The organism is Weizmannia acidilactici (assembly GCF_008974185.1).
In the GTDB taxonomy this organism is placed as follows: Bacteria; Bacillota; Bacilli; order Bacillales; family Bacillaceae_C; genus Weizmannia; species Weizmannia acidilactici.
Genome location: NZ_BKZP01000020.1, coordinates 1 through 57,402 on the forward strand (window position 1 = coordinate 1; position 57,402 = coordinate 57,402).

Consider the following 57,402-nt stretch of genomic DNA (forward strand, 5'->3'; position numbering starts at 1 on the left):
ATACGGCGGATTTCCGGTCTGTTCTGCACCGCCGTGAAGATCTTAACTTTAAAATAGAGCAAGGCCCCGGCCAGGATGTTAAAAAGAACAATTCGAATAAGCTCGCCGATTTTTATTTTGGAATGGTTCTTTTAGTGGTTTGGGCCCCAGCCAGGCATTTTTCAGCGAAATCTAAAATTCTTCATATACAGCGGGATCCTGCCCGAAAGTTCTGCCATCCGGGCGGCTTAAGCCGGTAATGGTCCGCATTTCTTCGTCAGATAACGAGAAATCGAAGATGGACAAGTTTTCAATTTGGCGTTCCGGCGATGCCGATTTCGGGAGCGGCAGGGCGCCAAGCTGGATATGCCAGCGCAAAATAATTTGCGGAACCGATTTTTGGTGGGCATCGGCGATTTTTTTGATGGTCGGGTCCTCCAGAAGGCGGTTCGCCCTCCCAAGCGGACTCCAAGATTCAGTGACAATACCGTGTTCCTTATGCCAGGCGCGCTGTTCCTCCTGCGCAAAATAAGGGTGCAGCTCGATCTGGTTGATGCTCGGCGCCACCCCGGTCTCTTTGATGATCCGTTCCAAATGTTCCGGTAAAAAATTGGAAACGCCGATAGAGCGGACGAGCCCCCATTTTTGCGCATCCACCAAAGCCTGCCAAGCTTCAACATATAAATCTTTACTCGGGTTTGGCCAATGGATGAGATAAAGATCAAAATAGTCCAATCCTGATCTGTACAGCGATTCCTGGATGGTCACAACGGCTTCATTATACGCATGGTGCCGCCCGGGGAGTTTCGAGGTGACCCGCAGTTGTTCGCGCGGCACGGAGCAGCGGCGGATTGCCTCACCAACCGCACCTTCATTTTCATAATTAAAAGCTGAGTCAATCAGGCGGTAACCCGCTTCAATCGCGCTGATGATGGCATTGACGCCGGCCGCCCCGTTCAGTTTGTACGTGCCGAATCCAATGACCGGTACCGTCATTCCATCATTCAGCTTGATTTCAGGAATGGTATTTAGCATTTCTTTCGCCCCTTTCATTTTCATAACCAGTATAGCAACCTCTGAAATATGCGTCTATTAAAACGGCTTAAAGAATTTGCAAATAAGTGAGGAATTTCCGGAGTAATAATGAAGAATGAAAGATATATATACCCCTCTGATGATTTTTAAGAATAGTTGGATGCAAAGTCTTTGGAAAAATAATCGGCTGCCTGCCTTTTTCTCCGGAATCAGCTGTAACTAATTGAAAATCAGCGGATTGCTCGGAAAAATCATCGATACCACCAAAAAATCGGTGGAAAGGCGCAAGAAATCAGCGAAAGGGAGAAAGGCAGGGGCACCATTGCAAAGTTAATGGCGGCGAAGCTTGAAACTGTATCGCAAGCCAAAAAGTACTACAAAAAATAAAAAGCAGCTGTCCCATGACAGCTGCTGATCCGCTTATTCCGGGCGCACCGAAGTTTCCTCCAAAAATTTCTGGTCATCAGGGCTCCTTCCATAACGCCTTCCGCTATTTAATGCCGCAATTTTTTCCATATCTTCCTGTGTCAGGGAGAAATCGAAAATCTCGCTGTTTTCTTTTATCCGGCTCGGGGTGACTGATTTCGGAATGACAACAATGCCGCGTTCCACATGCCAGCGCAGCACAATTTGCGCCGGGGTTTTCCCGTATTTTTCTGCCAGTTCAACCAAAACCGGCTGCTCGAGCAGATGATGCTTACCTTGGCCGAGCGGGCCCCAAGCTTCGTGCAAAATATTGTGCTGTTTCATAAATTCATGTAGTTGATTTTGCGGGAATTCCGGATGTGTTTCAATCTGGTTGATCATCGGCACAATGTCGGTATGGGCCATCAAATCTTCCAAATGGTGGATTTGGAAGTTCGAAACCCCGATCGCTTTGATTTTGCCTTCATGGTAAAGCTCTTCCATTGCTTTCCAAGATTCGATGTATTTTGCGGACGGCCAGTGGATCAAATATAAATCCAAATAATCTGTGCCGAGACGGTCCAAGCTCGCCTGGAATGCCGTTTTCGCTTCCTCATAGCCGTGGTCGTAGTTCCACAATTTGGAAGTGATAAAAATATCTTTCCGGTCCACGCCGCTTTCCCGGATCGCTTCTCCGACATATGTTTCATTGCCGTAGATCATCGCGGTGTCAATATGGCGGTAGCCGACTTCCAGGGCAGTTTTCACAGAAGTCTTCAATTCAGCTTCGTCTTTCACAAGAAAAACGCCAAGACCAAGCTGCGGGATTTCCGTGCCGTTATGGAATGTTAAGTTTGGAATCGTTTGGGCCATACATCATTCCTTCTTCCATTCAAAATTAATGTAAGCGTATGATCATTTTAACACAATTGGCGGAAATAGTGAAAGCGCAAGCACCTTGAGCGCATTTTTTGACGTTTCAAACTTTTGTTTGATATAGTGGGGTCGGAATTTTCCCGTGATTTGTCCGTTTCATATGCAACCGTGTGTAAAAATAACAGACATAAGGAGCTGTTTGGAATGAAACATTTATTTACCCCATACAAGCTGAAATCGCTTGACTTAAAAAACCGCATCGTCATGCCGCCAATGTGCCAATATTCCGTTGAAAAGAAGGACGGGATTGCGACCGATTGGCATTACGTCCACTATGTAAGCCGCGCGATCGGCGGTGCCGGCCTGATCATCATTGAAATGACCGATGTGGAACCGGATGGCAGAATTACCGATAACGATCTCGGCCTGTGGTCTGATGAACAGATTCCTGCTCTAAAAAAAATTGTGGATGCGTGCCACCAGTACGGTGCTAAAGTCGCCATCCAAATCGGGCACGCCGGCAGGAAAGCACAGGATGCAGAACAGCCGGTTGCGCCGTCGCCGATTCCGTTTGATAAAAATTTCAAAACACCGAAGGAATTGCCGAAAGAAGAGATTAAGGAAATCATAGGCAAGTTCGGTGCTGCAGTAAGGCGCGCCGTAGAAGCCGGGTTTGATACGATCGAACTGCACGGCGCACATGGCTACTTGATCCACGAGTTCCAGTCACGTTACACAAATAAAAGAACGGATGAATACGGCCAGGATCTCGCTTTGTTCGGAAAAGAAGTCATTGCCGCGGCGAAAAAAGAAATGCCGGAAGAAATGCCGCTCATCATGCGCATTTCCGCACGTGAATATGTCGAAGGCGGTTACGGCATTGAGGAAAGCATTGCTTTCTCGAAAGAATATAAAGCGGCCGGCGTTGATATTTTCCATATCAGCGCGGGCGGGGAAGGACAGATTGCGGCAGCCGGGCGCCCGGGTACGCATGCTGCCTACCAGGTGCCGCTTGCAAGGCAGATTAAAGAGGCTTTGGATGTGCCTGTTATTGCGGTAGGCCGTTTGGATGACCCGGTACTTGCCAATGCGGTAATCGGAAACGAAGAAGCAGACCTTGTCGCTGTCGGCAGAGGCATGCTGCGCAATCCTTACTGGGCATTAGAAGCCGGGATCGCGCTCGGTAAAGATCCTGGCGTGCCGGTCCAGTATGACAGGGGTTTCCCAAAAAGATAATGGAAACGGCGCCTTTAGACAATCTAAGGGCGCTGTTTTTTTCTGCTATTCGTTTGCATCTACAGCTCGCAGCCATCAACATAAAAAAGGGCCCTTATCAAAAGGCCCGCCAAAATAAAAAAGGGGGAATACTTATGATAGTGCGGATTCCAAAAGTCACCCTCACTAAATAGAAAGCATTGTAGTATTAGCATAACCGGAAAGGAAGGGGTTTAAACCTCTTTTTGAAAATTATTTTTTTCCGAGGGCTTCCAAAAAAACGGAAGCGGCTACATCCAGGACAGTGGAGAGTTTTAATATCGTTTGCGTCGTCGGGATTTGTTCTCCTTTTTCATATTGCTCGAGTGTATTTTTCCCGATCCGGGCTTTCACGGCCAATTCTTCGATGCTCATCCCGCTTTGTTCACGGTAAAATTTTAATTTCTCGCCAAAGGTATTCAAAAGACTCCCTCCCTTTGTTGAAATCAATATTGAAACATTTTTCGTGAAAAATCTATCTTTTTTCTTTTATTGTAGCATATGAAAGAACAACGGGCGGAAGTAATTTTTTGAACATTTTTTAAACATGGTCATGATAAGAATGTTAAAAACAGAATTGAACTTTGGTTTTCATTTCTTTCCAACTGTGGTATAATGTCTTATTGCGTATAACAGGAGAAAATTAGTATTAGGAGTGTTTGCATGTCAACAAATTATGAAGCTGGAAATGTATATACAGGGAAAGTGACAGGAATTAAACCGTTCGGTGCGTTTGTGGCGCTGGATGAAGAAACGCAGGGTCTCGTTCATATTTCTGAAATCAAGCACGGTTATGTAAAAGATATTCATGATTATGTCCATGTGGGGGATGAAGTCAAAGTCAAAGTGCTGTCGGTGGACGAAGAGAACGGTAAAATCGGCCTTTCTATTAAAGCAACGGAAGAACCTCCGAAAACTGAAGCGAGAAAATCGCGCCGCCGCCAAGGTGCTGTAAAAGCTGCCGAAGAAGGAGAAGGATTCAATACATTGCGCGATAAACTGAAAGAGTGGATCGAAAAATCGCAGCGAGAAGATTTAATTAAAAAATAATCGGACAGGTCCGGGCATATACGTGTCCGGATTGGATTGTTTATGCCTGAAAACGGAAGCGGATTGCTCTGTGCCGGAGCGTTTCACGGAAATAAGCCCCGGCATGCCGCGGACTATTCCACATATAGGGGTATATGGATGGTAAGGTTTGGTTCATCGCTTAAAGGCTGGTATGATGCCGGGTAATCTTCCCGGTGTTCCAGCTGTCCCTGGTACACTGTATAGCCGTTTTGCTTGATCCATTTATACAAATCGGCATACGCTTCCTGTACTGCGCTTCCTTTATATTTTGCGGCCGCAAACGTATAAGCGGGTACGGTCAGGGATGTCATGCCTTCAGGAACCGCTTCTATGTATGCTACTTCCTGGACAAGATAAAATGAGAAAACACCGTCTTCGTCCGTATGGTAAGACAACCCGATGATCACGTCCGGATGGAGGACATGGCGGATTTTTCCCATTTTTTGTTTGAACGCATGGAAAAATTTCCTAATCTCTCCCCTTGCCGCCTGCTCAAACGTACCGGTCCATTTGCCGCCGATAGCGTTAAATGCGTGTTTCTGAACAATCTGCACTTCCAAGGCGCACACTTCCCCACTACATTGTATAGCCATATTTTATATGAAAAAAGAAGCGGACGTAAAGGAAAAAAACGTAAAAAATTCACTTTTTTTGCAAATGAAAAAAGGCAGGCTTTCCGCACTGCCTTTTAAAAAGTGATTTGTTGTCAACGTGTCGGTTTCGCCTGGGTGGAGCGTTCAATTTCGGCATCCGGTTTGAAAAGAAGGCCGAGATTGATCAGGCCGCAAATGCCGACAATGCCGTAAATGATCCTGGATAAAGCGGAGTTGTCGCCGAAAATGGTCGCCACCAGATCAAAATTGAAAAAACCGATAAGGCCCCAGTTGATCGCGCCGATGATCGTGAAAATTAAAGCAACCCTTTGTACAATGCTCATGTATTTACCTCCTTGTTCAATGTACAGGAATAGGATGGCGCAAACTGGTGAACATTATGCATGCAAGAAATGTGAGAAATTCGTTACATTCCTTGATAAAAGGGTAAAGATTCGATAAAGTGGAAGTTGGTAAATTGATTACAGGAGGATATGGACATGACGCATATTCAATTTGATTATTCAAAAGCGCTCGCTTTTTTCAGCGAACATGAAATTACATACTTAAGTGAACCGATTAAATTGGCCCATCAGCTTTTACATGAAAAAACCGGCGTCGGCAATGACTTTCTCGGCTGGCTCAACCTGCCGAAAGACTATGATAAAGAAGAATTTGCCCGCATCCAAAAAGCGGCGGAAAAAATTCAAAATGATTCGGATGTGCTGCTTGTGATCGGGATCGGCGGCTCATACCTTGGCGCCCGCGCTGCGATTGAAATGCTGAACCACAGTTTCATGAATGTTCTTCCGAAAGAAAAACGGAAAACGCCGCAAATTTTCTTCGTCGGAAACAGCATCAGCTCCACTTACATGAAAGATTTAATGGATGTTCTGGAAGGCAAAGATTTCTCCATCAACGTCATTTCGAAATCAGGGACAACCACCGAACCGGCAATTGCTTTCCGCATCTTCAACAAACTGTTGGTTGAAAAATACGGAGAACAGGAAGCAAAACACCGTGTTTATGCAACAACGGACCGTGCAAAAGGTGCTTTGAAAACATTGGCGGATGCAGAAGGCTACGAAACATTCGTCATTCCGGATGATGTCGGCGGACGTTACTCCGTTTTAACGCCTGTCGGTTTGCTTCCAATTGCAGTAAGCGGTGTGGACATCCAAGCGATGATGGACGGCGCGGCAAAAGCAGTCGATGATTTCTCAAATCCGGAAGTATCCGAAAACATTGCATACCAATATGCGGCTGTCCGCAATATCCTTTACCGTAAAGGCAAAACGATTGAAATGCTGATCAACTACGAACCAGGTCTGCAATACTTTGCTGAATGGTGGAAACAATTATTCGGCGAAAGCGAAGGGAAAGACCAAAAAGGCATTTATCCATCTTCCGCAAACTTCTCAACCGACCTGCACTCGCTCGGCCAATACGTACAGGAAGGCCGCCGTGACTTGTTTGAAACGGTCGTAAAAGTTGAACAGGCGCGTGAAGAACTGACGATCTATAAAGAAGAAAACGATCTCGATGGGTTGAACTACCTGGCCGGCCGCACAGTTGACTTCGTGAATAACAAAGCGTTCGAAGGCACGTTGCTCGCACACACGGACGGGGGCGTACCGAACCTTGTCGTTTCGATTCCGAAAATGGATGCTTACACATTCGGTTATCTCGTTTACTTCTTCGAAAAAGCATGTGCAGTGAGCGGCTATTTAAACGGCGTCAACCCGTTCGATCAGCCGGGGGTAGAAGCTTACAAGAAAAACATGTTCGCTTTGCTTGGCAAACCGGGTTACGAAGACATGAAAGCCGAACTGGAAAAACGTTTGAAATAATGCATGTTGTGCAGCTGGGCTGTCCCATGGACGTGGGACGGTCCTTTTTCTTTAAAAAGGTTTGAAGAAGGGCAAAATGCTCTGATCAAGCCCATTTGCAGGTAAAAAGGGAGCAAAACGGACTTTAGAAAAGTACTAAGGACCGTTTCGGATAGGAATCGAAATGGTCTTTACAAAGGCGCTATGCCGGTATGTAAAAGTATTCTTTTTCAGCAGTGTAAAAGACAATTCGTATCAGCGTCCGCCAAGAAGGTTACAAATGGGCAGAGGCATAATACGTTGCTCCCAAAAAACGAAGCTTCCTGAAAGCCTGTCCTTGTGGCTTTCAGGAAACCCTTTTATTTCTCTTTCTCCAGCACTACAAACAATTGCTTTTCATTGGTAATCGTATAATCAAGCGGTGGGTTAATAATCGTTTCGTCTTCCGACTGGACGCCGATTAAAATTTTTCGTTCTTTCTGGAGCTTTCGGCTTAAATCTTTTACTGTCATATTTCGCCACTTCGGTTTAACCGGAATAAAGTCCAAATGATTCTTTTGCTGCTGATTTAATAACGACAGAAGCGTGTCCGACATGCCGTTTGAAATTAAGCTGTTCAGCATGACAAAGCTCACCTGTGTATTCGCCTGGATCACTTCATCCGCGCCGGCCCGCTTTGCATTCACAACCTGGTCCGCAGTTTGAATTTCAACGATGCAATAAGCATCCGGGCTTAACCCTTTTACGGCAATGAGCGTCAAAATTGCCCCCATATCCGCTTCGGTTTCGGTTTTGTGCTGATCAGACGTAATCAGCACAGCCTCTGCAGCTTCGATATTCGTTTTTTTCAATATTTCATCCTGGTACGGTTTGCCTTTAATAAAATACACATTGTCATAAGGGTAGGGATTGGCTTCAAGTGTTTCATCCACCAAAACAATGGGCTGCCGCTGTTTCAATTCCAGCAGCTGCTGGATCACTTTCCGCGCACGTTCATTCCATCCGATGATCACCATTTGTTTCTCTCCCGTAAAAGCCGCTTTTCCTTCCAAGAAAGCATTTTGCCTTGTAGCCGTTACACCGGCGAGCGCCACAAAATAAGCAGATAACACACCGGCACCTGATAAAATAAGGATAATGCCGATCAGGCGGCCTGCAAAGGTAACCGGGTACAAATCCCCGTAACCGACAGTCGCGGTTGTAATCACCGCCCACCAGACACCGTCAAATATGGTTGGAAATGTTTTCGGCTCGACAAAATGAATGGTAAGCCCAAATGCGAAAATCAATGTGAGTGCGAACATTAAAATCCGTACAATCATTGGCCAGCGGAGAAAACGATCATAAAAGAGGTGAAACATCCGTCCCACTTCCTTATCCAGTATTTAAGGTAGTATTCCCTGGAAAGGACGGGGAAAAACAGTTTGAAAAAGCAAAATGCGGGTGAAAAATATTTTTTTAAAAAAATAGTTGCATGATCATTTAATACGTTGTATAATGACATTGTCGCTGATGAAAAGCGAAAAAAACAAAAAGCTTTTACATACGGGGCATTAGCTCAGTTGGGAGAGCGCTACATTCGCATTGTAGAGGTCGGCGGTTCGAATCCGCTATGCTCCATTCCCAACCTTATCTTACAATTCACGGGGCATTAGCTCAGCCGGGAGAGCGCTTGCATGGCATGCAAGAGGTCAGCGGTTCGAACCCGCTATGCTCCATCTTGAAAAAAGCGTCCAGCCACTTTTGGCTTGGGCGTTTTTTTGCTGCTGAATATCGCTTTCCCGTTCATCATATATTTAAAAAAACGGGGAGGTGCAGTATTGCTTTTCCTGAATGAAAAAGATATCCTCAAAGCGGCCGCGATAGAAGATATGATCGCAGCCGTCGAAAAAGCATATGTGGTCTATGAAGATAATGATTTTCAAATGCACGCGCGCAGCCATTTCACCATCCAAAACAACTCGGTCCTTTTCATGCCGTGCAGCTCGGACCGGGCGGCCGGAACAAAAATTGTCACAGTCTTTCCGGAAAATAAAGACCGGCCGGTGACCCAGGGCGCGGTTGTTTTGGTCGACAGCAAAAACGGCGCCGTCAAAGCGCTCCTGGACGGCACGGTTTTAACTGCTCTCAGGACCGGGGCGCTCGGCGGGGCAGCAGCAAAATTCCTTGCATCGGATGAAGCTAAATCCGTCGGGCTGATCGGCACGGGCTACCAAGGCTTATACCAGATCATCGCCGTCTGTGCCGTCTGCAAGATTCAGGAAATTTTTTTATTCAACCGTTCATCTTCTAAAATTCCCCATTTTATACGCAACTTAAAAGCATACATCAAAAACATTCCGATCCACACAGCCGAAACCGCCCAAGACCTTGTCCAAAAATCCGATATCATCATTACCGCTACCACTTCCGCAACGCCCGTGCTGCCGGAAGCGGACCTTTACCAAAGAAAACTTATCATCGGCATCGGTTCCTACATGCCGCATATGCGCGAATTTCCGGAACATTTACTGCAAAACCTCAAGCAAATGTTTATCGACTCGCATGACGCCGTAAATGAAAGCGGGGACATCCTAATCCCGCTTCAAAAAGGCTGGCTGTCGGAAGCGCAGTTCATCCCTTTTTCAAAAGTTGTAACACAAAAAGTGAAGCCCGATTTTACCCAAACACGGGTGTTTAAATCAACGGGCATGGCTTTATTCGACCTGATTGCTGCCGAAACGGTGTATGAAAAAGCGGTGCAGCTTCAGCTTGGGCAAGAACTCGATTTTTAAAGGGGGTAAAACAGCATGGAAAAATATTTAAATTACATCGACGGCGAATGGTGCGCGTCTTCCACCGGTCGGTTTGTCCCGGTCATCAATCCGGCAAACGGGGAAATATTAGGAGAAGTGGCGCAGTCCGGAAAAGCGGACCTTGACCGCGCCGTCCGCGCCGCCAAAAAAGCGCAGGCGTCCTGGCGGCTCGTTCCCGCTCCTGAACGTGCCAACTATTTATATAAAGTCGGCGAACTTTTAAAACAGAAAAAAGAACAGATCGCCCGCGTGCTTACAAGTGAGATGGGAAAGGTGATCAGCGAAGCGAGGGGGGAAGTGCAGGAAGCGATCGACATGGCTTTTTACATGGCCGGGGAAGGGAGGCGTCAGTTTGGGGACACGATGCCGTCCGAACTGCAAAATAAATTTGCAATGAGCGTGCGTGTGCCGGTCGGAATTTCCGGTTTGATCACGCCGTGGAATTTTCCGATCGCGATCGCCTCATGGAAATCGCTCCCCGCACTTGTAACCGGGAACGCGGTCGTTTGGAAACCGGCGACAGAAACGCCGGCCACAGCGTGTGCGTTTGTAAAAATTTACGAAGAAGCCGGGCTACCGAAAGGGCTCGTCAATCTTGTCAACGGCTCCGGTTCGGTCGTTGGAGAAGCGATGGTGGAACATTCCGGGATTGATCTCATTTCTTTTACAGGCTCGAATGAGGTCGGCAGAAAAATCAACGAACGTGCCGGGAGCTTACTCAAACGGACTTCCCTTGAAATGGGCGGGAAGAACGCGGTCATTGTTATGGATGATGCGGATCTGGATTTGGCGGTCGACGGCATCCTCTGGGGGGCATTCGGCACAAGCGGGCAAAGATGTACGGCAACGAGCAGAATCATTGCCCACGAAAAAATAAAAGATGCTTTAGAAGAAAAACTTGTCCGGCGCACGGCGGAACTGAAGATTGGGGACGGCTTGGACGAAACGGTTGCGGTCGGCCCGGTGATTAATGCCGCGGCACTCAATCGGATCCATGAGTATGTGGAAACCGGGAAAAAAGAAGGCGCAAAACTGCTCACGGGCGGCCGGATTTTACACGGAAAAGGGTTTTACTACGCCCCTACGATTTTTACGGATGTCCACCCGCAAATGACCATTGCGCAGGAAGAAATTTTCGGCCCGGTTGTTTCGATTATCCCGGTTTCAAGCCTTGAAGAAGCCATCGCGGTCAACAACAGCGTCGAATTCGGCTTATCGAGCGGGATTTTTACGAAAGACGTCAACAAAGCATTTCAGGCAATGCGCGATTTGGATACGGGGATTGTCTACATTAATGCCGGTACGACAGGAGCCGAGATCCATCTGCCGTTCGGTGGGACAAAAGGAACGGGCAACGGCCACCGCGATTCCGGCCCGGCGGCGTTGGATGTGTACACCGAATGGAAAGCAGTATATGTCGATTTCAGCGGGAAATTGCAGCGCGCCCAAATTGACAACAACTAGAGGTGGGTCCGGTATGAAAAATCAAGTGGATATAATCATCGTAGGCGGGGGGATTATCGGTTCAAGCGTGGCGTATCATTTGCTGAAGGACGGCTTTACCGGGAAAATCATTGTTTTTGAAAAAGACGGCACATACGAATTTGCCTCGACGCCGAGGAGCGCGGGCGGTTTCCGGCAGCTTTATACAACCGATATCAATATTAAAATGAGCCGGCTCGGTCTGCAGTTTTATAAAAATTTTGCCCGGAATATGGCGATCGGCACAGAAACATTTGAAATTGATTTTAAACAGCTCGGGTATTTATTTCTGGCAACTGAAAAAATGATGCCGAAATTCCAGGAGCATTTGAAAATCCAGCACCAAAACGGCGTCTCTTCGGAACTCCTCGGGAAGGGGGAACTGCTAAAGCTTATTCCCGAGTTAAATACGGAAGATCTTGCAGGCGGGCTTTTCTGTGCGGAAAGCGGTTATTTGGACCCTTATTCCGTCATGCATGGATATATCAAGAATGCAAAACATTTAGGGGCGGAATATATTTATGAAGAAGTGGACGGCTTTCTTTCGGAACACGGCCGGATCAAAGGTGTGCGGCTTACAGACAGCAGGGAATTTTATGCGCCGGTAGTGGTCAACTGTGCGGGAGCATGGGCATCCGGTTTAAGCCGGAAAGCGGGTCTTCCGCTGCCGGTCGTGCCGGTGCCGAGACGGATTTTCCTATTTGATGTGGAAAATCCGCTTGAAAAACATTTGCCGCTTACGATGGACCCGACTGGCGCCTATTTCCGGAATGAAGGGCAAAAATATATCGCGGGCTACGGGCAAGATGCCGGGTCAAAAATCGATTTCAGCTGGAGACGATCCGAATTTGAGGAGCAGATTTGGCCGATTCTCACCCGCCGCATCCCAAATTTTGAAAAAGCAAAAGTAGAGCGCGGCTGGGCCGGGCTGTACGATTACAATACGGAGGACCATAATGCGATCATCGGGGAGCACCCGCAATTAAAAGGCTATTTCACCGCATTCGGTTTCAGCGGCCACGGCATGCAGCAGGCGCCGGCAGTCGGGAAAGGGCTGTCGGAACTCATTCGGACCGGAAAGTATGACACGATCGATCTGACCCCTTTGCGAGTGGAACGCTTTGCGGAAAACGATTTGGTCGTAGAGGATGCCATTTATTGAAAATGGCATTTTTCTTTTCCATTGCAGCTTGTAAGTATTCAACATTTCAAATAGACTAAATGATATAAGATTTTTTTAAATGAGGGAAAAACATGGAGAAACATTACGATGTGATCATTGTCGGCGCCGGCTCAATGGGAATGGCGGCCGGATATTTTTTGGCAAAGCAAGGTGTAAAAACACTCATGATTGATGCTTTTGACCCGCCGCATACTTCAGGAAGCCACCATGGCGACACAAGGATTATCCGGCATGCATACGGAGAAGGGCGGGATTACGTTCCGCTTGTGCTGCGGGCGCAAACGTTGTGGAACGAGCTGGAACAACGATCGGAAGAAAAAATTTTTGACAAGACCGGTGTGCTTAGTTTCAGCCCGGAAGGCCTTTCGGCATTTCTTGACGAAGCGGTTGCCAGCGCAAAAACATACGGACTGCTGATTGAAATGATGGATGGCGCTGAAGTGAAGAAACGCTGGCCGGGCGTTGCAGTTCCGGACCATTACCGCGCCGTTTTTGAACCGGATTCGGGTGTGCTGTTTCCTGAAAACTGCATCTGCGCATACCGGAAGCTTGCGGAGGCAAACGGAGCAACCCTTTTAACAAATACACGCGTGGAAGATTTAAAGGCGGATGACCGGTCCGCCATTGTAAAAACGCCCCGCGGCACGTTTACGGCTCAAAAGGTAATCATAAGCGGCGGCGCCTGGAATGGAAAGCTTTTATCAAAACTGGGGCTTGACTTGCCGCTTCAACCTACCCGGCAAACGGTCGGCTGGTTTGAAGCGGACGAAGCGTTGTTCAATGCGGGCGTTTTCCCGGCTTTTACCGCGGAAAGCCCTGAAGGAATGTACTACGGCTTCCCGAGCTTTGACGGGAGCGGGGTAAAAATCGGCCGCCATGATTACGGGCAGGCAGCAGACCCGGATACAATCAACCGGGAATTCGGCATTTATCCGGAAGATGAAGGGGATATCCGCGGCTTTTTGGAAACATACATGCCAAAGGCGGCGGGCAGCTTAAAACAGGGGAAAGTGTGCATGTACACGAAAACGCCTGATGAACATTTTGTCATTGATACGCATCCGGAATTGCCCCATGTCATTGTTGCTGCCGGGTTTTCGGGCCACGGTTTTAAGTTTGCCAGCGCCATAGGGGAAATCCTCAGCCAGCTGGCAGTAAGCGGAAAAACTGATTATCCGTTAACCCTTTTTTCTATCAACCGGCCTGCACTCCGACAGAAATAACGATACGGCAGAAACTGATCGGAAAGCATTACAGTGCGAAAAGAAAGAATGTAAAGAACATTTTGGCGGAAAATCGGATCAGAAATGTCCGTTAGTAAGGGTGTAAAGGCTATTACGGTGGAAAAATGGAGCCAAAAGTCCGTTAACGCCTCTGACAGCGATTTTAATATGTTATTAATTTTTTATGTTTATGATAAAACATAATGAACCTGGCTATCTATCTTTATGTCATTTTATATGATTTCATCTTTACATCTTTAGGAGGAAGCATTATGAAAATTATCGTTGCAGGCGGGGACGGATTTTGCGGCTGGCCGACAGCACTTTATTTATCCAAACAAGGGCATGATGTCGCCATCATTGACAGTCTGATCCGGCGCAAATGGGACCGGGAACTCGGCGTCGATTCGCTCACCCCGATTTTCACACTTGAAGAACGGACGCAGCGCTGGTTCGAATTGACCGGCAAACAAATCAATACATACTTGGGGGATATGACCCATTTTGACTTTTTAAGGGAAGTGATGCGGCAGGAGCGTCCAGATGCGTTTGTTCATTTTGCGGAGCAAAGGTCTGCGCCTTACTCCATGATCGACCGGGAACACGCCGTATTTACCCAAACGAATAATGTCGTTGGAACTTTAAATTTAATTTATGCCGTAAAGGAACTTGTGCCGGACTGCCATATTATTAAACTCGGCACGATGGGCGAATACGGGCAGCCGAATATTGATATTGAAGAAGGCTATATTACGATTTCTCACAACGGCCGGGAAGATATGCTCCCGTATCCGAAACAGCCTGGTTCCATGTACCATTTATCGAAAGTCCATGACAGCCATAATTTAATGTTTGCCACCAAAAACTGGGGACTGCGCGTGACGGATTTGAACCAAGGGGTCGTTTACGGGCTGCATACGGATGAAACACAGCTTGATCCTGTCCTTGTCAACCGCCTCGACTATGACGGCGTATTCGGTACAGCTTTAAACCGTTTCCTCATCCAGGCGGCGGTCGGGCACAATTTAACCGTATATGGTGCAGGAGGCCAGACGCGCGGCTTTTTAAACATTAAAGATACCGTCCGCTGCATAGAGATCGCAGCCAATAATCCGGCAGACAGAGGGGAATTCCGTGTGTTCAACCAGTTTACGGAAGAATTCTCGATCCTTGATCTTGCCGAAAAAGTGAAACGAGTGGCAGAACATGAAGGCATTCAGGCAACAATAGACCATATTCAAAATCCGAGAAAGGAAAAAGAAGAGCATTATTATCATGCCGCCCATACAAAACTCGTAGACCTCGGCCTCAAGCCGCATTTATTAACGGATGACGTGCTACGTGGCATTTTGCTGACTGTGGTTGAATATAAAAACCGTGTGGTAATGGAAAAAATAATGCCGGATGTGAAATGGTAACAGAAAGCGGGAGAGGTTATGAAAATCGCGATTATTACGGAGACATTTTTACCGTCAACGGACGGGATCGTCACACGCCTTTGTGCATCGATCCGTTGGCTGAAACAGCATGGACATGAGGTGCTCGTAATTGCACCGGATCTGGGCGTATCCAATTTTGAAGGGATACCTGTAGCGGGTGTTCCAGCCCACACATTTTTTCTCTATAAGGATAAAAAGTTTGCCTTTCTTTCCCAGAAAGTCAAAAGGTACCTGCTCGAATTCGGGCCGGATCTTGTCCATATCGTAAATCCTGCGCTGCTTGGCGCCACCGGTATTTATTATACAAAATGCTTAAAGTTCCCATTAATTGCTTCTTACCATACGGAAGTGCCAAAATATGCCGATTATTACCATCTTCCATTTTTAAAACCGGTTTTATGGTGGTATTTCAGGTTGCTGCATAACCGTGCCGATTTGAATTTGTGCACATCCATGTCGGTATTAAAGGAATTGGAAGGAAAAAAATTTAAAAATGTGCATCTGTGGAAACGGGGGGTGGACACCGGGTTGTTCGGTCCAGACCGCTTCAATGCAAAGATGCGAACACGTTTAACTGCAAGGAAGACTGATAAAAAACTGCTGCTTTATGTCGGCCGGCTCGCACCAGAAAAAGGCATCGAAAAGATCCGCGAAGTACTGGACCTGTCCGATGATTTTTGTCTGGCAATTGTCGGCGACGGTCCGCACCGGAATTATCTCGAAAATTATTTTAAAGGCACGCCAACCGTTTTTACCGGTTTTCTCCATGGGGAAGAACTGGCAAGTGCCTATGCATCATCGGATATTTTTGTCTTCCCTTCGACAACGGAAACGCTCGGCCTTGTCCTGCTGGAAGCCATGGCGTCCGGGCTGCCCGTTGTTGCGGCTGAAAGCGGGCCTACAAAAGAACAGGTCACCCACGGCCGCACAGGTTTGCTGTATCATCCGGACATTCCGGATGACTTCATTCAGCAGGTTACAACACTAAAGGATGACGAACTTCGCCGCCGGCTATCCAAAAATGCCCGGGAAGCAGCCCGGAAGTTTGGCTGGGATGCCCCGTCCCGCCAGCTGCTTGCTTTCTATAAGGAAACAGTAAAAGGCTGTGCATTTTCCAGAAAAATGTCCGGGGAAAAACTAAAAATGCTATGAGAAACACAATCATTCAATATGGAAAATATTGTATTGTCGGGGGGAGCTGCGCACTGATTGACCTTAGGGTGCTGTACGGTTTCCTTTCCTTTTTCCCTTCAAAGCAGCCGTTTTGGCTTGCATTTTGGAATTCGGTTGCATATGGCCTGGCTGTGTTAAACAGCTACTATTGGAATTCCAGGTTCACGTTTAAAGCAAAGAAAAATCCGAAACAGTTTATTGCGTTTATTACCCAGGCTGCCGCCAGCCTTTTGATTGCCGATTTTATTTTTGTCTCCGGTATTTATTTGTTCGGGATTTTCGCAGTATTCCTGAAATGGATCGGCACTGCTGTTTCAAAGCTGGCATCCATGTTTCTTTAATCATTAGCCAGCTTCCTGTTTAATAAATTTTTTGTTTTGTTTTCAAAAGATATAATGAAAAGAAATGGGGAGGTGGCGTTTGACCATTCCGCTTGTTTATTTGCAACGTAAAAGGAAAAAAATAAAAAAAGCTTTTCGCTTATATCACGTTCATTCATTAACGATAAAGGAACAGGAGGCAAAATGTTTTTACCTTATCCGATTTTGGCCGCAGTTTTAGGCATGCTCGCGGCGCAAATCATAAAAGTCCCGATCCATTTGGTGACGTCCGGGGAATTCAATTGGAGGCTCGCATTCAGCACGGGAGGGATGCCTAGTTCCCACACTTCAATGGTGATTGCTTTAACGACTGCAATCGGCTTGACTTCGGGATTTTACTCGAATGCATTTGCGATCAGCCTTATTTTTTCTTCGATTGTCATTTACGATGCAACTGGTGTGCGCAGACAGGCCGGTTACCATGCCGAAGTATTAAACCAGCTGATTGCGGATTTTAACCGCCTTTTGGAAACATTGAAAAACCCGGACATGAAAAATGCGGAATCGAGAAAGCAGCTGAAAGAACTTTTGGGGCACAAACCTGCCGAAGTTTTTTTCGGCATCATTACAGGTATCGTTGTCGGCATCGTCACTTTTATTTTTTATCCTTTTTAATGGTAAATGGAAAAAAAGCTGTTCCGAATGCTTTTAAAAAGCCGGGATCATACGATGATCGCTAATTTCTGAGACTCCAGCGGGAAAAGCGAGCAAGAAGAGCCTCCTCGTGCTGATGTATCGGGCGGGGAGGCTCGCGTCAAGTAAGGAAAAAACGTGAATTTTGCGATCGTCAAAATTTTTGATCATATAGCTTTGTTAAAAGGGGCCCCTTAGGCTGTTATCGGCTTTTGGGACTGCCCTTTTTTCATGTAATTATCCGCGATGCTCGCCTTTCGGTTAAATTTTTTCTTGGAGGCAAAACGGAGGAGCGGCCTTTATCCTCTCGGCAGCGATTCGGTCCCATCAATATAAATGTCCGTTCCGCTGATATGGTTGGAATCATCGGAAGCAAGGAACAAGACAAGGTCCGCCACTTGTTCTGGTTTGCCCGGCCCTGCGGCAAGCGGCTGGTCGCCTTCCGGGAATTCAACCGGAATCTGCACTTTTTCTAGTTCCTCCGTGCGGTTTGTATTTTGCTCGATATTTGTTTCAATCGCATCCGGGCAGACGGCATTGACGCGGATTTTGTAGCGCGCCAGTTCCAATGCGGCCATTTTCATAAACGCGACCTGCCTGGCGTTTGAAATGCTGTAGGCGGACATGCCGATGTTGGAGAAAATACGGTTGCCGTTGATCGAGTTTGTGATGATGATGCTGCCTCCCCGCCCTTTCATATGCGGGATTGAATATTTTGTGAAAAGAAAAGTTCCTTTCAAATCGTTGTTAACGTTTCATCCCAGTCTTCCGGTGAAAGGTCTTCGATCGGCGACACTGTCCCATTAATGCCGGCGTTGGCAAACACAATATCGAGCCGGCCCCAATGTTCGACTGTTTTGCCAATTGCATTTTTGACACGCTCAGGATCGGCGACATCGACCTCCTGAGCCATCGCCTCACCGCCTTTTTGTCCCATGAGATTTTTTACTTCATCCGCCCTTTCCTGTTTCATATCCATGACACAAACTTTTGCCCCTTCTCCGGCAAGTCTCAGGGCGGAAGCTTTTCCTATCCCGGAACCTCCCCCGGTCACAATGGCTACCCTATCTTTTAATTTCATCTTCCCTTACTCCTCTCTGGTGGAATACGACAGGAGTTTGCCCGTCTTTTTTGCGTTTGTAACAAGACGGCAGGCAAAAAACTGCTCCCTGTGCCTGTTCGTTGTTTTTCTTCAATCTTCCATGTAATATAAAAATAGGAAACCGGTTTGCTAAAATCATAGCTTGTCCATGTAAAGGGGGGTACATGATATGATAGGAAATTACGCAGTCGTCATCCCAGCCCTGAATCCGGAAGAAGAACTGGCCGAGTATGTGGACCGCTTATTGGAACAAGGGGCGGCACATATTATTGTAGTAGACGATGGGAGCAGTCGGGATCGTGCACATATTTTTTCCAAATTGACCACAAAAAAGAGATGCACTGTCCTCCACCATCCGGTAAACCGCGGAAAAGGGCGGGCACTTAAAACCGCATTCTCCTATTTTTTAGATCACCTCGGCAATCTGTCCGGCGTGATTACCGCGGATTCGGACGGCCAGCACAGCGCGGAAGATGTGGAAAAGGTCGCAGCCGCACTGGAGCATAACCGGGACAGCATCATATTGGGGTCGAGGGACTTCAGCCTGGAATACGTGCCCCCAAAAAGTAAATTTGGCAATCAATTGACGAGCTTTCTGTTCAAAGTGCTGTACGGCGAAAACATCGGGGATACACAAACGGGGCTGCGTGGTATTCCGAAGCAGGAACTCCCGTGGATGATCAAACTGAAAGGAGAACGGTTCGAGTATGAAATGAATATGCTGATCTATGCCAGAAAAATGAACGTGCGGATCCGTGAAGTGCCGATCCGGACGATTTATTTCAACCGCAACGAAGGCACCCACTACCGTTCGGTAAAGGATTCTTTGAAAATTTTCCGAAAAATCTTGTCCGGCTTGTTTTATTATTCTTATCCGGCACTCCTTTTTTTCATAATCGATATACTCAGTTTCTCTTTTTTATACCATTATGTAATCAATGGAATTCCGCATTTATGGAAATTGCTGGCTGCAACAGCTGCGTCGCAAATCATTGCCTTTGCCGTCCTTCTTCTTGTAAAACAAAAGCTGTTGAAATGGAAACGTTTTTTAGTGAAATACATTTTTGTCTGCCTTTCTTTTATTGTCGTTTCCTTTTTACTAATTGAAGCCGGATCCGGACTATTGCAATTCAATCTCGTTTTTGCCAAAGCTGCCGCGAGCGTGCTTCTCGCCCTTGCATTTTATCAAATCCAGCTCCATTGGGATGTGTTTGATGCGTTTTACCAGCATGGGCATCTGGCGGGGGAACGGCGCCATGGCTGAAGGATACGGATTATTTTTTAAAACAGTCCGGAAGTTTGCGCGGTTTTTTTATCCTTCTTATCATACCGAAATTTCCGGGGAAATCGACGGCCCTGCCGTTTATATTTCGCATCACCGCAATTTATTCGGACCGTTCATCACGCTGCTATGGTATCCGAAATTTGTCCGCACCTGGATCCTGCACGTTTTTCTTGACCGGAAATCGTGCAGCAAACAATATGCTGATTACACGTTCACTAAAAGATTCGGATTGCCCTTGGTATTGGCTAAACCTGCCGCATTTTTGTTGTCGCTCGGGATTACAAAACTGTTGCAATCCGGCAGAGGTATTCCGGTTTACCGGGGGACGAGAAAGATCGTCCGGACGTTTCAGATAAGCGTCGAGGCTTTAAAAAAAGGGGAAAGCATCGCCATTTACCCCGATATTGACTATACAGACCGTTCGGCTTCCGTAAAGGATATGTATGCCGGCTTTCTATATATGGAAAAATATTTTTACAAAGCAACCGGTCGGCATGTCCAGTTTGTCCCTTTATACGCAAGCAAAAAGAAACGCCTGCTGATCGCAGGCGCCCCGATTTTTTTCCGGGATGGGGAAGACTTCCGGACGGAAAAAGATGTTGTTTACAAAAAATTACATATGGCATTAAACCGGCTGGCGGCCCGGTGCGGGGAGCTTTGAAGGAAGCTGCTTTATACGCGCGGAGGGCATACGGATTTTCGTATCCCACCGTTTTTTTTGGGCTGAAAGTAAATTATAATCAGAATATTTAGAATTAAATGAATGAAAGTTTTCTTCTAAAAATTTCATTCCGATAATATATGAAGAGAAAATATAACACCAATGGGGAGACAGCAATGGATGGCAACAAGAAATTTATTCCGCTTCGCATCAAATGGGGGCCTTTATTTGCATCGCCATCTTTATTCTGATCGTTGTAACGGTTGGCATATGCCACAACAAGCAATCTATTAAAAAATAACAACCGCAGTGTGAATCAAATGATTGCCAACCAGGCAGCGTCACTGGTGAAAACCGGGCTGTCCAGTTATGAAGATTCTCTAGACCAGCTTGCAGGGCTTGTGGCTGAAAATCTTCAAGATAAGAAAAATATGCAGGAAATTGAAGCGGAAATCCGGGCGGTACATACGCGAAATAAAACATTGGTTGCCGCTTATTATATGGATTTCCAGACCGGAAAGCTCCATATTTCGTCATATGCAAAGCTCAATCTTGATGTCAGGGATACAGATACGTACCGATACTTAAAAGCGAATCCAAAGATGCAGTGGCTGGATGTTTATAAAGACAAGGTGACGGGTGCGATTATGACTTCCGTCGTAGCCCCGGTTTTCTCGGACGGGAAGATGGTCGGGACGGTCGGGTATGATATCAATTTATCCACCATCGGCAAAATCCGTGCTGGCATCTCACTTGCTGAAAAAATTGAAGTAGCTGACAAGTGGATTAACAAGGGCTACTCTGTTTCAGTGGTGCTTAGAATTATCGGCATTCCCAGGTCTACGTACTATTACCAAAAGAATTACCGTGTGGAAGAAAAGAAAATAAGTGAGGGACGTCCGGCACCAGGCTATTCCATCAAAGAGGACGGCAAAAAGGTCTCAGATGAACAAATAAAAGAATTCTTACTGGAAGAAATCGCTGGCGATGCCTTTAACTACGGCTACAGGAAGCTGACGAAAGTGCTTCGCCGGAATTATAAACTCAACTATCGCAGTTAGAAATACCACTTAACCATATGATATAGCTAAAATAAGCTAATCTAAAGAATGAATTTGATTTTTTAAAAAGATCTCACAGACATAAAGAAAGACACCCTCTTCTTTGGTAAAATATAGGTGTCCAAACCTAAACCAATAAAGAAAGGTGTCACCTATATGATAACGAAAGAATACCACTTTGCGCAATTGCCAAATGATATAAAACAGGGATTTTCTGAATTAAATGTTGGCTATCATCTGCGAAAAGCCAATATCAAGAAGCTTGCCGGCTATTCTGTTTTTAAACTGATCTTCTTGCTGGTTTTCCAATATAAAAACTGGTTTCGTGCCTTTACGAGTAAAAGACGGCCGATATGCCGGGGAAAGACACTGTCTACGATTTTTAAATGCGCCAACTTATAACTGGAGAAAATTTCTTCTTTCCTTGAGTGGTGAAATCATCGGGTTTATCAAGCCCTTGACATCTAAAAATCGGGTAACGGCTTTCGTTATAGATGATTCTCTCTATTCCCGAAACCGTAGTAAACATGTGGAACTCTTGGCTAAAGTATTTGATCATTCCCAACAGAGATTTATGAATGGGTTTCAAATGCTGACGCTCGGTTGGACAGACAGCTTCTCGTTTATACCAGTTGACTTTGCGCTGATGAACTCTGCCAAAAAAGAAAACCGCAAGCAGGAAATCAATCCTAATCTTGATAAACGGACTTCCGGATACAAACGCCGGCTGGAAGCTATTGAATCCAAGCTGACAGTGGTTTCAAAACTGCTCGATCACGCACTGGAAAAAGGAATTATCGCCGATTACGTTTTAATGGACACATGGTTTACGCAGGCTCCTTTAATCCAGGAAATCACCAGCAAAGGCCTGTATGTGATCGGTATGGTAAAGCAGTTAAATCAGCGATATTTGCTGAATGGCCAGAAATTGACATTGGATCAGCTTTACCAAAAAGCGAAGCCACATATGGATAAAAAAGAGATTCTGTGCTCCGTTCACGTCAGCCTTGATAATGGCATACCGACAAAGATCCTTTTTGTCCGAAACCGCAATAAACGCAGTGAGTGGCTTGCCATTCTTAGCACAGATACCACGTTAAGCAACGAAGAAATTGTGCGTATTTATGGCATGCGTTGGGACATTGAAGTAAGTAAATCGCTTTTAAATCTGGGAAAAGAATTCCAGGGTCGATCTTATGATATGTTAATTAGCCATACAACCATTGTGTTACCCGTTATATTTTAATTGCCTAGCAATGAGAAAGGAAGAGGGTCCAAAAACAATTGGAAACCTTTTCTACATACTTTGTGAAGATATCAAAGAGATGGATTACTTGACAGCCCTGCAAACACTCATTGATCTATTTCAATCATTAGCCAAAACAAAAACAACACTGGACGCCAATGTCTTTAATAATCAAATGAATAAATGGTTGGAGGCAATTCCTAGTTATATCAAGCAATGCCTGGCTATTTCAGTCTGCGAAAGTTGAGTTATAAATTAATCATCAACAAGAAAAAAGTGTACCGGTTGTGAAAAGAACTGCGGCCGCAAAGGCAAAAGAAAAACACGCATCCTAGGAAACTGGCACGTAACCGTACGGTTACGAAATCCAATCAGCTTTGGAAGGCTGATATTAAATACGGTTTCATTCACGGTGAAGACCGGCATTTCTTTGTCATGTCGATTATTGACGTTTATGACCGCAATATCATTGACTACCACATGGGCTTAAGCTGCACAGCCGCAGACGTCGTACAACTCTGCAGCGTGCGTTTCAGAAACGCCAGTCATTGGATATGACGCAAAAACCTGTGATCCGGACAGATAACGGGCCACAGTTTATTTCCCATGCCTTTGAGGAGTTTTGCGAAAATATGAAAATGGAGCATGAAAGAATACCACCGAAAACGCCAAATATGAATGCCCACATTGAATCTTTTCTCCGGATTTTTGAAGACGACTGCCTGTCGAGATGGCAGTTTGAGAGCTATACAGAGGCATACAAAGCCGTTACGGAATTCATGGTAATTTACAATGAAAGGCGAATGCATTCGAGCCTTCAGGACCTGTCACCTATGGAATTTTACGAAAAGCAACGGACAGACCTGAAAATTAAAGAGGTACGGGTTTAACCCTCCCCTTCCATTTTTTCGACCATTTGTCCCACAAATCATGACAGCCATTTCTGGAATGGGGTCAAGGGCGACGACAGGAGGGCAAAGCCTTTACCCTTGATGGAATGGAAGAAATGACTAGACTAACCAAAAGGACAAATGGTTAGGAAAAACGCAAAATACTAAGAAAAAGCTAGATTAAGAGAGAGACTGTCCAAAATACGGGGGTTAATCCGTGACTATTCATGGCTTTATAGTGCGAAAAATAGCCTGATTTTGTTTTTGAATAGAGGTAAAGTATGTTATTATTATAAAAGTCATTGTTTTATTAAGCTTTTTTAAAACTATCTATAAATAAATTAAAGGGAACATAACATGACCAAAAAGTATGAAAGAATTAAGCAGGATATAAGGGAGAAAATCTTATCAGAAGAGTACAAAGTAAATGAGAAATTACCGACCGAGTCGGAACTCATGGAGATTTATCATGTAAGCCGGTTCACAGTAAGACATGCGATTGATGAACTGGAGAAAGAAAACTTTATTTATCGCATTCAAGGCGGAGGAATATTTGTCGATGATTGGAAAGACAAGCCTAAATCTGTTATTAAAGATAAGACAATCGGCTTAATTACAACCCATATAGCGGACTATATTTTCCCAAATATCATCACTGGAATCGACAATTATATATCGAACTATGGTTATTCTATTTTGATTGCCAATACACAAAACAATCCGAAGAAAGAACGGAAAAGCTTAACCAATTTATTGTCAAATAAGTTATCTGGATTAATAATTGAACCAACAAAAAGCGCGCTGAATAATGTCAACAAAAGTATTTACGACAATATCAAATCAATGGGCATTCCTATGTTGTTCATTAATGCTGTCTATGATGATGTTGATATTCCTTATTTAATCATGGATGATGTAAGAACCGGAGAAATGATCACAAACTATTTAATTTCCCTGGGCCACAAACAAATCGTTGGTATATTTAAGGTTGACGATAAACAGGGGATTCATCGAATGAATGGTTATATCAAAGCTTATCAGAAGCATCCTGAAATTTCAAATATGGGCGAAATCATGATGTACCAAACGGAAGAAAATAAAATTAACTTGTTTAAAAAGCTTCATACAATCCTGACACGATCCAAGTTTGCTCCGACTGCAATTGTTTGTTATAACGATCAGTTAGCGATTCAAGTCATTAATTTCGTGAAAGAAATAGGTTTGAAAATTCCTGAGGATCTCTCCATTATTGGTGTCGATGATTATCAATTTTCGAAATTTATCAATCCAAGATTAACAACCATTCGCCATCCGCAGGAAAAAATGGGACTCGATGCCGGTAAAATGATCATCGATATGATAAATAAACAACCGGTCACATCAAAGATATATGAGCCGGAAATGATTAAAAGGGACTCAGTGAGACCGATTAATCATCCTAAAAACTCAGTTTCAATAAAAAGCTTAGAAGAAAATGAGATAGGTAAAGCAGACGGCCATAGCGATAGGTAACATGTGTTTTTCGCATTCTTCTAAACTGTTTTAATCAGGTTTTGTTAAAAGAGGGGATGCCCAAGATAAAAGAGGTTACTAAATTTTTCTCATGACTTGCATCTTAGAGAGTATGTTATTTTGCGCTGTATTGGTGAAACGTCTTCGGTCTTGACCATTCAAATTGCACAAGAGGGTATATCATGGAAAAAATGCTTTTACTTTTATTGGAAAACACCCCAATTAGTCCAAGTTAAAAGCAAAAGCATTTCCTCATTATGCTGAAGAAATGCTTTTGGTTTGTTGTTATCTTATTCTTTTTAATTGTTTTTCTATCTTTTCAAGTTACATATTTGCGTCACAAACTTATTGTTTTAATTCTTTCAGCCATTCCATTGTCCCCGCTTCCATTATGAAATGGACTTAATTGCCATTGACTCAATTGGTAAACCCTCTTGATATTTTTTAATAAATACTTCATATCCAGAAACTCCTTCAGGCTCTGGACTTAAAGTCATACTTTCGGGGTTAGCAAAAACTTCCTGATCTAAAAAGTCTTCTAAACTTTGACGGCTATTTCCATGTTTAGCATAAACAGCCAATACTGCCATGCCCCAGGCACCGCCTTCACCGGCTGTACTCATAACCGTAATTGGCGTATTTAATGCATTGGCCAGAACTTGCTGGCCAATGACTGGCGTTTTAAATAGACCGCCTTGAGCAATCATGACATCTGTTTTTATTTGTTCTTCATTTTTCAAAATATCCATTCCAATTTTAAGTGGCGCAAATGCAGCATATAACTGAGTTTGAACAAAGTTTGCTAATGTAAACGAACTATTGGGTTCTCTGACAAAAAGCGGGCGCCCGGCAGGCATTTTGGTAATATTCTCGCCCGATAAGTAGCTGTAATTGAGTAATCCGCCTGCATCAGGATCAGCTTTAGTAGTAACCAAGAATAACGTTTCATATAGACGATCCGTTTTCAAATCTATACCGAGGCGTTCAGCAAATTGTTTAAATACATTTGCCCATGCATTAATATCAGATGAACAATTGTTAATATGAACCATCGCTACTGGTGCACCATTTGGTGTAGTGACGATATCAATATCTCTATAAACTTTTTTCAATGGCTTATCAAGCACAACCATTGAAAAAGCAGATGTTCCGACTGATATATTTCCTGTTCGTTTACGAACACTATTGGTACATACCATACCAGTTCCAGCATCACCCTCGGGCGGAGCCATTAAACTACCATCTTGGAGATTTCCATTCGCATCCAGTAATTTAGCTCCTTCCCGGGTCAATGTTCCTGCATGATCACCGGCTCTTAAAACTTTAGGAAGGATATCCCGAATATTCCATTGATAATGCGCTACATTTTCAAGGCTTTCAAACTTATCCAGAAATTCTGTAGAATAAGTTCCTGTAACTTCATCAATTGGAAAAACACCTGAAGCATCTCCAATTCCTAAAACCTTTTCTCCAGACAATTTCCAGTGTACATAGCCAGCTAAGGTGGTAATAAAATGAATGTCATTTACATGCGGTTCTTTATTTAAAATTGCCTGATAGAGATGTGCGATACTCCATCGTTGCGGAATATTAAAATTAAACAGTTTTGTCAATTCATCAGCAGCTTGTTCGGTAATGTTATTACGCCAAGTTCTAAAAGGAGTAAGCAAAGTGCCATTCTTTGAAAAAGCCAAATATCCGTGCATCATAGCACTAACACCGATCGCGCTAATTTTTGTTAAAGTAGTGTGATACTTACCCTGAACATCTGCTGCAATTTGCGTATAGCTTCTTTGAATTCCTCTCCAGACCTCATCTAATGGGTAAGTCCAAATTCCGTTTTCAAATTTATTCTCCCAAATGTAGCTACCGGAAGCAATTGTATGAAAGTCGTCAGTTACCAATACTGCTTTAATACGCGTTGATCCTAATTCGATGCCTAATGAGACATTTCCCTGTTGAATTGCCTTAGAAGTTTCCACTAAGTTCATTTAATTTACCTCCCTGCCTTATAAGTCTATTTTCACACCTTTTTCTTCAATTACGTTTTTCTCCCCGATTTTTTCGATTTCCTCCAAGGTATGGCCACGGGTTTCGGGAACACGTGTCCGGATAAATAAAACCCCAAGTAAGCAAATAACACCAAAAATTGCGAAAACAGTTTCTTGAGACATCGAAGCAGTCATAATTGGAAATAGCAATCCAACTAAGAAAGAACCAATCCAGTTAAATGATGAAGCTAATCCTGACGCACGTCCACGAATAATCAGCGGGAAAATTTCTCCAACCAGGACCCAAGTTAAAGGAGCCCACGTGAATGAATAAAGTGCTACATAGATACTTAAAAAAGCAACGATCATCATCGGATTTGCATTAGGAATTAGTAAATTCAAGATTACTGGCAAAATAAAGGATAGCCCCATAATCGTTCCGCCCATTGTCAATAAAGTACGGCGATTAAATTTATCAGCAATCATTAGGAATATTAATGAACCTACTACGAGAATAACCCCTTGAATAATTGGCCACATCAACGCCGAACTAGCTGCATGCCCTGTTGCTTTTTCTACAATCAAAGGAATGTAATAAAAAATTGCGTTTGCGCCCTGGAATTGTTGAAAAGCCGCTACACCCACTCCGGCAATTACTAAATAACGGTATTTATTACTAAATAATGTACCCCATGATGCTTTTTGATTTGCATTTTCTTCCTCTCTAGCAGTTTCTTGAATTTGTTTTATTTCAGAATCAATTTCTTCTTTTTTAGAGCGAATGTAGCTTAAAACCTTACGTGCTTCATCAAGTTTATTGTTCTTTATTAAAAAACGTGGTGATTCGGGTAACCTTAACACTCCAAAAAATAAAATCAAAGAAGGTACGGCTGCCAAACTAAGCATTAATCGCCATGCCATTGTTTCTGGTAAATCTTTCAATAAATAATCGACAACGTACGAAAGCAACATCCCGGAAACAATCATTGTTTGATTAATACCTGACAAACGCCCGCGCAAACGTGCAGGCGCCATTTCCGACATATAGGCCGGGACCAATGCAGAAGCAGCACCAACGGCCAATCCTAATAAAATCCGAACAACAATCAAAAAATATTGCCCATCATGAGGGGCTATTCCTGACAAAATGGATCCAACAACAAAAATTAAAGCAGATATTAAAATCATTTTGCGCCGTCCTAAACGATCAGAAAGTTGTCCGGCCAAGGCGCCTCCGAAAATAGCGCCAAACATCACCGCAGAGGTAATCCATCCAATAACGCCAGCGCTGTTTTGAAGGTTCCAATCATTTTCCAGAAAAGGCAAAGCACCCGTCATAACACCAATATCATAGCCAAAAAGAATGCCTCCAAAAGCCCCGAAAAAATAAATAAAGCCACTCGAGATTTTCTTTTCATCAACCATTAAAGTTCCCTCCTCAAGGTTTAATAATTATGTTGTATAAAAATCCCTTTACTAAAAGTATTGATGGCTTTTTGCTGACCTCCTTTTGTGAACGCTAACATTTAAGAAAAAATAAAAGCGTTTTCAAACCGCATATACATGCTAGCATATTTATCCTAATAAATCAATACAAAAAATATTTATTAGGATAAATTCCGCGGCGTTTAAAAGTTTTTAAACTACTAAGAAATGTTTAATTTTGCCGTCACGACTTGCGTTCTCTGCTTCTCTTAAATTATTCAGGTGCTGCTTAGAAGATATAGAAATGCTTAACAAGAAGGCGGTGGCATCAAAAATATACGAACACCATAAATACGGGATTTCCCTTGCATATTCATTCGACAAAAGCATCCAAAAAACCCGTTGTATAAACATTTTCTTTATGTGCAGCAAAACATATTTATGCATACAAATATATTTTTCGTTGACTTATACGGATAATTGATATAGTATTCTTCTTGTAAGCGGTTAATCGATGGAGGTGTGAACATGTCAAAATATGCATCCGAGTTGATTTTAAATCCATGTCGGTCCGAGCCGTTTTTCTGAATTTATCAGTCGGTGAGGTGATTTCTTCGGCTGTCGGAAATTACCCGGTTGGGGTGATTGAAGAATGAACTGCCGGGAATACTTATTGCTTTTGGCATTGACTGGGCGCTTCAAAATGCCAATGATTATGTGGGTGTTCCATTGACACGATGAAACGCACTTATGAAGAGTTAAAAAACTGCACGACTATTTTGATACAGGCATCAATGATGTGATGAAGTGGCTGAAGATCCTGAAGTATTCTGAAGAATCAATCAATATCAAAGGAATGATCAGATGATGTTAGAAGAATTGAAAAAAGAAGTCTATGAAGCGAACATGCTGCTGCCTGAATATAATCTGGTCACCTTTACGTGGGGAAATGTAAGCGGAATTGACCGTGAAAAAAACTTAGTTGTAATTAAGCCGAGCGGTGTCGATTATGAAAAATTGTCACCGGAAAAAATGGTGGTTGTCGATCTGGACGGAAATGTCGTGGAAGGCGATTTAAATCCGTCAAGCGATACACCAACACATTGTGTGCTCTATAGTCATTTTCCCAATATTAGAGGGATCGTTCATACACATTCTCCCTGGGCAGTTTCATTTGCTCAGGCAGGCATTGATATTCCTGCAGCAGGAACGACGCATGCCGATACGTTTTATGGTCCCGTTCCGGTCTCAAGAGCCATGAAAAAAGAGGAAGTCGTCACTAAGTATGAAAAACAGACTGGGGATGTCATTGTTGAGACCTTTGAGAAACGTCAGATTGACCCAGATCAGATACCGGCTGTACTTGTTAATGATCACGGTCCTTTTACATGGGGAAAATCTGCTCTTGAAGCCGTGCACAATGCGGTTGTTCTGGAGGAAGTAGCAAAGATGACTTATCACTCGTTACAGCTGAATCCGCATCATATTGACATGGATCAGTATCTTTTGGACAAACACTTTCTGAGAAAACATGGTAAAAATGCTTATTATGGCCAGATAAATAATAAATAATAGATTAATTATTATTAAGGAGGTTATTTAGATGTTAAAGACAAATGATTATGAATTCTGGTTTGTAGTCGGCAGCCAGCATTTATACGGAAAAGAAGCGCTGGATGCCGTAAAAGAGGATACTGTTAAAATCATTGATGAATTAAATGCAAACGGCAACCTGCCATATCCGATTGTATTTAAAACAGTTGCCACAACTGCCGATAGCATTACACAGGTGATGAAAGAAGTAAACTATAATGACAATGTTGCCGGTGTGATTACTTGGATGCACACATTTTCTCCTGCAAAAAACTGGATCAGAGGAACACAATTATTACAAAAACCGCTGCTCCATTTAGCAACACAATTTCTGGACCATATTCCGTGGAAAACCATTGATATGGATTATATGAATCTGCATCAAAGTGCCCACGGCGACCGGGAGTACGGATTTATTAATGCCAGATTAAATAAGAGAAACAAAGTTGTTGTCGGGCATTGGAAAGAGGAAAATGTCCAAAAACAAATTGGAAAATGGATGGACGTTGCAGTCGCCTACAACGAAAGCTTCCATATAAAAGTGGCAAGATTCGGGGACAATATGCGGAATGTCGCGGTTACCGACGGCGATAAAATTGAAGCGCAAATCCAGTTCGGCTGGACGGTTGATTATTACGGTATCGGCGACCTCGTTGCAGAAATGAAAAAAGTGACAGACCAGGAAATTGAAGCAACTTATGCAGAATGCAAAGAAAAATATGAGTTTGTAATCGGAGATAACGATCCCCAATATTTTGAAGAACATGTAAAAGAGCAGATCCGGATTGAAATTGCTTTACGAAAATTTCTCGACCGGGGCGGATATACCGCATTTACGACAAATTTTGAAGACTTGTGGGGCATGAAGCAGCTGCCGGGCATGGCTGTCCAACGGTTGAATGCTGAAGGATACGGTTTTGCTGGGGAAGGGGATTGGAAAACCGCTGCCTTTGACCGGTTAATCAAAATCATGGCGCATAACGAAAAAACAGGTTTTATGGAAGACTATACGTACAACTTGGTAAAAGGCCATGAGGAAATTTTAGGATCCCATATGCTAGAGGTCGATCCGACATTGGCAAGCACGAAAATCAGAGTGGAAGTCCATCCTTTAGGTATCGGCGACCGCGAAGACCCTGCAAGGCTTGTATTTGACGGCTCGGAAGGGGATGCAATTGATTTAACCATTTCGGATTTTGGCGATCAGTTTAAACTGGTTATGTATGAAGTAGAAGGAAAAAAACCTACGGAAGCAGCGCCAAAATTGCCTGTTGCACGCCAAATTTGGACCCCAAAACCGGGCTTTTATGAAGGGATAAGCAAATGGATTGAAAACGGCGGCGGGCATCATACCGTGTTTTCTTTTGCCGTAACGGCTGAACAAATAGAAGATTTTGCGAAATTAGCAGGTCTTGAAGTAGTGAAAATTTGAATAAGGACTAAAGGAGTGATAAAGATTCATGAGTGAAGAAAATGAAGAGTATATTCATTTAGATAAAGAGGAATTTGCCTAGTTCAATCTGTCACAGGTTCTAATGCGGCTGATCCCGAAAAAATTGCAAAGGAAAAGTTAACATTGTATTTAACGGCATATGTTCTGGCTGATAGATTTAACAAATTGGAAGAAAAGTATTTTTCACAACCAAAAAAAGAGAGAAATTTAAAACAGCTTATTTCTGAAATTGATTCATTAGGTATATTAGCATTTGAAGATAAAAATGATAAATAATCGCATTTCGGGAATAAGTGCCTGGCTGTTGTACAGATTAGTCACAAACTTTACACCTATTAACTGTTCAATCTGTCAGGCTCAGAGTCAAGATAAATAGTGGCATAGCTGTCCGGAAACCGGCCGGGCAGCTGTTCTTTTTGAAATAGGAAAGAAAAATGCAAAAAGAGGACCTGCAAAATGGTAGACATGCTCTCACAAATAAAGACTTTATCCGGGGAAAAAGCGTCCAATATTTTGATTGAAAAAATCCTTGTTTCTTACGATGCATTTGATCAGCTGATCAAATATTTGAAAGAAAAACAGTGGAGCCGGATCGTGATGGTGGCTGACGCCAATACTTATATAGCAGCAGGGAGAAAACTGGAACAAAAAATAAAAGATAATGGGGTTTCCTATTCGGTTACGCTGTTAAAACCCGATAATAATGGGGATGTTTTAGCTGATGAATACTCGATTGTCCAAGTTTTGACCGAGACGCCGCAGGATGCTGACGTGGTACTGGTAGCAGGCTCCGGCACGATCCATGATGTCGTCCGGTTTACCTGCTATAAAATGAGCAAACCTTTTATTTCCATTCCTACTGCCCCTTCCGTTGACGGTTTTACTTCAATGGGTGCCCCCATTGTCATCCGCGGATTTAAAATCACATATCAGACCAAATCACCAATTGCCGTTTTTGCGGATTTAGATGTCCTGCAGCATGCGCCGCGCAAAATGATTGCAGCCGGTTTTGGAGACATGATGGCTAAATTTACTTCTTTAACCGACTGGCATTTCGGCCATCTCGCTGCCGGCGAACCATACTCTGAAACGGCTGCGCGCATTACGAAAGAAGCGCTTGATACTTGCGTTGCCAATATTGATACAATCTCTAAAGCGGATGAAGCGGGGATCCGTGTCCTGTTTGAAGCTTTGGTCAAATCCGGTTTGGCAATGCTGATGTTTGAGCAGTCCCATCCGGCTTCCGGTGGCGAGCACCATTTATCACACTATTGGGAAATGGAATTCCTGAAAAGGCATAAACCGCAAGTGCTCCATGGCGCAAAGGTCAGCGTTTCCACCGCACTTCTTTCGGATATTTATAAAACTGAATTACTGCCGGTTTTATCCGACCGTGCTAGATTGGAAAAACTTTATACAACACGGGATGAAAAAGAAAATTTGAAAAGAATTTTACAGCATCGGGATAAAATCGTTGCGCTATACAGTAACATTCCGGATGCAAAGGTGATTCGGGATATGATTTCTAAATTGGGCGGCCCGGTTTACCCCCGCGATTTGGATATTGATCGCGGTTTGGTTGCGGAAAGCCTGCAAAATGCACACCATTTACGCAACCGTTTCACAGGTTTGAAGTTTTTAAATGAGATTGTCAGGATGGGGGAACACAAATTGGCAGAGATATAGGTTTGTTACAAAAAATTACGATATGATTTTTAACTTTTTCTAGCTAATGTTCGTCATAACGAATATAATGGAGCTAAGGTTTTGCAGGTATAAGGTTTCATTCTATTTGGGGGATTTATGAAAAAAACAACTACTGTCATCATGGGGGCGGCATCTGCATACTATTCTCAACAGTTTAGTCAGGCCGGGCTTTTGCTGCCGGAAACGGGAATGACTTAAGGCAGGAAATCCCTTGCACCACGGACTACTTGAAATATCATTCTCACACATTGAATAAAAATCCGGCACTTTCATTGAAAGCTGCCGGATTTATGCTTAGGTGGTAAAATAATATTATATTTTAAAACAAGGCAGGTGTCCTTCTTGTTTCCATTTTTCCATAAAAAAAGAAAAGAAGAACATATTTTTGCGCCTGTAAGGGGTGAAGTGGTTGCCATTGAAGATGTCCCCGACCCCATTTTTTCCGAAAAAATGATCGGGGATGGATTAGCGATAAAACCGTCGGACGGCCATTTAGTTTCTCCGTTTGACGGGGAGGTGATCCAAGTATTCCCTACCAAACATGCCATCGGGCTCCGCGGGGAATCGGGGTTGGAACTTTTGATTCATATTGGATTGGAAACGGTATCTTTAAATGGGGAAGGTTTTAAAACGGCAGTACAGGCGGGGGATCAGGTGAAAAAGGGCGCCCCGCTTCTCACATTTAATCTTGCTTTTATTAAAGAAAATGCAGCAGATACCATTACGTCCATTGTCATTACAAACGGTGAAATCGTTAAATCACTTGATAAGAAAACAGGCATTGAAGCAGTGGCGGGTAAGACAGAAATCATGTGGGCTACCATATAGAAAGGGAATTTCCAAAAGTACGGGATCGAATGGGTAGTTCATAAAGCATTCCTGTTGAAGGAAAAGTACGCTGATCATTTTATAATATAACAATTTATTCCGGCATTTATTAGACGGTTGCCGGAATTTTTTATATTTAACCGGAAATGAAAACGCTATTGACAACGGTGTATATACAGGATATTATAATAACATGACTTGTATATACAAGATTCAAAATTAATGAAAACGCTATTGACCAAAAGAGGTGGCTATCTTGTTCAAATTGTTTCAAAAAAAACCGCAAGAAGAACATATTTATGCACCTTTAAAAGGTGAAGCTGTTGCGATTGAAGCAGTTCCCGATCCAACTTTTGCTGAAAAAATGATGGGAGACGGGATTGCCATTAAACCGGTTGACGGGAAATTGGTAGCTCCATTTGACGGAGAAGTGATCCAGGTGTTCCCTACGAAGCATGCCATCGGGCTTCGCGGCACATCAGGGCTGGAACTTTTAATTCATATCGGATTGGAAACGGTATCGTTAAATGGCAAAGGTTTTGAAGCCGCTGTTAAGGCAGGGGATAAAGTAAAAAAAGGCGACCCGCTCATCACATTTAATCTTGCTTTTATAAAAGAATGGGCAGCGGACTCCATTACATCCATTGTCATTACAAATGGAGAAAAGGTAAAATCCCTTGAAAAGAAGACAGGCGTTGAAGCTTTGGCAGGGGAAACAGAAATAATGACTGCACAATTATAGCTGGAAATTGAGTGCGCCAATATAGATATACAGGAGGAAAAACAGCATGGCAAAAATCAGCAATGAATCTGTCAAACAGATTGTTGAGGCTGTAGGGGGAAAGGAAAATATTGCGGCTGCGACACATTGTGTGACAAGGCTGCGGTTTGCATTAAAAGATGAAGGAAAAGTAAACAAAGAACGACTTGAAAAAATTGACCTTGTAAAAGGGTCTTTCTTGGCAAACGGGCAATACCAGGTGGTAATCGGTCAGGGGATCGTTGATAAAGTATATGATAAAATGATCGAAATTACTGGGATTGGGGAAGCATCTAAAGATGATGTCAAAAACGAAGCAGCTAAAAAAATGAACCCGCTTCAACGATTTGTCAAAATGCTTTCCGATATATTTATTCCAATTTTGCCGGCAATCGTAACAGCAGGTTTGTTAATGGGCTTAAACAATCTTTTAACAGGCCAAGGCATTTTCTACGATCAAAAATCATTCATTGAAGTGCATAAAAACTGGGCAGGGCTTGCTGATATGATCAATATTATCGCAAATACTGCTTTCACATTCCTGCCTGCGTTAATCGGCTGGTCGGCTGTTAAACGGTTTGGCGGCAACCCGCTGCTCGGAATTGTAATCGGGACCATGATGATTCATCCAAACTTATTAAATGCTTATTCATACGGCGAAGCTTTGAAAAACCACACAATACCAACATGGGATTTATTCGGTTATCATGTCAATAAAATCGGTTATCAGGGGCAAGTACTGCCTGTCCTCGTTTCATCCTTTATTTTGGCTAAACTGGAAATCTATTTAAAAAAACATATTCCGGATTCCGTACAGTTGCTGCTTGTTGCACCAATTGCACTATTGATAACAGGATTTGTTACGTTCATTGCGGTCGGACCGATTACTTTTGAAATCGGGAACTGGATTACTGGCCTCATTGTTGCGGTGTTTAATAATGTGCCGGCAATCGGGGGGTTAATTTACGGCGGCTGCTATGCACTGCTTGTCATTACAGGGATGCACCAGGCTTTCCTTGCTGTTGATTTCCAATTGATTTCAAGCACTGGCGGCACTTATTTATGGCCGATTCTCGTGATGTCCAATATTGCACAAGGTTCCGTAGCACTTGCGATGATGTTTCTGGCAAAAGATAAAAATGTTAAAGGGCTGGCGGGTACATCAACCGTTTCCGCATACCTTGGCATTACAGAACCGGCGATGTTCGGGGTCAATCTCCGTTATAAATTTCCATTCGTATGTGCACTGATCGGATCGGCGATTGCAGGGATTATTTTGGCAACCGGCCATGTAAAAGCCCCGGCGATCGGTGTCGGCGGGATTCCGGGATTTTTATCTATTTTCCCGCAATCATGGGGAACGTTCTTTATCGGTATGGCAGTCGCACTCATTGTACCTTTCGTGTTAACCTTCGTATTTGGAAAAGCAAAAAGACAAAAAGCATAAATCTTAAAGACAGGAGACCTGTGCGATTATTCGTACAGGCCCTTTTGGATAATATAGAAGGATTCGGTGGTGTAAAAATTGAAACAACCTTGGTGGAAAAAAGCAGTCGTTTATCAAATTTATCCCAAAAGCTTTAATGATACAAACGGGGATGGCATCGGCGATCTTAAGGGGATTATTGAAAAATTGGATTATTTAAAGATTCTTGGCATCGATGTTGTTTGGCTGACACCGATTTATCAATCCCCGCAGCGTGATAACGGTTATGATATCAGTGATTATTATGCCATTGATGAAACATATGGAACAATGCATGAGTTTGATCAGTTGCTCACAGAAGCCCATGCGCGAGGCATTAAAATCATTATGGACATTGTTGTGAACCATACTTCAATCGCACATCAATGGTTTATCGAAAGTTCCTCATCGAAAGACAGCCCTTACCGTGATTATTATATATGGAAAGATCCGGTGGACGGCAAGGAGCCGAACAACTGGGTTTCAAAATTCGGTGGCCCGGCATGGCAATATGATGAAAAAACAGGGCAATATTACTTGCATCTGTTTGATGTGACACAAGCGGATTTAAACTGGGAAAATGAAAAGGTCCGTGAAGAAATTTATAAAATGATGGAATTTTGGTTTCAAAAAGGTGTCGACGGCTTCCGTCTGGATGTTATTAATTTGATTTCAAAAAATCAGGACTTCCCGGATGATGACGGGTCAGTACCACCTGGGGACGGCCGCAAATTTTACACAGACGGCCCGCGCATTCATGAATTTTTGCATGAAATGAACCGTAGAGTATTTTCAAAGTACGATGCGATTACAGTAGGGGAAATGTCTTCAACAACAATAGAGGACAGCATCCGCTATACGAATCCAGACGCGCAGGAATTAAGCATGGTGTTTAATTTTCATCACCTAAAAGTTGATTATGAAAACGGTGATAAATGGACAGCGGCGGATTTTGATTTTATCGCATTAAAGCGAATTCTCTCCACATGGCAAACGCGCATGCACGATGGCGGGGGATGGAATGCGTTGTTCTGGTGCAACCACGATCAGCCAAGAATAGTTTCTAGATATGGGAATGACGGTAAATACCGCGTGGAATCGGCCAAAATGCTGGCGACTACCATCCATATGATGCAAGGCACGCCTTACATTTACCAGGGCGAAGAGATCGGTATGACAAACCCGCATTTTGACTGGATTGAAGATTATCGTGATGTTGAATCCTTAAATATGTATAAGATATTAAAAGAACAAGGAAAGTCCGATACGGAAATTATGGCAATTCTGAAACAGAAATCCCGGGACAATTCACGGACCCCGATGCAATGGTGCAGTGGGAAAAACGGTGGTTTTACAACAGGAAAGCCGTGGATTGCGGTGGCTTCGAATTTCAGAGATATCAATGTCGAGGATGCCTTGAAAAATAAAGATTCTATTTTCTACCATTACCAAAAACTGATTCAATTGCGGAAAAAATATGATGTGATCACTTACGGAAATTACCAGCTGATTCTCCCTGAACACCCTGAAATTTTTGCGTATCTCAGAAACGGGGAAGAAGAAAAGCTTTTAGTGGTAAATAATTTTTACGGGAAACCGGCACAGTTTGAACTGCCGGAAGAATTGGATCTTAAGCAGTATGGGCATGCTGAAATCCTAATTGCCAATTACAAGGATTCCCCTGAAGATTTCCATTCCATTGCGCTGCGCCCTTATGAATCCATTGTTTATTATATGAAGAAATCGTAATTCTCTGCCATACCATGTTACAATGACTAATGGTGATTTAAAATGAGAGAGAATAAATATATGTTGATCTATAACGAACTAGCGGACAAAATCCAAAAAGGAAAGATCGAATCAAACAGCATGCTGCCATCTGAACATATTTTGGCTGAACAGTTTTCTACGTCTAGGGAAACGATCCGAAAAGCGCTTAATCTTTTGTCACAAAATGGGTATATCCAGAAAATAAAAGGAAAAGGCTCAGTAGTACTGGATGTAAAAAAGTTCGATTTTCCGGTTTCTGGACTGGTCAGTTTTCGCGAAATTGCAGAGAGTTCGGGAAAGGCCTGGCGGACGAATGTCCATGAATTAGTGCTGGTAAAACCCGATGAAACATTATGCCAGCACTTAAAAATATCAGGAAAAGAAGAAGTTTGGCAAGTCATCAGATCACGGGAAGTCGATCAAGAAAATATTATATTAGACAAAGACTATATCCGAAGGAAATTTGTTCCAACCATCACAAAAGATATATGCGAAGTTTCACTTTACCGATATTTCGAAAAAAAGCTCGGTCTTGTCATCAGTTTTGCGAAAAAAGAAATTACAGTGGAAGAAGCAACCGAGGAAGATTACAAGTATTTGGATATGAAGGAATACAATCATGTGGTCGTTGTACGGAACCAAGTTTATTTGGATGATACGAGCCTTTTGCAATACACGGAATCGCGGCACAGGCTGGATAAATTCCGGTTTGTGGATTTTGCAAGACGTGAGCACCGGTAATTTTCTGCATTTCATTTTTTTGTTCTACTATGATAGAATAGAGGAAATCTTCCGGAGAAAATGAGGGTGAACCATGAAAAAAGTAATCCCACATATTACGATTGAAAACTGCAAAGAAGTGATCGAATTTTACCGTGATGTATTTAAGGGCGAAATTAAAAATGCCAAGCTTGCGGACGGGATCGAAATGTTTAAAGGGCATGAAGGAAAATATATTCATGCCGAGCTGCATATTGGAGACTGCGCGCTGTATTTTAACGATGTATTTGGGGATCCTCCTGTAAAAGGAAACTACATCCAGCTTTCTTTGGACCTTGAAAGTGAAGAAGAAATCAACCGCATTTACAGTGCATTGTCTGAAGGCGGGCAGGTGACAATGGAACTGCAGAAAACATTTTGGGGTGCGCTGTATGCCAAGGTAAAAGACAGGCACGGGATTGAATGGGAATTAAATTATTATGAACAATAAGAAACAGGCTTTCCGCCAGCCTGTTTCTTATTTATAAAGTTCGCAGGCGTAGCCGTCCTTGTCGCCGTCCATATAGGAGCGGTAAGCAGGATTGGAGCGCGGTACGCCATTCGGGTATTTTTTTCTCAATTCTGTGCAATTTTGAAAATTGTCGGTGCTGCTGTTTGTACTTTTTTGCTGACCGGTTGTTTCGGAAGATGCGCTTCCTTTTACACAGCCGTTAAAACCGCGGTCTGTCGCATAGCCTTTTTGTGACCAGATTCTGAGAGACGCGTTCTTTGCCTGCTGCTCGGCTTTTTCGAACGTGCTTAAATACTTATAAGGCGGTTCATATACATAAGCGACGCGCGCATACCCTTCTTTCAGCAGCTGTTCCTGCACGGATTTGCCGTCCACGAAAACATAAGCGAGCAGCCGGCCATATTTATCACGCTCAGCGCCGCTATCGAACTCAATGGTCAGTTTGCCGCTGCTGACGAGCTGCTTATTCCGGTAGTAGGCCGCTTTTGCATACGGCTGCACGCACTGACCCGGTTTTTTCGATTCTGGTGTATCAACCAGCAAATAGCGGACTGTTTCTTCCCTTCCGTTATAGTAGACTTTGATCGTATCCCCATCGGTCACATCGGCAAGCTTGACCGGAATTTGCTTGCCGGTTGTTTGGCCGGATTGGCTTCTGCTTTGCTGGGATGTCGCCTGTTTTGTGGCAGTCTGTGTGCTGCTGCCATTATATGGTTCACATGCTGCCGCAGCCATTAAGAACATGGCAATGATGAATCCAAGCCAGCCAACTTTTCTTTTTTTCATTTCTCTTCCCCTTGTCTTAAAAAGTCTGCTTCATTATTTTACCATGAGTTTAAAAAGTTTTTAAGGCATGGGATTTGACAAAATACCTATAGGGGTATATGATGGTTTCTGTAATTGAATTTTGGGCAGGAGGTCATTCGTGTAAATGTATGTTGTTTTCTTCATTCTTGCTCTGATCCTCATTAAAATTGGTTATACACGATATTTTCCGGTCCACGGAATAACGCGGACAGAATTAAGAATTGATGATATGGAAAATAAAGTGGTGGTCGACGTAAGGGATTACCAGGATGCAGGCAGTGGATCCGTTCAAGGCGCCATTACGATCCCAACCGCCTATTTAAAAAGATTTTCCTGCCAAATTCCAAAGGGCAACCTGCATATTATTTCTTCAAACCAGCTTGAAGCCAATTTCGGCATCCGGTTTTTGCGCAGGAAAGGATTTCACATTAGCTCTTACTCTGTGATTCACTCATAATATAGAGGAGGAAAAAAGGTGCAATATGATGACCAAATCAAAAACCGCGTCAAAAGAATTGAAGGCCAATTGCGGGGCGTGTTGCGGATGATGGAACAACAGGACAACTGCAAAGATGTCATCACCCAGCTGTCTGCAGCGCGTACAGCGATTGACCGTGCGATCGGTGTAATTGTCAGCGCCAATCTGGTGGAATGTGTCCAAAAAGCGGGGCAAAACGGGGAAGATACGGAAAGTCTTGTGAAAGAAGCGGTCAACCTGCTTGTGAAAAGTCGCTGAAAACGGGGAGGCTCCGGCCTTCCCGCAGAAAAATTTTATGTGATGATATACCTACAGGGGTAATATAAGAGGGAATTGATCATGAATCAAATTTCAACACAGGAAGTCGAAGAAAAACGAAAAAAGGGAGAGAAACTTCATATTATTGATGTGCGTGAAACAGATGAAGTTGCGGAAGGAAAAATCCCGGGTGCGGTGAATATCCCGCTCGGCCTTTTGGAGTTCCGCTTGCAGGATCTCGACCGTTCCAAAAATTACATTGTTGTCTGCCATTCCGGCGGGCGCAGCTATATGGCCTGCCAGTTTCTTGAAAGCCGCGGCTTCGATGTCACGAACCTGAGCGGCGGCATGATGTCCTGGACTGGCGAAATCGAGTGAAAAAGTTTCTTATTGATCTTATGTTAAAAAAAGGGTAATATATGAATACAAGAGTTGCGTTGTGCGTAATGGTAATAAAGTTTTAACCTTTAAACTGATATAGGGAGTTTTATATCAAAGCCGGAATGCCGGGCCTCCGCCTTTTGCGGCAGGGAGGAAGGCAGGAATGCTTTTGCGGACACCCACTTTGAGGAGTGTGGTTTTAAAACTTTCTTAGTTCAATTACGGCAACGGCGGCACATACATAATCTGTTAAACCCCGTCCTTCTTAGAAGGGCGGGGTTTTTCACAATCAAGAACCTAGACCGAAGGCATTAGCTGAGCCTGTTACCCTGCACCCCGGATGCAGTGCCCGGCCAGTGCCCGGCCCATTTTTTCGCGCGGTATAAAGCACCCGCTCTGTGTTAGCCCTCGATGTTACTGGGTGTATAATAAAACTAACAATGTTTTGACATGCAGGAGTGGGAAAACGTGAACCAAATGAAATACATTGAGCCTGCCGTGATGTTTATTACCATGATCGTCTATGTCGCTATAGCCGTACTGATTGGCATTGTGGCCGGAACCACGGTCGGTTTGTTTTTGAAAGCTTTAAATTTTTTAAGCGGAAAAACAGGTGCGCTGCCCGTGCCTTATAAGATGCTGCTGCTTCCGGTTGGCGGCCTGTTGAATGGCCTGTTGCTGTATAAAATGAAACCAGGGGCGCCTTCTGCCATTGCTGCTGTGCACTCGGAAGGGGAACCGCCCTTTGACAGAAGCTTCCCGGCCAAGTATCTGGCTGCCCTCATTACACTTGTATCCGGCGGTTCAGCTGGAAAATTCGGGCCGAGCGCCCACTTTGCCGGTTCACTTGCCGCATGGATCGGGAAAATTTTTCATATTCAGCCGTTTCTTCGGGCCCAGCTGATCGTATGCGGAATCAGTGCTGCTTTTGCCAGCCTGTTTGGCGCGCCCGTTGCGGCAGCCGTGTTTGGTTTGGAAGTATTGGCTATCGGGTCAATCCGGCACCAGTTTCTTTTCCCTTCGGCGGTTTCCGGCATAGCCGCTTTTGAAGTCAATAAAAGGCTGTTGCATACGCCTTATGAATATTTCATGATCCATGCCATGCCGTCTTTTTCTGTTCTGCTGCTTTTAAAAGTGGCTGCCCTTGGCATGATTTGCGGCCTGGCTGGATGGCTGTTTGTTGAATCTATTGAGCAGGGGGGCCGCTTATTTTCGGTTGTCCGGGAAAAATTGCATCTTCCTCCCTTCCTGATGCCCTGTGTTGGGGGTATGCTCATTGCTGCCGCATTATTCATTTTTCCCGCCGACTTTTTGGGGCTGAGCTTGCCGCTTTTGGACAAAGCGATGCACGGGGGCCATGTCGGCTTTTTCGCATTTCTGTGGAAAATCCTGTTTGTGGCGGTTACGCTTGGTTCCGGCTTTTACGGAGGAACATTCACCCCACAGCTCGTCATCGGGTCTGCCGCCGGAAATGCATTTGCCGCTTTGCTCGGGATAAATCCTGTATTAGGGGCGGCTGCGGGCATGCTGGCGGTGGTTTCAGCTGCATCCAATACGCCGGTTTCCGCTGTGCTGCTTGGATATGAGCTGTACGGTCATGTTACGGGGATGTATATGTTGGCCGCCTGTATCGCCGGGTATTTGATCATCGGGCACCGCAGCGTTTATCGCGACCAGCTTGTGTACGATCCAAAGTCTTTATGGGTGCAGCTGGAGCCGGGGGTCGAACTGAGGAAAGAATCCATCCGACTTTCAAGCGGCACTGCAAATCAGACAGGACGGTTCCATCTTCCGTGGTAGTGGGAAAAGCCGTTTATGATCAGGCTTATGTTAAGCAATCTTATTAAAAACGCATTGATCTTAGCATAGGGCCGCTCTGCGGAAAGGAAGCTGGTCAAAAGATGCGCCTATCTTAACATAGAGGCGCCTATGTTAAGGAAGCCCGCCAAAAAACGTATCAACTTTAACATAGGGCCGCTCTATATAAAGGAAGCCTGCCAAGTTTTCCGCCTATCTTGACATAGGAGTGTTCTGCACAGAGGAAGCGTACTATATATTTACGCACAGACGCCCTAAGAAAAGAAAGGCCGCTGAAATGCGCGTCTTCTTAACAGATTCTGCGTAAAAGAAGCGTGCCAAAATCGCGCCAATCTTAACGTTGGGCAGTTTTGCGTAAAAGAACTTCGCGGACCGGCTGATCTTTTGCAAGAAGCGTTCAAAAAACCGTTGAGGATCGTCTCAACGGTTTTTGCGGCAGCCTTCTCGCTTTACTCGGTTTCCCCGAGTCCGGTGACTTTGTTCATCACATTTTGAATGGTATCAGCCAGCCCTTCTTCCTCTTCGCTGCCGGCATTTTGCGACTGGACATTTCCTTCGAGCTGGTTATTGTACGAGTAAGTATTGGATTTGTAACTTTTTTCTTCTTCCATTTTTATCACCTCCCAAACATAGGGTGTGTTAATCGGAAGTTTTTTAACCAATTTATGGCTTAACCGGTTTTCTATCCAGCCTATTAGAAATGCGATATAGCGGAACATTTATTCACTAAGTACGCAGACAACGCCATATTGCCCTCATCGGCTCTGCTCCGAATCATTGCGCCAACTGCTTTTTATCCTTTTGTGGTGTGCTTTCATCATGGCATGGATCTTTTTGTCAATGACAAAGCAAATAAAAAAGAAGCGTAATGATACGCTTCAAAATGGAGGCTGCCTGAGTGGAGGGGGACTTTTTTCTCTCTAGTTTGCTGATTATGCTTAATATCCGGAACCACCCATATAAAACGCTCCTACAATAATAAGCAGGATAAAGAGAACGACAATCAGGGCAAAAGATGTGCCCGTGCTGTAACCACCATCTGTCATTGACTTTCACCTCCTTTCCTTAAGATATCTTGTATTTTAAAATATGATGTTTCGAAGAAAGGTGTAAAGGACAAACGTAAAAGGGATGAAGAAAAGGCTAAGTGGCTTTGCTGGCACTACCAAAAATGCCGGCATGGAAAAGGACGATTGTGATAGACCACTTCATTTTTTCTGATCGGTTTCAACATATGCCTGGGAACTGTAACGACATTTGTACGGTTCACTTCCACGAGTGGATGGATGATGGGTTGGAAACGTGGAACAAAACGGTTACGAACGACATATCTCGGGGCAGTAACAATTGGCCTGCAATGCAATTTACACACCTCCTCATCGTAAATTCTCTACATTAAATGAATGAATCACTGGATTGGAATGGACAAACATCTTAATGAAAAAGAAATATACGTTTATGGATGGATGGAAGGACAGAGACAGGGGGCATTCCATCCGGACAAGCAGCAAGAAGTTAATACGCATAAAGCATGAAGGAATGATGGGCCATAATGGGTGAAGAAAAAAGTGGCTTTTTATCCCCACTGGAATTTTAATCAAAGGGGCATTCAGTTTTAATGCTGAATTGTTGACGGAATGCGTAAACAACGGGCAAATCACCCCGGCTGAAAACGAAAAAAACCTTGATGCATCCGCGATGCATCAAGGTTTTTAGTAGTCGGGAAGACAGGATTTGAACCTGCGACCCCTACGTCCCGAACGTAGTGCTCTACCAAGCTGAGCTACTTCCCGAAAAAATTTATTTTGCTTTTCAACTTTACGAGCAACCTTATCTCTCGCTGACAGGTATTATTCTACAACAATAATTTTCGCTTGTCAAAGCCTTTTTTAAAATTTTTTCCGGAACCTTTTGCCTGTCCGGATTGAATTACAAGGCGGTGGCAAAAAGTAGTAAAGTTTTCATATTCCTTTGCTGCTGATGCCCTGCGCCGGAGGATTGCTCATTGCCGCCCTTTTATTGATTTTTCCTGCCGCCGATTTGGGTCTGATCCTGCCTTTAATAGACCGGGCCATATACGGGGACCATGTTGACTTTTTCGCGTTTCTTTGGAAGATCTTGTTTGTGGTTGTTACACTTGGATCCGGTTTTTACGGGGGGACGTTCACCCTGCAACTTGTAATTGGTTCTGTCGCCGAGAACGTTTTTGCTTTGGCTTTCGGGTTAAATCCTGTTTTAGGGGCGCAGCGGGAATGTTGGCGGTCGTTGCTGCTGCATCTAATACACCGATTTCCGCTGTAATGCTCGGATACGAATTGTACGGGCACATAACCGGCCTGTATGTGATGGCGGCATGCATCGCCGGCTATATGATCATCGGGCATCAGAGCGTATATCACGAGCAGCTCGTTTTTGACCAAAAATCTTTATGGGTGCAATTGGAACCGGACGTGGAATTAAAAAAGTGGCCATCCAACTTTCCGGGACCACATCAAAAAACAAGGCGAACCAGTTCCATTTACATTTGTAATAGATTTGCCCGTGAAACAAGCCGGTGATTCAGTGCACAATTTTTGTCTTGCATCTAACATCTCCATGCCCCTAAAATTCTTTGTATTTCTATAGGCATTCTCCCGGGAGAAATAGAACCCCGCTTTACCTATCTACATAAAATAAAAAAAGCAAAGGGAGGCGGTAAATTGGGAGATTTCACATATATCGATTATTTGGCAAAATTCGGCTTGGGGGGTGCCCATCCCGGTGGCTTTAATCTTTCAAAGGAAATGCTGGCCAATGAACATATCAGGAGTGGTTCAAAAATTTTAGATGCGGGGTGCGGAACGGGGCAAACGGCCGCATATTTATTTCGGGAATATCAGGCTGATGTTACCGGCCTCGACATTCATCCGATCATGATTGAAAAAGCGCGAAACCGGTTTCTATCCGAACAGCTGCCGGTCCGCTTGGTTGCCGGATCTGTTGAAAAGCTTCCGTTTGAGGACAATACGTTTGATTTCGTTTTATCCGAGTCTGTCCTGGCATTTGTCCACAAACCATCCTCGTTGGCGGAAATATACCGGGTTTTGAAAAAAGGCGGGCGTTTCATTGCAAATGAGATGACGGTTGACAGAAAATTGACTGAAGAGGAGCAATCTGAGATCAAAAATTTTTATCAAATTGACATATTGTTGGCGGAACAAGACTGGAAAAAACTGTTGGAAACGGCCGGTTTCCGAAATATAAAAGTTTGGAAGGAAAACCTAGCTGTAAGCGGCTATACCCATTCAGAATATCATTTTTCAACGGATCTTGAGCTCGAATTGTTTTCCATCCTCACACGGCATGGAAATCTTGTCAGTTCTTATCACGATGCATTGAGCTACCGGATCTTGACAGGAACAAAATAAAACTTGGATGAAAAATCGATTTTGGTCAAGGGCTCTTTTTTACTGCTCTCCTATAATGAAATTGTAAAAACAATTCATGGCTGATCGCTGTCGGCTGTTCTTTTCTCGCATCACAGGCTGTCGTTGCTTTTCTGGCCAAATGGGTGGATTTTCCGATTTTCGATTACACGCACATCTTCCTTGTTGCGGTGCTGTTCGGGATCGGGACGGATTACTGCATTTTGCTGATTCACCGTTTCAAAGAGGAACTCCCGAATTTTGAAACGGTGAATGAAGCGGTGATCCATACGTTCCGGAGCGGGGGCCGCACCGTATTCTTCAGTTCTTTGACCGTACTGGTCGGCTTTTCGGCGATCGGATTTTCGAACTTCAACATATACCGGTCAGGCGTAGGCGTCGCAGTCGGGATTGTCTTCCTTATTTTATGCCTGGTGACGATTGTCCCGATTTTGATGTTCATTTTTGGCACAAAACTGTTCTGGCCGATGAATAAAAATATCAGCCACAGTTAAAGCCGCATGTGGAAAAAATGGGTGGCTTTGCATTGGCGCGCCCTTTCATCGCACTCTTCATTGTCGCGGTGTCCATCGTTCCGGCAATCATCATTTACAATGGAAAACTTTCTTATAATTCAATTGCCAAAATGAGCGATAAGTATGATTCGGTAAAAGGTTATAACCTGATTGCGGATCATTTTGAACCTGGCGAATCGATGCCGGCCACGATCGTGATGAAAAATGGTGAAAAAATGATTCGCGCAAATATTTGGAGAAGATTGAAGCCATTACGCTCAGTGTTGAAAAAGTCGATCATGTCAAAGCAGTCCGGAGCGCGACACAACCGGCAGGGACGCCGATCAAAAACTTCCTTGTCCCGAATCAGGCGCAAACCCTTGATGACGGGCTCAAACAGGCAAACAACGCCATTTCCAAAATCGCTTCCGGCTTGAATGATGCCCATAAGCAGTTAAAACATTCGGAGCCGCAGCTGGAGAAAGCAACTGGCAGCATCGATGTTTATAACAAAATGTATGATGTACGTTGTATTACAGAACAAAAATTTTTTAAAATACCAGTTCGAACAAAAACGCGCATCCGAAGCAAAAGATTTTCGTAGGATTATTGCAGAACAGGAATGGTATTCTGTATCATCCATCTTCTCATGATGATGACCAGTACCAATTAAAGCGCGAGTACAGGTAATGAAAAAACGGAAACCGCCGGAAAAAATCGGAGGTTTCCGTATGTTTAAGCCATTTTTCTTCTTTTCTTTCTTAATGTTAGTTTTCGAATATAATACGTGATCACGACAAACACGGCCATAATGCCTGAGTATGTGAGGATGACATTCAGGACATTCACGTTTCCGCCTTCATGCTCTGCACCTTCAAGCCGTTCCCCTTTTGCGAAATTTGGTTTTTGCCCGTTTTCGAAAACCGGTCTTTGGCCGTTCGCAAAGCCCGGTTTTTCCCCGTTCATAAAATCAGGCCCTTGACCGCTGGCGGAATCAAAATGATCATGCCCCTCCATTTGCCCGCCGCTGCTGTTTCCACTAAAGACGGTGGTGGCGCTCGCAACCCGGTTGACAAATCCTGTTTGCTTGATTTCATAAACGCCAAAAGCAAGAATCAGCGCCGCTGCAATTTTTACTGCATAACCAATCCATTTCTTTTTTGTTTTAAAGTGGATGATCCGTTTAAAGACATTGACTACCCAATGCCAGTGAAGCCCTACGTGAATGCCTACCAGAATTAAAACGAGGGATGAGACAGAAATATGGGTAATTTTGAACCAATTTTCATTCCCAAGGTTGATGTTCGGGAAAACAACCCGGGAAATAATGATCCCGCTGATAATAATGAAACACATGGAGACCAGCAGCAAAAGATTCAGTGCATAGCTTCCCCGCGCTTTCCACGGCAGTTTTTTGTCGAGCATTTTCAGTGTTACATTTTTCACCCAATTGAAATTCAGCAAAACATGCGTCAAAAACATGACACCAAAAACAAGCCCGGCAATTTCATGATACGCTAGCCCACCTAAAACGCGCGTGTTGAAAAACAGGACAAACATAATCGCCATGATCAGATCAATGGCAAATTTTATGTAGTTCTTTTTCATTTTTTCATGTACACCCCAAATCATTTGATATCAAAAATATAATGGCGGTTTCTTAATTTCTGCTTAATATTTTATTGATTGGTTGTATATAAATGTATACAGAGGGGAGTAAGGCAGCCGATGCGTTTTATTCGGAAACTTACGAATGGATATAATACGTATTTAAATGCGGAAGGGAGCAATGTAAGCCAGGGGCAGAAACAGCTGTTAACCATCGCGAGGGCCATCCTTGCCGACCCGTCGATCCTCATTTTGGATGAAGCGACAAGCAATGTCGACACCCGAACAGAGTTCCATATCCAGGCGGCGATGAAGTCGTTAATGAAGGGGAGGACCAGTTTTGTCATTGCCTACAGGCTGAGCACGATCCGCGAAGCAGACATGATCCTCGTCATCAACCATGGGGAAATCATCGAAAAAGGTTCGCATGAAGAGCTGTTGAGGCAAAACGGATTTTATGCAAATCTTTATCTGAATCAATTTGCGTTAAAAAATCCCCTGTCAGGCTGCCTGCAGGGGATCTTGCGGGTTAACTTACTTTAAACCTCTTAATTTCCGCATCCAATTTACCTGCCAGTTGCTGCAACTCTTTTGTGGACCCGGAAATGGCTTCGGTAAAAGCCCGATGTTCCTGGCTGGAAGCGGATATTTCTTCTGAACTTGCCGCAAAATTTTCAACAGTGGAAGTAATATCCTGGATTTGCTTCGAAATTTGTTTGGATTTCCCATTGATGTTTTCCATGCTTTCTGCCGTATGCCGAAAACTGTCAACAATGTTGCTGTATGTGTGTTTAATCGTCTCAAAGGCAGCTTCAGTTTTATGGAAAGCGTCTTTTTGTTCCGAGATAAAGGCGTTGGCCTGGCTGATATTTTCCACAGCTGCATTGGATTTTTCCGTCGTCGCGGAGATCAAGTCTTTAATTTCCTGCGCTGCTTTCGAAGAACCTTCCGCCAGTTTACGGATTTCACCGGCCACAACGGCAAATCCTCTTCCCGCATCCCCGGCCCTGCTAGCCTCTATCGATGCATTTAAAGCCAAAAGGTTTGTTTGAGCTGCAATGGCATTAATGACATTAACAAATTCATGGACCTTGCCGATCATTTGGCTGAGTTCTGTAATGGATTGATTTGCCGCAGTCGTGATCTCAATATTCTGGTCCATTTTCTCAATTTGGATATCAATCGTTTTTTGCCCTTCTGCGACAGCATCAAGGGAAGACACAGCATATTCCGCCCCGGTGGATGCTTCCTGCGTAATTTCCCCGATCAGATTGACGACTTCACTTAATGTTTCGTTGATGTCATGAACGGTTTGTGCAAGATGGCTGTTTCCCTGGGCGAACTCATCGATGGAGGCTGCCACTTGGTTGATGGACTGGAAGCTTTCTTCCGTCCTTTTGGCAAGGGATTCGGAGTGGGAAGCAACCGTTGAGGATATTTGCTGTAGCTTCATCGCCAAGTCCCTTAAGGTTTTTCTTGTTTGCCCGAGCGCTTTGGCCATCTGTCCGGTTTCATCTTTGTATTCTTTCATTTTTCCGAATGACTGGCTTTCTTCCCGCAAATCCAGAGCCGCAGTTTGTTCTGCCAGTTCAGCCATGTGCAGGATCGGTTTAGAAATCACCCTGCCCAATATGTACGAAAGTATGATGCCGATGATAAGGGAGATGAAAAGGCCGATCAAAACAGGCGTTGGAACCATGAACCCCACGGATGCTCCCTGGCTTTGGCCGTTGGTACTGCTGCCGGGGCCTATAAATAACGATGTCCCGATATTAATGGCTGCTACAAAAATCGTGTTAATGACAGATATTAAAATAATCTTGGATGAAATCTTTTTTACATTCTTTAACATGGCGTTCCTCCGGTGTTTAGTATGGTATTTTAATATTAGGTATAAAGATTTAACTAGCGGAAATTTTTCAGAACTGGATGCTCCATTGTAATTATCGGCATACAATATTTAGACTTTAACAAAAAAATTTCAGGGGCCATAAAATTGTTTTACCGTACTTTAACCTTTTTGATGTATCATCGGTTTCATGATACGGTGGTGAGAAAAAGCGAATAAGTAATAAAGCATATACTTGAAAAAAGGGTTGAAACGGGAACAATTATCATACCATACCGGACGGTTTTTTGTATTTTTCCATTTTTTAGATTTCATTGCGGAAAAATAAGCACACATTGGAGTGAGGAAGTATCCGAAGTAACGAATAAACGGAATAAAAAACGGTGAGTTTTGCCCAAGAGGTAAATGCTCACCATGATTTTTTATATTAGATTATTTTTTCGGGACATTTTTATATATCTCAACCTTTGTATTTTTTGATCAAATCAACAAACGCATCCACGAAAGATTGTAAGAATTGGACAGTACTTTCATTTGTAACTTTACCGTTTTCATCAAACAGCGTTGCGACATTACCGATATAAGCTTCAGGCTGCTGGACGACCGGCATGTTTAAGAAGACAAGCGACTGGCGCAAATGGTGGTTGGCGCCGAACGCACTCAAATTCCCAGGTGACTGGCTAATAATGGCTGCCGGTTTGCCGCTCCAAACACTTTGACCATAAGGGCGCGAACCGACATCCAGCGCATTTTTTAATACAGCCGGAACAGAGCGGTTGTATTCAGGCGTTACAAATAAAATGGCGTCCAGTCCTTTTACTTTGTTGCGGAATGCTGTATATTCAGCAGGGACTTCGTTGTAGTCATCATAATCCTGGTTGTATAAAGGCAGATTTTCAATTTCAACAATCTCTGTTTCATAGCCGCCGGGGAACAGGGTTGCCACATTTTCTGCAAGTTTTCTTGAAAAAGATTCTTTCCGCAAAGAGCCGAGCAAAATACCAATTTTTGCCAAAATGATCTGACCTTCTTCCATAATTATTTTTAATTTGAGATAATTATAAGGAAAACTAAAGTGAAAAGTCAAAAATAATGCCCTGGATACAAAAAGTCGCCCGCTGATAAATCGTGCATTTCCGCCGATAAAAGAGGATCAGGAGGAAATGAGGTGCCGGGAACCTTGTTTTGGTGAAAAAATATCTGGGTTCAAAAAGGGAGGAGAAAGTCGGGATGTGTAATTTTAAAGTTGAGCGCCGATAAATGAGAAGTTTTCGCTGATAAAATTGAAAACCCGCTGATATATTCCAGCTCACCGCTGATAAATCGGGTCATTCCGCCGATAAAAGGGGAGCCAGTGGCAATAAACAAAACAGCAGGAACTTCAACATGAAATTCCTGCTGCTTCTTTGTTTGGGTTACCGTTAAAAGGTGTTTCCAATACTTTGATGGATTCGGATGGGCAGCCTTCAAAAGCATCTTCCAGATCATCCAGAAGTTCTTCCGGGATTTCTACTGTTCCCTGATTATCATCCAACATCACGTATGACAATCCTTCTTCATCATAATCAAAAATATCTGGGGCGGCTGCTGCGCAGGCTCCGCAAGCAATGCATGTTTCCCGATTGACAATCGCAAATTTTTTCATCTTCCATTCCTCCAAAAAATTATTTTTTAGCTCATCAACCGGTGTGACGCGCTGCCCGTTGTTCAGTTGGACGCACCGTTTTTTTCGGCGGGCGGATCGAAATTCTTAAAATCAGGGCCGCAATTGTAATCATCGCAGTTGAGGCGTATAAAAACATCATAAACGGATAATGCGCATCCGGCCCGAGCATCACGCTGTGGATGAATACGCCAATAAATGCAGGAAAAGCCAAAAAGTGGATTGCTTTCCATGTTTTATGCCCGAGTGCTTTCATATAATCTGATGTCACAATCAACAAAATCATGATATAGAGCGATAGAATCCCAATCCCGATCAGGATAGGATTTGATTTCGAAATAAACGGAATGAGCACATCCCATATCGAAAAGTTTTCATACGTGCTGAACGTCAGGACAAGGCCATGCACCATCCCGAATAACAGGCCGAACCAGCCAGTTGACTGGTGAACGAGGTTAATCCGGGCTTTTGTTCTTGGTTTCATAAAATGGTAATGGGCACTCATCCCCGTAACGACTGATACAAACAGCAACAAGTAAGAAGTCACGCCGGCTGCACGGGAAACCGTCCATACAGGCATGATGTTATGAATGGCTGTGAACAGTTCGCTCACCATATTAAATCAGTCCTTCCGAAGAATAGTCGCGGATCGCCCCGCCTGTTACAATGGAATGGTCGTTTTTCACACCGACAATGCCGAGATCTTTGCGTTTTTCCAAAACCCATTCGATTCCTTTTTCCCAGCCTAAAATAATCATGCATTTTGCGTATACTTCCGCAACGGCCAGGTCAGGAGCAATGACACTGACTTGAATAAGATCCGACTGTGAGCTTTCGTGCGTGCGCGGATCGAGAATATGGTGGTGGGTCTGCCCATTTTTATCCTTCCAGCTCCGCTTCACCGTGCTGCTTGTGGCGATGCCTGCAGGACGGTCGAGTTTAAAAGAAAACAATTGCTTATCCCAGGATTCGGGTGTTGAAATGTTGATGTTCCAATTTTCTTTCGGCATTCCCCAGACAATAATATCCCCACCTGCTGCAATGCCGCCAAATGGCGTTTTTTTCGACAACTGGTTTGCGGCCTGCTGGGCAGTCCAGCCTTTTCCAATCCCGCCGAGGTCAATCATCGCGCCGTGTATCGTAATCATTCTCATTTTTGGGTCGATTTCGGCCGGTGCTTCTTTATTGGTTAAAAATTGATTTTGAATTTCTACATTTCCTGATTCGATTTTTTCGAAGCTCCGGTCGTATCCGAGCCTGCATATGTCGCGGCCGAGATACGGATTAAACACGCCGTCCGTTTCATAATAGAAACGGTCTGCCGCTGCCACTGCTTCATACAGCACATCGCTTGGCAGAAAAGGCGTATTTTCCGTTCTGTTTAACTGCGACAATTCGCTTTCAGGCAAAAAGCGGCTGAGTGTATTTTCCACATGCCGGAACCATGCCTCCGTTTGCCGGTTGTGCTGTTCGTTCAAATAATAAGTGGCAATCGTTGTATTCATTGCACGAAAGTTGTACATCGCAATTCCCCTTTCGTTAGATTACGAAGAGTGGCCGCCTACCTGGCTGTCCTGGCCGAAATCCCCTCTGCTCGGCGGGCCTTGGAAAGTGGAGCTGCCGGAGTTGTAATTGTCCGAACCGCTGCTCGAACTGCTGTTGTTGTCCGAACTGCTGTTTGAGCTGCCGCCATCGTCCGAGAAAAATTTGCCGCTGCTGTCATGATATTGGTTTGAACTCGAAGAAGAATTTGAATTTGTATTGGAACTGCTTGTGGATGCAGTCGTTTTTGTGCTTGACTGGTCATATTTTTCCGCTAGGCCGACCATCCCTGTAAAAACCGCAACGCTCGAAAGACCGACAATACATTTGATCCCTCTGTTTTTTGCCATCTATTGTCATCTCCATTTTTTTCAAATCTTAGCTTGATACCATCATAGTGGAGTTTTATTAAAAAAGAATTAACGAGACAGGATTGAAAAAAGTATTATGGATGATGTAACAGTTCAGCTGGAGATTAATGATGGTTTAATTAAGAGATGATTGACTGTATAGCAGTTATACAGGGTAAACTTTTCCTTGTACGAAACAGTTGATTGGAGGAGAAACGATGGCAGAGAAAATCAAAGTCACGGATTTGCGTTCGGCCCTCGAATTGTTAAAAACGGTTCCGGGCCAGCTGATTGAAACGGATGAACCGGTTGATCCGCATGCTGAAATTTCAGGGGTTTACCGCTATGTCGGCGCCGGCGGGACGGTTATGCGCCCGACTCGGATCGGCCCGGCAATGATTTTTAACAATGTGAAAGGCCATGAAGATGCAAGAGTGGTGATCGGGCTGCTTGCCAGCCGCGAAAGGGTAGGGCTGCTCCTTGGAGAAAAACCGGAAAGGCTCGGGTTCCTACTAAATGAAGCGGTGCAAAATCCAATTCAGCCGGTTACCGTTCCAAATGAAAAGGCAAAATGCCAAGAGGTCGTTCACTACGTAGATGAACCGGGATTTGATATCCGCAAACTCATTCCGGCGCCGACCAATACGGAAGAAGATGCCGGTCCGTATATTACAACGGGGATGTGTTACGCATCCGATATGGAAACGGGCGAATCGGACGTTACGATCCACCGCCTTTGCCTGCAAAGCAAAGATGAAATATCCATGTTCTTTACACCTGGTGCCCGCCATTTAGGGGTATTCCGCGAAAAAGCGGAAAAATTTGGAAAACCGCTTCCGATTTCCATCAGCATCGGTGTTGATCCAGCAATCGAAATCGGCGCATGTTTTGAACCGCCTACCACACCATTAGGATTTAACGAATTGAGCATTGCCGGTGCTCTAAGGAATGAGCCGGTTGAACTTGTTCAATGCTTAACAATTGATGAAAAAGCGATTGCCAATGCAGAATATGTGATCGAAGGGGAACTGATTCCAAACACGTATGTCCGCGAAGATCAAAATACAAATACAGGAAAAGCCATGCCAGAATTTCCGGGTTACACGGGTGAAGCGAACCCGAAAGTGCCGTTAATCAAAGTAAAAGCCGTCACCCACCGCAAAAATCCGATTATGCAATCTGTCATCGGGCCGAGCGAGGAACATGTCAATCTTGTAGGAATTCCTACCGAAGCAAGTATTATTCAAATGATTGAAAGGGCGTTGCCGGGCAGGCTTTTGAATGTATACGCCCATTCTTCCGGTGGTGGCAAATATATGGCCGTTCTGCAGTTTAAGAAAAGCCAGCCGAGTGACGAAGGGCGGCAGCGGCAGGCGGCGCTTTTGGCGTTTTCAGCGTTCAGCGAATTGAAACATGTTTTTATTGTTGACGAAGACGTGGATCCATTCGACAGTAATGACGTCCTATGGGCAATGAACACCCGCTTCCAGGGGGATGTCGACACGATCTTTATTCCGGGTGTGCGCTGCCATCCGCTTGATCCGTCGCAAAGCCCGGAATACAGCCCTTCCATCCGGGACAAAGGCATTTCCTGCAAAACCATTTTTGACTGCACAGTGCCTTATCATTTAAAAGATAAATTCAAACGGGCGAAGTTTATGGATGTTGATCCAAGCCGCTTTGCACCGAAATTGTTTAAGAAATAATGAAAAGGGGAGAGGGTGCGCTGCATTCCTCTTCTTTTTTAACATTTCTTAACCGGTATCTGCAGCTGGCAAAAGTCGGAATTCTGGTCTTCCCCGTAAAATGTCGAATCCAAAAGGCAGGCGTCAAAAACATCACCGGCTACTTGATAATGGTTATCGTGAATCCATTCTATTAATTCATCCAGGAATTGTGTTTCATATGGCATTCCGTATTTAAACATACAGGCATACTCTCCAGCAGGCAGTGTAAACATATTTTCGATTTCCGCCACATCATCCGGCAGCATAATGCAGCTGCCCGCACCTCGAAATACATCATTTTCTTCTAAACTCTCTTTGCGTATAATCGTGCCAAACCCTTCAGAAGGAAGCAGGCTATATCTGTTCAGAATATCCCACGCTTTCATGACAGTTAAATGCAGCTCTTTACGTGAAATTTGATGCTCAAATGGGACAAAAATAACTTTCCTTTCCGGGAACGTTTCGATCATTGGCTGATAAAGTTCGTTTTTGAAGTTTTCCACCGTTGCAAATAGGGATAGTCTATTTTCGATATGTCCTTTTGTTGCTTTTAATTGTTCAATTTCTTGTTCAATCGTTTCTTTATGGGACTCGAGCAGTGAAATGGCGGTTGTAAGGTTGCGGTTTTGGATATGTTCCTTTATTGTATCCAATTTAATGCCAATTGATTTTAAAAATAGAATCTCTCTGAGCAAAGGAATTTGGGAAGGGCTGTAATACCGGTAGCCATGATCATCTGTTTTAATCGGCTTGAATAAATCAATTTTATCGTAGTAGATCAGAGCCTGCCTTGAAATATGGTGGATCGAAGCCATTTCACCAATTGAAAAGTATTTTTCCATGTCTATCTCCTTTTCTTACAATCTGGAGTCTTGATCATTCAACTTGATTATATAAAAATATCTGGATAAATCCGCTATTTATCTATGTATCAATGCTGCTTATAAGCAAAAAAACAAGGGTTCCAACCAACTGGCTGAAACCCTTGTTTCATTGATGCGGATGAAGGGACTTGAACCCATACGGTGTTGCCACCACTAGAACCTGAATCTAGCGCGTCTGCCGATTCCGCCACATCCGCATTTTTTATTTTTTTGTTCGCCTCATCAGCGACAAATTTATTATATTATGCCCGAAAGAAAAATGCAATAGCTTTTTTAAAGTTTTTGCGAAAAAATTTTTCGCATGTCGAATTGCATAAAAATCGTTGACCAGGATTTGGGGACAGTGGTATATTTACAGTAGTTGAATATGAGTACCTTTAATTTTAGTCCAGTGAGGCTGACAAGGTAAACGGAAAAGTTCTGCGCTTGTTGCAGAGTCGTTTTGGTGAAGTACAGGCTTCTTGTCATTGCTGGCAGGAAGCTTTTTTTGCACCTGCTCCGTTTGAATTGAAAGGCCTCGGATTTTTACATTATCGGAGGAGGATTTATATGTCATTTGATCAGACGATTCAACATGCGGGAGCGGCGGAACAAACTGCGGCGCCATCCCAAAACATGGTGACAAAAGAATACGGGGCTTCCGAAGCGGTGCCGATGAGCTGCCGCAGTTTAAATTTTGGTGATATGATTGCCACCTGGATCGGGGCAAACGCAAATAACGGTTCATGGTATGTTGGCGGTGTGGTTGCAGGGGCGGCATTCGGCGGTTCCATTTTAGTCACTTTGAT

56 protein-coding genes, 4 tRNA genes, 1 other RNA gene and 3 pseudogenes (1 of these 64 only partly in view) are annotated in these 57,402 nt (G+C 43.9%); 42 read left to right on the forward strand and 22 right to left on the reverse strand.

Annotated features, from left to right (window positions below; translation table 11 throughout):
* Window positions 1-171: 171 nt before the first annotated feature.
* Window positions 172-1,014, reverse strand: a complete 843-nt coding sequence (locus BpJC4_RS09835) for an aldo/keto reductase (protein ID WP_151680420.1) — start codon at window positions 1,012-1,014, stop codon at window positions 172-174.
* 420 nt (window positions 1,015-1,434) lie between these two features.
* Window positions 1,435-2,292 (reverse strand): aldo/keto reductase, encoded by an 858-nt coding sequence (locus tag BpJC4_RS09840; RefSeq protein ID WP_151697834.1) that lies wholly within the window; start codon window positions 2,290-2,292, stop codon window positions 1,435-1,437.
* Between the two features lie 207 nt (window positions 2,293-2,499).
* Here BpJC4_RS09840 and BpJC4_RS09845 point away from each other — a divergent pair, with 207 nt between their 5' ends.
* Complete coding sequence (locus BpJC4_RS09845) at window positions 2,500-3,531, forward strand: NADH:flavin oxidoreductase/NADH oxidase (RefSeq protein WP_151680422.1); 1,032 nt, start codon at window positions 2,500-2,502, stop codon at window positions 3,529-3,531.
* Between the two features lie 231 nt (window positions 3,532-3,762).
* Here BpJC4_RS09845 and BpJC4_RS09850 read toward each other — a convergent pair whose 3' ends face one another.
* Window positions 3,763-3,972 carry a helix-turn-helix domain-containing protein gene (locus tag BpJC4_RS09850; RefSeq protein ID WP_151680423.1) on the reverse strand — a complete coding sequence of 70 codons (210 nt, stop codon included), beginning with the start codon at window positions 3,970-3,972 and terminating at the stop codon, window positions 3,763-3,765.
* Window positions 3,973-4,212: 240 nt separating this feature from the next.
* Here BpJC4_RS09850 and yugI point away from each other — a divergent pair, with 240 nt between their 5' ends.
* Window positions 4,213-4,599 (forward strand): S1 domain-containing post-transcriptional regulator GSP13, encoded by a 387-nt coding sequence (gene yugI, locus BpJC4_RS09855; RefSeq protein WP_151680424.1) that lies wholly within the window; start codon window positions 4,213-4,215, stop codon window positions 4,597-4,599.
* A gap of 113 nt (window positions 4,600-4,712) precedes the next feature.
* Here yugI and BpJC4_RS09860 read toward each other — a convergent pair whose 3' ends face one another.
* Both BpJC4_RS09860 and BpJC4_RS09865 read right to left on the reverse strand, forming a co-directional pair.
* A complete protein-coding gene (locus BpJC4_RS09860; protein WP_253693599.1) occupies window positions 4,713-5,174 on the reverse strand; it encodes a GyrI-like domain-containing protein in 462 nt (153 codons plus the stop codon).
* 152 nt (window positions 5,175-5,326) lie between these two features.
* Window positions 5,327-5,557 (reverse strand): DUF378 domain-containing protein, encoded by a 231-nt coding sequence (locus BpJC4_RS09865; protein WP_151680426.1) that lies wholly within the window; start codon window positions 5,555-5,557, stop codon window positions 5,327-5,329.
* A gap of 156 nt (window positions 5,558-5,713) precedes the next feature.
* Between BpJC4_RS09865 and BpJC4_RS09870 the strand changes: the two genes are divergently transcribed.
* Window positions 5,714-7,063: a glucose-6-phosphate isomerase gene (locus BpJC4_RS09870; protein ID WP_151680427.1), complete on the forward strand. Its 1,350-nt coding sequence runs from the start codon at window positions 5,714-5,716 to the stop codon at window positions 7,061-7,063.
* 338 nt (window positions 7,064-7,401) lie between these two features.
* On the opposite strand, the gene BpJC4_RS09875 is transcribed toward BpJC4_RS09870, so the two are convergent.
* Window positions 7,402-8,403 (reverse strand): potassium channel family protein, encoded by a 1,002-nt coding sequence (locus tag BpJC4_RS09875; RefSeq protein WP_151697835.1) that lies wholly within the window; start codon window positions 8,401-8,403, stop codon window positions 7,402-7,404.
* Window positions 8,404-8,589: 186 nt separating this feature from the next.
* On the opposite strand from BpJC4_RS09875, the gene BpJC4_RS09880 reads away from it, so the two are divergent.
* From BpJC4_RS09880 to BpJC4_RS09925, 10 genes are all read left to right on the forward strand, one after another.
* Window positions 8,590-8,662 (forward strand) — tRNA-Ala (locus BpJC4_RS09880).
* A gap of 25 nt (window positions 8,663-8,687) precedes the next feature.
* A tRNA-Ala gene (locus BpJC4_RS09885) sits at window positions 8,688-8,760 on the forward strand.
* A gap of 102 nt (window positions 8,761-8,862) precedes the next feature.
* Entirely contained in the window at window positions 8,863-9,816 is a 954-nt protein-coding gene (locus tag BpJC4_RS09890) for an ornithine cyclodeaminase family protein (RefSeq protein ID WP_151697836.1), read from the forward strand.
* A 15-nt stretch (window positions 9,817-9,831) separates the two neighbouring features.
* A complete protein-coding gene (locus BpJC4_RS09895) occupies window positions 9,832-11,301 on the forward strand; it encodes an aldehyde dehydrogenase family protein (RefSeq protein WP_151697837.1) in 1,470 nt (489 codons plus the stop codon).
* 13 nt (window positions 11,302-11,314) lie between these two features.
* Window positions 11,315-12,481 carry an NAD(P)/FAD-dependent oxidoreductase gene (locus BpJC4_RS09900; RefSeq protein WP_151697838.1) on the forward strand — a complete coding sequence of 389 codons (1,167 nt, stop codon included), beginning with the start codon at window positions 11,315-11,317 and terminating at the stop codon, window positions 12,479-12,481.
* Window positions 12,482-12,573: 92 nt separating this feature from the next.
* Window positions 12,574-13,725, forward strand: a complete 1,152-nt coding sequence (solA, locus tag BpJC4_RS09905; RefSeq protein WP_151680488.1) for an N-methyl-L-tryptophan oxidase — start codon at window positions 12,574-12,576, stop codon at window positions 13,723-13,725.
* Window positions 13,726-13,997: 272 nt separating this feature from the next.
* Window positions 13,998-15,143 carry an NAD-dependent epimerase/dehydratase family protein gene (locus BpJC4_RS09910; RefSeq protein ID WP_151680489.1) on the forward strand — a complete coding sequence of 382 codons (1,146 nt, stop codon included), beginning with the start codon at window positions 13,998-14,000 and terminating at the stop codon, window positions 15,141-15,143.
* 18 nt (window positions 15,144-15,161) lie between these two features.
* Window positions 15,162-16,316, forward strand: a complete 1,155-nt coding sequence (locus tag BpJC4_RS09915; protein ID WP_151680490.1) for a glycosyltransferase family 4 protein — start codon at window positions 15,162-15,164, stop codon at window positions 16,314-16,316.
* Entirely contained in the window at window positions 16,313-16,678 is a 366-nt protein-coding gene (locus tag BpJC4_RS09920; RefSeq protein ID WP_151697839.1) for a GtrA family protein, read from the forward strand. The genes BpJC4_RS09915 and BpJC4_RS09920 overlap by 4 nt, the downstream gene beginning before the upstream one ends.
* Window positions 16,679-16,861: 183 nt before the next feature.
* Window positions 16,862-17,332 carry a divergent PAP2 family protein gene (locus BpJC4_RS09925; RefSeq protein ID WP_151697840.1) on the forward strand — a complete coding sequence of 157 codons (471 nt, stop codon included), beginning with the start codon at window positions 16,862-16,864 and terminating at the stop codon, window positions 17,330-17,332.
* Between the two features lie 317 nt (window positions 17,333-17,649).
* Here BpJC4_RS09925 and BpJC4_RS09930 read toward each other — a convergent pair.
* Window positions 17,650-18,431: pseudogene (locus BpJC4_RS09930) on the reverse strand (SDR family oxidoreductase).
* A 190-nt stretch (window positions 18,432-18,621) separates the two neighbouring features.
* Here BpJC4_RS09930 and BpJC4_RS09935 point away from each other — a divergent pair.
* From BpJC4_RS09935 to BpJC4_RS09960, 6 genes and pseudogenes are all read left to right on the forward strand, one after another.
* Window positions 18,622-19,716 carry a glycosyltransferase family 2 protein gene (locus BpJC4_RS09935; protein WP_151697841.1) on the forward strand — a complete coding sequence of 365 codons (1,095 nt, stop codon included), beginning with the start codon at window positions 18,622-18,624 and terminating at the stop codon, window positions 19,714-19,716.
* A complete protein-coding gene (locus BpJC4_RS09940; protein ID WP_151681985.1) occupies window positions 19,709-20,398 on the forward strand; it encodes a lysophospholipid acyltransferase family protein in 690 nt (229 codons plus the stop codon). Before BpJC4_RS09935 ends, BpJC4_RS09940 begins: the two co-directional genes overlap by 8 nt.
* A gap of 320 nt (window positions 20,399-20,718) precedes the next feature.
* Window positions 20,719-21,459 carry a PDC sensor domain-containing protein gene (locus BpJC4_RS09945; RefSeq protein ID WP_253724308.1) on the forward strand — a complete coding sequence of 247 codons (741 nt, stop codon included), beginning with the start codon at window positions 20,719-20,721 and terminating at the stop codon, window positions 21,457-21,459.
* Between the two features lie 156 nt (window positions 21,460-21,615).
* A pseudogene (locus tag BpJC4_RS09950) lies at window positions 21,616-22,952 on the forward strand (IS4 family transposase).
* Between the two features lie 271 nt (window positions 22,953-23,223).
* Entirely contained in the window at window positions 23,224-23,595 is a 372-nt protein-coding gene (locus tag BpJC4_RS09955) for an integrase core domain-containing protein (RefSeq protein ID WP_259371266.1), read from the forward strand.
* A 357-nt stretch (window positions 23,596-23,952) separates the two neighbouring features.
* Window positions 23,953-25,107: a GntR family transcriptional regulator gene (locus BpJC4_RS09960; protein WP_151681917.1), complete on the forward strand. Its 1,155-nt coding sequence runs from the start codon at window positions 23,953-23,955 to the stop codon at window positions 25,105-25,107.
* Between the two features lie 389 nt (window positions 25,108-25,496).
* Here BpJC4_RS09960 and BpJC4_RS09965 read toward each other — a convergent pair whose 3' ends face one another.
* Together BpJC4_RS09965 and BpJC4_RS09970 are read right to left on the reverse strand one after the other, a co-directional pair.
* Window positions 25,497-27,098 (reverse strand): xylulokinase, encoded by a 1,602-nt coding sequence (locus tag BpJC4_RS09965; protein ID WP_151681916.1) that lies wholly within the window; start codon window positions 27,096-27,098, stop codon window positions 25,497-25,499.
* Between the two features lie 18 nt (window positions 27,099-27,116).
* Window positions 27,117-28,523 (reverse strand): sugar porter family MFS transporter, encoded by a 1,407-nt coding sequence (locus BpJC4_RS09970; RefSeq protein WP_151681915.1) that lies wholly within the window; start codon window positions 28,521-28,523, stop codon window positions 27,117-27,119.
* A gap of 867 nt (window positions 28,524-29,390) precedes the next feature.
* Here BpJC4_RS09970 and BpJC4_RS09975 point away from each other — a divergent pair.
* The 10 genes from BpJC4_RS09975 (at window position 29,391) to BpJC4_RS10015 (ending at window position 39,309) form a co-directional block, all read left to right on the forward strand.
* Window positions 29,391-30,095, forward strand: a complete 705-nt coding sequence (locus BpJC4_RS09975) for an L-ribulose-5-phosphate 4-epimerase (RefSeq protein WP_151681919.1) — start codon at window positions 29,391-29,393, stop codon at window positions 30,093-30,095.
* Between the two features lie 31 nt (window positions 30,096-30,126).
* Complete coding sequence (gene araA, locus BpJC4_RS09980) at window positions 30,127-31,548, forward strand: L-arabinose isomerase (RefSeq protein ID WP_151681914.1); 1,422 nt, start codon at window positions 30,127-30,129, stop codon at window positions 31,546-31,548.
* A gap of 144 nt (window positions 31,549-31,692) precedes the next feature.
* Complete coding sequence (locus BpJC4_RS16150; RefSeq protein WP_172967575.1) at window positions 31,693-31,845, forward strand: hypothetical protein; 153 nt, start codon at window positions 31,693-31,695, stop codon at window positions 31,843-31,845.
* Window positions 31,846-32,025: 180 nt separating this feature from the next.
* The gene (locus BpJC4_RS09985; protein ID WP_151697843.1) at window positions 32,026-33,255 is read left to right on the forward strand and encodes a sn-glycerol-1-phosphate dehydrogenase; all 1,230 of its coding nucleotides are present in this window, start codon (window positions 32,026-32,028) and stop codon (window positions 33,253-33,255) included.
* 363 nt (window positions 33,256-33,618) lie between these two features.
* Complete coding sequence (locus BpJC4_RS09990) at window positions 33,619-34,104, forward strand: PTS sugar transporter subunit IIA (protein ID WP_151682019.1); 486 nt, start codon at window positions 33,619-33,621, stop codon at window positions 34,102-34,104.
* Window positions 34,105-34,360: 256 nt separating this feature from the next.
* On the forward strand, window positions 34,361-34,846 hold the full coding sequence (locus BpJC4_RS09995; protein ID WP_151681572.1) for a PTS sugar transporter subunit IIA: 486 nt from the start codon (window positions 34,361-34,363) through the stop codon (window positions 34,844-34,846).
* Between the two features lie 46 nt (window positions 34,847-34,892).
* Complete coding sequence (gene treP / locus BpJC4_RS10000; RefSeq protein WP_151697844.1) at window positions 34,893-36,311, forward strand: PTS system trehalose-specific EIIBC component; 1,419 nt, start codon at window positions 34,893-34,895, stop codon at window positions 36,309-36,311.
* A 78-nt stretch (window positions 36,312-36,389) separates the two neighbouring features.
* Entirely contained in the window at window positions 36,390-38,078 is a 1,689-nt protein-coding gene (treC, locus tag BpJC4_RS10005; protein ID WP_151681574.1) for an alpha,alpha-phosphotrehalase, read from the forward strand.
* A 42-nt stretch (window positions 38,079-38,120) separates the two neighbouring features.
* On the forward strand, window positions 38,121-38,840 hold the full coding sequence (gene treR / locus BpJC4_RS10010) for a trehalose operon repressor (protein ID WP_151697845.1): 720 nt from the start codon (window positions 38,121-38,123) through the stop codon (window positions 38,838-38,840).
* Between the two features lie 73 nt (window positions 38,841-38,913).
* Window positions 38,914-39,309 carry a VOC family protein gene (locus tag BpJC4_RS10015; RefSeq protein ID WP_151681576.1) on the forward strand — a complete coding sequence of 132 codons (396 nt, stop codon included), beginning with the start codon at window positions 38,914-38,916 and terminating at the stop codon, window positions 39,307-39,309.
* Between the two features lie 27 nt (window positions 39,310-39,336).
* On the opposite strand, the gene BpJC4_RS10020 is transcribed toward BpJC4_RS10015, so the two are convergent.
* Window positions 39,337-40,116 (reverse strand): thermonuclease family protein, encoded by a 780-nt coding sequence (locus BpJC4_RS10020; protein ID WP_151681577.1) that lies wholly within the window; start codon window positions 40,114-40,116, stop codon window positions 39,337-39,339.
* A gap of 145 nt (window positions 40,117-40,261) precedes the next feature.
* Between BpJC4_RS10020 and BpJC4_RS10025 the strand changes: the two genes are divergently transcribed.
* From BpJC4_RS10025 to BpJC4_RS10045, 5 genes are all read left to right on the forward strand, one after another.
* Window positions 40,262-40,594, forward strand: coding sequence for a rhodanese-like domain-containing protein (locus BpJC4_RS10025; protein ID WP_151681578.1), 333 nt, complete (start codon window positions 40,262-40,264; stop codon window positions 40,592-40,594).
* An 18-nt stretch (window positions 40,595-40,612) separates the two neighbouring features.
* Window positions 40,613-40,873 (forward strand): metal-sensitive transcriptional regulator, encoded by a 261-nt coding sequence (locus tag BpJC4_RS10030; protein ID WP_151681579.1) that lies wholly within the window; start codon window positions 40,613-40,615, stop codon window positions 40,871-40,873.
* A gap of 81 nt (window positions 40,874-40,954) precedes the next feature.
* On the forward strand, window positions 40,955-41,251 hold the full coding sequence (locus BpJC4_RS10035) for a rhodanese-like domain-containing protein (RefSeq protein ID WP_151697846.1): 297 nt from the start codon (window positions 40,955-40,957) through the stop codon (window positions 41,249-41,251).
* Between the two features lie 48 nt (window positions 41,252-41,299).
* A non-coding RNA gene (gene ssrS, locus BpJC4_RS10040) (6S RNA) lies at window positions 41,300-41,495 on the forward strand.
* A 236-nt stretch (window positions 41,496-41,731) separates the two neighbouring features.
* Window positions 41,732-43,054, forward strand: a complete 1,323-nt coding sequence (locus tag BpJC4_RS10045) for a chloride channel protein (protein ID WP_253724313.1) — start codon at window positions 41,732-41,734, stop codon at window positions 43,052-43,054.
* A gap of 467 nt (window positions 43,055-43,521) precedes the next feature.
* Here BpJC4_RS10045 and BpJC4_RS16155 read toward each other — a convergent pair whose 3' ends face one another.
* The 3 genes from BpJC4_RS16155 to BpJC4_RS10060 all read right to left on the reverse strand — a co-directional run bounded on the left by BpJC4_RS16155 (window position 43,522) and on the right by BpJC4_RS10060 (window position 44,865).
* The gene (locus BpJC4_RS16155; protein ID WP_013860070.1) at window positions 43,522-43,683 is read right to left on the reverse strand and encodes a hypothetical protein; all 162 of its coding nucleotides are present in this window, start codon (window positions 43,681-43,683) and stop codon (window positions 43,522-43,524) included.
* A gap of 327 nt (window positions 43,684-44,010) precedes the next feature.
* Window positions 44,011-44,118 (reverse strand): YjcZ family sporulation protein, encoded by a 108-nt coding sequence (locus BpJC4_RS10050; protein ID WP_073193886.1) that lies wholly within the window; start codon window positions 44,116-44,118, stop codon window positions 44,011-44,013.
* 673 nt (window positions 44,119-44,791) lie between these two features.
* Window positions 44,792-44,865 (reverse strand) — tRNA-Pro (locus BpJC4_RS10060).
* 187 nt (window positions 44,866-45,052) lie between these two features.
* Here BpJC4_RS10060 and BpJC4_RS16570 point away from each other — a divergent pair.
* The 5 genes from BpJC4_RS16570 to BpJC4_RS10080 all read left to right on the forward strand — a co-directional run bounded on the left by BpJC4_RS16570 (window position 45,053) and on the right by BpJC4_RS10080 (window position 47,595).
* The gene (locus tag BpJC4_RS16570) at window positions 45,053-45,373 is read left to right on the forward strand and encodes a chloride channel protein (RefSeq protein ID WP_253693922.1); all 321 of its coding nucleotides are present in this window, start codon (window positions 45,053-45,055) and stop codon (window positions 45,371-45,373) included.
* Window positions 45,325-45,630, forward strand: a complete 306-nt coding sequence (locus tag BpJC4_RS16575; protein WP_253724310.1) for a hypothetical protein — start codon at window positions 45,325-45,327, stop codon at window positions 45,628-45,630. Before BpJC4_RS16570 ends, BpJC4_RS16575 begins: the two co-directional genes overlap by 49 nt.
* A gap of 141 nt (window positions 45,631-45,771) precedes the next feature.
* Entirely contained in the window at window positions 45,772-46,479 is a 708-nt protein-coding gene (locus BpJC4_RS10070; protein ID WP_253724311.1) for a class I SAM-dependent methyltransferase, read from the forward strand.
* 83 nt (window positions 46,480-46,562) lie between these two features.
* Window positions 46,563-46,991: an MMPL family transporter gene (locus BpJC4_RS10075; protein ID WP_259371267.1), complete on the forward strand. Its 429-nt coding sequence runs from the start codon at window positions 46,563-46,565 to the stop codon at window positions 46,989-46,991.
* A gap of 253 nt (window positions 46,992-47,244) precedes the next feature.
* Complete coding sequence (locus BpJC4_RS10080; RefSeq protein WP_151681582.1) at window positions 47,245-47,595, forward strand: hypothetical protein; 351 nt, start codon at window positions 47,245-47,247, stop codon at window positions 47,593-47,595.
* A 131-nt stretch (window positions 47,596-47,726) separates the two neighbouring features.
* Here the strand turns inward: BpJC4_RS10080 and BpJC4_RS10085 are convergent, their stop codons facing one another.
* Complete coding sequence (locus tag BpJC4_RS10085) at window positions 47,727-48,599, reverse strand: cytochrome b/b6 domain-containing protein (RefSeq protein WP_151681583.1); 873 nt, start codon at window positions 48,597-48,599, stop codon at window positions 47,727-47,729.
* Between the two features lie 126 nt (window positions 48,600-48,725).
* Here BpJC4_RS10085 and BpJC4_RS10090 point away from each other — a divergent pair.
* Window positions 48,726-49,142 (forward strand): annotated as a pseudogene (locus BpJC4_RS10090) (ATP-binding cassette domain-containing protein); the annotation flags it as partial.
* Here the strand turns inward: BpJC4_RS10090 and BpJC4_RS10095 are convergent.
* From BpJC4_RS10095 to BpJC4_RS10120, 6 genes are all read right to left on the reverse strand, one after another.
* The gene (locus BpJC4_RS10095; protein ID WP_151697851.1) at window positions 49,129-50,451 is read right to left on the reverse strand and encodes a methyl-accepting chemotaxis protein; all 1,323 of its coding nucleotides are present in this window, start codon (window positions 50,449-50,451) and stop codon (window positions 49,129-49,131) included. The pseudogene BpJC4_RS10090 and the gene BpJC4_RS10095 overlap by 14 nt on opposite strands.
* A gap of 457 nt (window positions 50,452-50,908) precedes the next feature.
* A complete protein-coding gene (locus tag BpJC4_RS10100) occupies window positions 50,909-51,463 on the reverse strand; it encodes an NADPH-dependent FMN reductase (RefSeq protein WP_151697852.1) in 555 nt (184 codons plus the stop codon).
* Window positions 51,464-51,829: 366 nt separating this feature from the next.
* Complete coding sequence (locus BpJC4_RS10105) at window positions 51,830-52,093, reverse strand: ferredoxin (protein WP_151681587.1); 264 nt, start codon at window positions 52,091-52,093, stop codon at window positions 51,830-51,832.
* A 34-nt stretch (window positions 52,094-52,127) separates the two neighbouring features.
* Entirely contained in the window at window positions 52,128-52,727 is a 600-nt protein-coding gene (locus BpJC4_RS10110; protein ID WP_253724312.1) for a ferric reductase-like transmembrane domain-containing protein, read from the reverse strand.
* Window position 52,728: 1 nt separating this feature from the next.
* On the reverse strand, window positions 52,729-53,634 hold the full coding sequence (locus tag BpJC4_RS10115; RefSeq protein WP_151697853.1) for an FAD:protein FMN transferase: 906 nt from the start codon (window positions 53,632-53,634) through the stop codon (window positions 52,729-52,731).
* 21 nt (window positions 53,635-53,655) lie between these two features.
* The gene (locus tag BpJC4_RS10120; RefSeq protein ID WP_151697854.1) at window positions 53,656-54,003 is read right to left on the reverse strand and encodes a hypothetical protein; all 348 of its coding nucleotides are present in this window, start codon (window positions 54,001-54,003) and stop codon (window positions 53,656-53,658) included.
* A 218-nt stretch (window positions 54,004-54,221) separates the two neighbouring features.
* Between BpJC4_RS10120 and BpJC4_RS10125 the strand changes: the two genes are divergently transcribed.
* Window positions 54,222-55,709, forward strand: coding sequence for a UbiD family decarboxylase (locus tag BpJC4_RS10125; protein WP_151697855.1), 1,488 nt, complete (start codon window positions 54,222-54,224; stop codon window positions 55,707-55,709).
* A 38-nt stretch (window positions 55,710-55,747) separates the two neighbouring features.
* Here BpJC4_RS10125 and BpJC4_RS10130 read toward each other — a convergent pair whose 3' ends face one another.
* Together BpJC4_RS10130 and BpJC4_RS10135 are read right to left on the reverse strand one after the other, a co-directional pair.
* Window positions 55,748-56,572: a MerR family transcriptional regulator gene (locus BpJC4_RS10130; RefSeq protein ID WP_151681591.1), complete on the reverse strand. Its 825-nt coding sequence runs from the start codon at window positions 56,570-56,572 to the stop codon at window positions 55,748-55,750.
* A 155-nt stretch (window positions 56,573-56,727) separates the two neighbouring features.
* Window positions 56,728-56,811 (reverse strand) — tRNA-Leu (locus BpJC4_RS10135).
* A 352-nt stretch (window positions 56,812-57,163) separates the two neighbouring features.
* Between BpJC4_RS10135 and BpJC4_RS10140 the strand changes: the two genes are divergently transcribed.
* Window positions 57,164-57,402: the 5' portion of a cytosine permease gene (locus BpJC4_RS10140; RefSeq protein ID WP_151697856.1), read on the forward strand. The gene runs 1,180 nt beyond the window's last position; 239 of the gene's 1,419 nt are visible here — the first part of the coding sequence; the start codon lies at window positions 57,164-57,166; its stop codon lies beyond the right edge, outside the window.

Coding starts and splice junctions, on each gene's coding strand:
- BpJC4_RS09835 (WP_151680420.1), bottom strand. CDS start 1,014: ATGCTAAATACCATTCCTGAAATCAAGCTGAATGATGGAATGACGGTA.
- BpJC4_RS09840 (WP_151697834.1), bottom strand. CDS start 2,292: ATGGCCCAAACGATTCCAAACTTAACATTCCATAACGGCACGGAAATC.
- BpJC4_RS09845 (WP_151680422.1), top strand. CDS start 2,500: ATGAAACATTTATTTACCCCATACAAGCTGAAATCGCTTGACTTAAAA.
- yugI (WP_151680424.1), top strand. CDS start 4,213: ATGTCAACAAATTATGAAGCTGGAAATGTATATACAGGGAAAGTGACA.
- BpJC4_RS09865 (WP_151680426.1), bottom strand. CDS start 5,557: ATGAGCATTGTACAAAGGGTTGCTTTAATTTTCACGATCATCGGCGCG.
- BpJC4_RS09870 (WP_151680427.1), top strand. CDS start 5,714: ATGACGCATATTCAATTTGATTATTCAAAAGCGCTCGCTTTTTTCAGC.
- BpJC4_RS09875 (WP_151697835.1), bottom strand. CDS start 8,403: ATGTTTCACCTCTTTTATGATCGTTTTCTCCGCTGGCCAATGATTGTA.
- BpJC4_RS09895 (WP_151697837.1), top strand. CDS start 9,832: ATGGAAAAATATTTAAATTACATCGACGGCGAATGGTGCGCGTCTTCC.
- BpJC4_RS09900 (WP_151697838.1), top strand. CDS start 11,315: ATGAAAAATCAAGTGGATATAATCATCGTAGGCGGGGGGATTATCGGT.
- solA (WP_151680488.1), top strand. CDS start 12,574: ATGGAGAAACATTACGATGTGATCATTGTCGGCGCCGGCTCAATGGGA.
- BpJC4_RS09910 (WP_151680489.1), top strand. CDS start 13,998: ATGAAAATTATCGTTGCAGGCGGGGACGGATTTTGCGGCTGGCCGACA.
- BpJC4_RS09915 (WP_151680490.1), top strand. CDS start 15,162: ATGAAAATCGCGATTATTACGGAGACATTTTTACCGTCAACGGACGGG.
- BpJC4_RS09920 (WP_151697839.1), top strand. CDS start 16,313: ATGAGAAACACAATCATTCAATATGGAAAATATTGTATTGTCGGGGGG.
- BpJC4_RS09925 (WP_151697840.1), top strand. CDS start 16,862: ATGTTTTTACCTTATCCGATTTTGGCCGCAGTTTTAGGCATGCTCGCG.
- BpJC4_RS09935 (WP_151697841.1), top strand. CDS start 18,622: ATGATAGGAAATTACGCAGTCGTCATCCCAGCCCTGAATCCGGAAGAA.
- BpJC4_RS09940 (WP_151681985.1), top strand. CDS start 19,709: ATGGCTGAAGGATACGGATTATTTTTTAAAACAGTCCGGAAGTTTGCG.
- BpJC4_RS09945 (WP_253724308.1), top strand. CDS start 20,719: ATGATTGCCAACCAGGCAGCGTCACTGGTGAAAACCGGGCTGTCCAGT.
- BpJC4_RS09960 (WP_151681917.1), top strand. CDS start 23,953: ATGACCAAAAAGTATGAAAGAATTAAGCAGGATATAAGGGAGAAAATC.
- BpJC4_RS09965 (WP_151681916.1), bottom strand. CDS start 27,098: ATGAACTTAGTGGAAACTTCTAAGGCAATTCAACAGGGAAATGTCTCA.
- BpJC4_RS09970 (WP_151681915.1), bottom strand. CDS start 28,523: ATGGTTGATGAAAAGAAAATCTCGAGTGGCTTTATTTATTTTTTCGGG.
- BpJC4_RS09975 (WP_151681919.1), top strand. CDS start 29,391: ATGTTAGAAGAATTGAAAAAAGAAGTCTATGAAGCGAACATGCTGCTG.
- araA (WP_151681914.1), top strand. CDS start 30,127: ATGTTAAAGACAAATGATTATGAATTCTGGTTTGTAGTCGGCAGCCAG.
- BpJC4_RS09985 (WP_151697843.1), top strand. CDS start 32,026: ATGGTAGACATGCTCTCACAAATAAAGACTTTATCCGGGGAAAAAGCG.
- treP (WP_151697844.1), top strand. CDS start 34,893: ATGGCAAAAATCAGCAATGAATCTGTCAAACAGATTGTTGAGGCTGTA.
- treR (WP_151697845.1), top strand. CDS start 38,121: ATGAGAGAGAATAAATATATGTTGATCTATAACGAACTAGCGGACAAA.
- BpJC4_RS10015 (WP_151681576.1), top strand. CDS start 38,914: ATGAAAAAAGTAATCCCACATATTACGATTGAAAACTGCAAAGAAGTG.
- BpJC4_RS10020 (WP_151681577.1), bottom strand. CDS start 40,116: ATGAAAAAAAGAAAAGTTGGCTGGCTTGGATTCATCATTGCCATGTTC.
- BpJC4_RS10025 (WP_151681578.1), top strand. CDS start 40,262: ATGTATGTTGTTTTCTTCATTCTTGCTCTGATCCTCATTAAAATTGGT.
- BpJC4_RS10035 (WP_151697846.1), top strand. CDS start 40,955: ATGAATCAAATTTCAACACAGGAAGTCGAAGAAAAACGAAAAAAGGGA.
- BpJC4_RS10045 (WP_253724313.1), top strand. CDS start 41,732: ATGAAATACATTGAGCCTGCCGTGATGTTTATTACCATGATCGTCTAT.
- BpJC4_RS16155 (WP_013860070.1), bottom strand. CDS start 43,683: ATGGAAGAAGAAAAAAGTTACAAATCCAATACTTACTCGTACAATAAC.
- BpJC4_RS10050 (WP_073193886.1), bottom strand. CDS start 44,118: ATGACAGATGGTGGTTACAGCACGGGCACATCTTTTGCCCTGATTGTC.
- BpJC4_RS16570 (WP_253693922.1), top strand. CDS start 45,053: ATGCCCTGCGCCGGAGGATTGCTCATTGCCGCCCTTTTATTGATTTTT.
- BpJC4_RS16575 (WP_253724310.1), top strand. CDS start 45,325: ATGTTGGCGGTCGTTGCTGCTGCATCTAATACACCGATTTCCGCTGTA.
- BpJC4_RS10085 (WP_151681583.1), bottom strand. CDS start 48,599: ATGAAAAAGAACTACATAAAATTTGCCATTGATCTGATCATGGCGATT.
- BpJC4_RS10095 (WP_151697851.1), bottom strand. CDS start 50,451: ATGTTAAAGAATGTAAAAAAGATTTCATCCAAGATTATTTTAATATCT.
- BpJC4_RS10105 (WP_151681587.1), bottom strand. CDS start 52,093: ATGAAAAAATTTGCGATTGTCAATCGGGAAACATGCATTGCTTGCGGA.
- BpJC4_RS10110 (WP_253724312.1), bottom strand. CDS start 52,727: ATGGTGAGCGAACTGTTCACAGCCATTCATAACATCATGCCTGTATGG.
- BpJC4_RS10115 (WP_151697853.1), bottom strand. CDS start 53,634: ATGTACAACTTTCGTGCAATGAATACAACGATTGCCACTTATTATTTG.
- BpJC4_RS10120 (WP_151697854.1), bottom strand. CDS start 54,003: ATGGCAAAAAACAGAGGGATCAAATGTATTGTCGGTCTTTCGAGCGTT.
- BpJC4_RS10125 (WP_151697855.1), top strand. CDS start 54,222: ATGGCAGAGAAAATCAAAGTCACGGATTTGCGTTCGGCCCTCGAATTG.
- BpJC4_RS10130 (WP_151681591.1), bottom strand. CDS start 56,572: ATGGAAAAATACTTTTCAATTGGTGAAATGGCTTCGATCCACCATATT.